The following is a 40,511-nucleotide window of genomic DNA, read 5'->3' on the forward strand; positions in this document are numbered from 1 at the left end:
TCGTTCCTCCGGAACTCTTTTGATGTTTTGGGAATCTTCGTTTTTCCTACGGACAAGTCATCTCACCGGGATTCTATGTGCACCAACCGCTATTTGCTTTCATTTCATTGGGGTTATTCAATGGAAAAGAAATCAAACCATCTCTATGCTTTAAAATAAAAAAAGGAGAGACGGATAATCCGCCTCTCCTCTTGTATAAATTCCCTGATAGGAATTAAACCAGGCCCTGATCCATCATGGCATCGGCAACCTTAAGGAAGCCGGCAATGTTGGCACCGTTAACGTAGTTACCCGGTGTGCCGAATCTTTCTGCTGTTTCGAGGCAGGTCTGGTGGATTCTCTTCATGATCTCATGGAGACGGCTGTCAACTTCTTCTCTTGACCATGGGAGTCTCATGCTGTTCTGTGACATTTCGAGTCCTGATGTAGCAACGCCGCCTGCATTGGAAGCCTTGCCCGGTGAGAAGAGTATGTTGTTGTCTCTGAAGACCTTGAAGCCTTCAATAGTGGTAGGCATGTTAGCGCCTTCAGTAACGCAGAGAACGCCGTTTTTAACGAGTTCTTTTGCGTCGTTTTCGTTAAGTTCGTTCTGTGTGGCGCATGGCATAGCAACGTCGACCTTTACGCTCCATGGTTTCTTTCCAGCGTAGAAAGGAACCTTGAATTCTTTTGCGTAATCTTCAACTGCATCCCTGTTGCTGGCCCTCAGTTTCAGCATATAGTCGATCTTTTCGCCTGAGATGCCGTCCTTGTCGTAAACAAATCCGTCAGGACCTGAGATAGTAACAACCTTGCCGCCTAACTGGTTGATCTTTGTAACAGCGCCCCATGCAACGTTACCGAAGCCGGAGACTGCAAAAGTAAGACCTTCAACTTCGTGGCATCTGGTTTTCAGCATTTCCTGAGCGAAGTAGGTAGCGCCGAAGCCTGTAGCTTCAGGACGAACCAGTGAGCCGCCCCAGTTGATGCCTTTACCTGTAAGAACGCCTGAGAATTCATTTTTTAATCTTTTGTACTGGCCGAATAAGAAACCGATTTCCCTGCCGCCAACGCCGATGTCGCCGGCCGGTACGTCTGTATCCGGGCCGATATGGCGGAAAAGTTCTGTCATAAAGCTCTGGCAGAAGCGCATAACTTCATTGTCGCTCTTTCCTTTAGGATCGAAGTCGCTGCCGCCCTTACCGCCGCCCATAGGCAGAGTAGTTAAGCTGTTTTTGAACACCTGTTCGAAACCTAAGAATTTCAGTATACCCATGTTTACTGAAGGGTGGAATCTTAAACCGCCTTTGTAAGGGCCGATTGCGCTGTTGAACTCAATGCGGTATCCGCGGTTTACGTGAATTTCGCCCTGGTCGTCCATCCATGGTACACGGAATGTGATGGCGCGTTCCGGCTCAATCATTCTTTCCAGAATTTTGGCTGAACGATATTCAGGATGCCTGTCCATAACTACTTCCAGAGATTCTGCTACTTCCAGCACTGCCTGATGAAATTCAGGTTCAGCCGGATTCTTGGCTTTTACTTCAGCCATAAGTTTGCTAACATACTCGGACATAAAAACCCCTAAGATGATAATTAAAAGATGTTGTAATGAAAACTCCAGCAATTAAAACTGCAGTTTTTTCACTGTTTTCTGCTAAAATATCACAGTTATCTTCTTACACACAACTTCTGTGCCCAAGTTCCGGGCAGCGGGGAAGTATAGAATTTCAAAAGTGAGCTGTAAAAAGAAAACTGAATCAGCATGACTAAAAATGCAACATTATTCGCCGAAAATCAACCTTTTATGTTCTGATATGCCTCCTAATGCTTATAAACAAAGAATTTGCGAAAAGAAAAATTTTTATAAAAAAGACCTTAAGGGAAAGTTTTTCAGGGAGAGATAAAAATGAGAGTCTGTGCCATGGCCTGAAGCTTTAGAGCTCAGCAGAAGTGGGGTTTTAGTGCGGTTTTTTTCTTAAAAATAGTAATTGCTGTTTCCAAAAATAGTTAAACTTCAGGCGCTTTTTTTAAGAATTAAGGAGGCTGATTGCCTTATCCACAGACATATGTGTTCCATATAGGATGAGTGAATCGCCGGCCAGTATCACCTCATCGCCCGAAGGGTTGGCGATAGTCCTATCCTCCCTCTGGAATGCTATTACGGTTGCGCCTGTTCTGGCTCGCAGGTTCAGTTCGCTTAGTTTCTTATTAGTGTTCGGGTTTGATTCCTCAACAAAGTAAATTTCCGTAACGCCCTCGGCCAGTATCTTATCGATATGGGAGAGCATGCTTTCGGGGGTAACTTCTTTCCTGAAAAAGCCGTAGGATTCGCTTCTTATAATGTTTGCCTGCTTCATAACTACGTTAATGGGGATGTGGTACTTTTCCAGCACCTTGCTGAATATCTGAAGCGAGGTTTCAAATTCCTCGGGGATGACCTCATCGGCTCCAAGCTTAATGAGGTTATCCACTTCGCTTATAAAGCGGGTTCTTACGATGCAGTAAATTGAAGGGTTCATCTCTTTGGCAAGTTTGATGCCCGCGCGCGTGGAAATAAGGTCGGAGATTGCAAAGACCAGCACGCTTGCCTCTTTGCAGTTGGCGTATTCAAGGACTTCCCTGCGCGTTACGTCGCCGTAGATTATCCTTTCCCCCTGTTTCTTGGACTCCTTTACGGTAACGGGGTTCAGTTCCATTACAATGTAGCCTATACCGGTCTCCTTAAGCACGCGTGCAATATTGCGCCCGTTAAGGCCGAAGCCCGCAATTATTACGTGTCCTTTCATGCGGGGGGCAGATTCATCAGGCAGATTCTTTTTGAAGCTCTGATCCTTAAGTCCAAGTGCAAGCTTAGGCGCAGCCTGCAGAAGAAGCGGGGTTATGAGCATCGTAAAAATAGATGCGCTTAAAAAAGCGTTATAGAACTCCGCATTTATCAGTCTCATCTGGAGTCCCGACTGCAGGAGTACGAAAGAGAATTCACCTATCTGGGCCAGGCTTAAGGCGGTCAGGAATGCAACTCTTGATGGGTACTTAAGAAAGCGGGTTATAAGAAAAACCACCGCAAATTTAATAATTATTATGCCCAGAGTAAGCCCAAGCATCTCAAGGGGGTACATTGCAATAAGGCCGTAGTCAAGAAGGAGCCCTATAGAGACAAAGAACAGGCTGTTAAATGCGTCCTTAAGGGGAACGATATCGGCTGCCACCTGGTGGCTGAACTCGGTATCTGAGAGTATAACGCCCGCAATAAAGGCACCGAGAGCAAGTGAAAGCCCGAGGGATTCGGTCAGGTACGCGGCCCCCAGTATCAGCAGCATAACGCCGATTGTAAAAGCCTCCCTCATCCTCAGCTTTGCCACCTGGAAAAGGAGTTCAGGCATTACATAACGGGCTACAAAGATGACTGCGCCAAGTATCCCGAAGGCAATAAGAAGTTTTACCGAAATATCTGCCAATGAAAGTCCCGTCTGGTTTCCAAGTAAAGGAAGGAGGATTATCATAGGCACTACGGCAAGGTCCTGGAAAATGAGCACTCCAAGTGAAATTTTCCCCTGCGGGGTATCGAGTTCATTTCTGTCGGAGAGCAGTTTAAGGACAATTGCCGTACTGGACATGCTGATAAGCATTCCGAAGAAGATGCTCTGGTTAACCGGTATACCCATGAGGCCTGAAATAAGGGCTGAAAGCGCAATGGTGCCAAGGACCTGAGAGCCGCCGGCAAGGATAAGAAAGCGTTTCATCTGTACCAGTTTGCCGACGGAGACTTCGAGTCCAATGGTAAAAAGCAGCAGTATTATTCCGATCTCAGCCATGACTCTTATAGCTTCGGCCCCGGTAATAAGCCTGAAGCCGTAAGGCCCTATAATAATGCCTGCAACAAGAAACCCGGCAATGCTTGGCAGGTTAAGCTTTCTGAAAAGAAAAATTATAGGCAGCGAAGCCAGAAATATGATTACTAATACTTTTATAATTGGGATATGCTGCATAAAAAACTTCTGCTTTACTTGCCTTACAAATCTTAAATAGTTAGTTTAATATAACTAAAAATTACCAGTCAATAAATTATTCTAATAATTACTCCTGGAAGTTAAAAGATTTTTCCAATAACCCAATTTTATGGAGTTAATATGTCGAAAGAAATGATAAAAGAGAAAATTGAACAGGCAGTTAAAATACTGCGTGAGAAGAATATCGACATGTGGCTGATTTTTGTGCGCGAGAGCTCAAATATCAAAGATCCTTCGATGGATATGGTTATTGGTACAAGCTGTACATGGGAGTCGGCTTATATCATTACAAAAGACGGGGATACGACAGCCATACTTGGTTCTCTGGACGTTGCAAATATGAGGATGCAGGGGACATTCAAGAATGTTGTCGGGTACCTGAAGTCCATAAAAGACACTCTGGTTGCCACAATAAACAAGTATCATCCGAACAAGATAGCAATTAATTTCTCGAGGGATTCGAGTCTTGCCGACGGTCTTACGCATGGAATGTACATGAATCTGGTTGACTACCTGAAGGATACACCGTATCTGGACAGGCTGATTTCATCTGAAGATATAATTGCGGCTTTAAGGGGGAGGAAAACCCATGCCGAGCTTGAGATAATGAAGCACGCAATAGATGAAACACTGAAAATTTTTGATGAGGCTACAGGCTTCATACGTCCCGGGGTAAGCGAAAAAGAAGTTGCAGCATATATAAAAGAGATTGTCAGGAAAAAAGGCTTCGGCCTGGCCTGGGAGGCAGAATACTGCCCCAGCGTCTTCTCAGGTCCAGATACCGCAGGCGCACACGCAGGGCCAACGGACAGGAAAGTAGAGCCGGGTCACGTGATCAATATAGATTTCGGAATTTCATATCAGGGTTACTGTTCAGACCTTCAGAGAACCTGGTATGTACTGAAAGACGGGGAGGATAAGGCTCCCGAGGAAGTGCAGAGGGGCTTTAATGTAATCAAGGATTCCATAAAGCTTTCGGCAGATAACCTGAAGCCCGGGCGCCAGGGTTATGAAATTGACGACATTGCACGCAAGTATATTGTTGACCACGGATACGAAGAATATCCTCATGCACTTGGGCATCAGATAGGCCGCATGGCTCACGACGGCGGCGGGCTTCTGGCTCCGAAGTGGGAGCGTTACGGCGACCTGCCTTTCAAGAAAATTGAGCAGGGAGAAGTTTACACCATTGAGCCCCGTCTTCCGATCAAGGATTTTGGAATAGCCACAATAGAAGAGGAAGTAGTGGTTACGGAAAACGGATGCGAATTTTTATCATCACCACAACAGGAGATAATTTTAGTCAGGTAACGGCAAACGTTAATTAAACCTCAGACAAGATTGATACGGCAGCCTTCCCCTTCAGGCGAGGCTGCCGGCTCCTGTATCTCACAAAACACCATTCAGAAGCTTACACCAGCATTACGCATCAAAGAGCCTTAGAGAAGTAAATTTATCCTAATTATTTCATAGGGATTTAATATATTATTAAGACAGGCGGCACTCCAGGCTAAAGGGACTAAAAATAAGTCAAAACGAGGTGAAGATGAAAAGGCTGTTAATTTCCGCTTTACTGCTGTCGTTAGTAATTGCTCTTCCCGGCTGCATTGAAATCTATACCACCATCAATCTGAAGCGCGACGGAACAGGAACCGTAGAAAAAAATCTTATGATGAGCAAAGAAGCCATTATGATGATCTCAAACTTTTTCCCGAATCCTGACACCACGAAGAAGTTTGATCTTTTTGATGAGAATAAGTTCCGCAGGGATGCGCTTGACATGGGTGACCACGTTACGTATCTGTCGGGCAAAAGGCAGTCGGCCGGGGATAAGGAGGGTTACGTCATCACTTATTCTTTTACAGATATCGACAAATTAAGGATAGGGCAGAACCCGGCACAAATAGTAAGGCCGCCTGAGATGCAGGAAATGGAAAAAGATACTGCAAGTGACGGCGAGGAATACATCTCTTTTGATCTTTATAAGGATGATCCCTCTACGCTTACGATAAATCTTCCTTCGGAAGAATTCCAGGAATCCGAGAAGCGGCAGCTTGAGTCTGCTGTTGATACGATGCAGATAGATACTCAGATGGAGCAGAAGATCAAGCAGATGATAAGCCAGATGAAAATGGCTTTTGTGGTAAACGTGCCGGGAAAAATAACAGGGACTAATGCCCAGTATCATGAGGGACAGAGGGTTACGCTGGCTGAAATTGATTTCGGGAAGCTGATTGAAAACCCTCAGAATTACAGGCGATTTATGGCAATGAAGGATAAGCCTTTTTCGGAAGCCAAGAAGTTCTTAAGGACAATTCCGGGTATTAAAATTGAGCTGAACGAAAAGGTGGAAGTAAAATTTAAGTAATGGAGCCCATTTGTGTGCTTGAGGTCAATAAGAAGCCAGAGAGGATGATTATTTGTTGAATATAAAATTTATATAGATAGATTTAATTTAGGAGGGTACCAAAAAAGATACTAATGAATAGAGTTAAGAAAAGACGGCAAAGAAAAAGCAAAGATGAACATATGAGAGAAGAGATGAAAACAGTTAGGTATTTTACGCCGGAAGAAGCAAGGAAGACATTACCGCTGGTAAGAAGGATAATAAGGGACATCATTAATTCAGGCGAAACCATGCGCAAGCGTGCCACGGAAATCCATGGTAATGCAATTGAAGATCCGGAGATTCAGAATATTGCCCAGGCAATAAACGATTACATGGCTGAACTTGAGGAGATAGGCTGTTATTACAAGGATTGGAATTTTACAATAGGTCTGGTAGATTTCCCATCGATTATCCACGGTAAAGAGGTTATGCTGTGCTGGCGGAGTGATGAAGAAGAGATAAAATATTATCACGAAAAGGACGCAGGCTTCAGCGGCCGGAAGCTCATACCCGAGGAGTATTTTCTGCATAGGATATGAAATAGTTCGAGGTTCAAAGTTCGACGTTCGAGGTTAAGGCAGGGGAAATAATGAATATAACGGTAGGGGCGCACGGGGGTGCGCCCACAATTAATATTATATTAAATTATATTTCCGCGGGAGCTTCTTTTCTTTGCTCGATTCTGTAGGTGTGGGTGATGGGGACGGCTTTTTCGAGCATTTTTGTTACCGAGCAGTACTTTGTAAGTGAAAGCTCAATTGCCCTTTCAACGTCTTTCTGCGGAATATTTTCCCCGTAGAAAACATATTCAACGTTAAGCTTTGTAAATACCTTTGGATGCTCGTCGGAGACTTCGGCTGTAATGTTCATTTCAAAGTCATCTGTATGTACGCGTTTCTTTCTCAGTATTGTAACTACGTCACTCCCGGTGCATCCGGCAAGTCCAATTAAAAGCAGTTCCTTGGGGCTTACACCCGCGTGGCTTCCGCCTGCTTCGCCCGGCGCGTCCATTGTAATCCAGTGGTTGGAATCGCTTTTACCCAGGAATGTGAGCTCGTTTGCCTGTCCTTTTATCTCTTTTACATAAGCTTTTTTCGTGGCCATAATTATCCTTTTGCTTTTATTTACTTAATATATGATTAAGGATTTCAAAGAAAGATTCATCAGGCTGAAACCTGCAGAATGATCTTTCCTCTTACTCCTCCATTTTCCAGTTTCTGATGCGCTTCTGATACCTTGTTCAAAGGGAAGACGGAATCGACAACGGTTTTAATTTTTCCTTCTTCCGAAAGTGTACGCATCATTTCAATTTTGTGTTTGGCTCTTTCAAGAAAGAGAAGATAAAGCGTAATATTCTTTCTGTGGCCCGCGTTTATGTTTCCGGATACATTGACTATGCTTACAATCCGTCCGTATTTTTTTGTAATCTCAATACTTCTTGCGGTTGTATCGCCGCCCACTGTATCGAAAACGACGTCTGCCAGTTCGCCGCCTGTTTCCCTGAAGAAAGCCTTTGTAAAATCTTCTTTTCTGTAATCAATTGCAATATCGGCGCCGAGTGATTTTACAAGGTCCACGTTTTTCGGGCTGCAGGTTGTGGCAACAATGGCGCCCGAGATCTTCGCTAGCTGTATGGCAAAGGATCCTACTCCGCCGGCGCCTGCGTGAACGAGAACGTTTTCACCGGGCTTGACTTTGGCCAGGTTGACAATTGCATCGAGTGCAGTGCATCCGGCAAGAGGCATTCCGGCAGCTTCAAGGAATGACATGTTCTTAGGCTTTAAGGCCACAATATCTTCATGTACAACCGCATACTGGGCATAGGTGCCGTGTCCCTGTTCAATGAAGGGAGTATAGAACACCTCGTCGCCCGGTTTGAAATCCTTAACGCCCGGTCCGCATTTTTCCACAACTCCTGAAGCGTCGTAGCCGATTATTGCGGGTGGAGTAACGGCCCAGGATCCGTTCATCCTGATTTTATAATCGACGGGATTGATTGACGATGCGTGCACTTTAATGAGCAGTTCACCGATTCCCGGTTCGGGTTTTGGAAGTTCTTTTTCCTCAAAGACTTCAGGGCCTCCGAAGGCCGTAATTACCATGGCTTTCATTTTCGCTCCGGTTTTAATTTGCCGCTTTGGGGCAGGGTATATTTATTTTTAATTTATTTTTTTCTCTCAATAATTCAAGTACGGTTTTGTTTCACCGGATATTGTTATATTTTAAATTTAAGCTATAATCATTGTGAAATTAATCAGATATAAAAATGGAAATTGACCTTGGGATTTGCAAAGTAAGGCCGTGGAAGTTTTCGGATAAGGAATCCCTTGCCCGCTTTGCGAATAACCGGAATATATGGATAAACCTGAGGGATGCCTTCCCTAATCCTTATACTTTGGATGACGCCGAGGTGTGGCTTAATATGGTTGTAAATAAAAAGCCGGTAACACAGTTTGCAATTGAGGTGGATGAAAATGCCGTGGGTGCAATAGGATTTATTATCAAGGAGGACGTGCAGAGGATACAGGCTGAAATTGGGTACTGGCTTGCCGAGGAGTACTGGGGAAAGGGAATTGCCGTGGCCGCACTTAAAGCCGTTACGGAATACGCATTTAAGAATTTCGACCTGAAAAGAATTTATGCAGACGTGTTTGAATGGAACAAGGGCTCTATGAGGGTGCTGGAAAAAGCAGGCTATGAGCTGGAAGTAAGGCAGAAAAAAAGCGTGATTAAGAACGGGGAGATTATAGACCAGTTTGTTTATGTGAAGTACCGTTAAGGGATTCTACTGCCGGAACAATCTGAAGGAAGCAGTTAATCTTTATCTTTCTTTTTATCGTGGTTCTTCTTTTTCCCATTCAGTTTTATCGGCAGGTACATCCAGTGGTTGCCGTCGCGTGCAATAAGTGCCTCCGCGTCCTCAGGCCCCCAGGTGCCGGCAGGGTAGTTCGGGAAGTCCAGAGGCGGCGTTGAACCCCATACATTTAATATAGGCATAATGAGGCCCCAGGCGGCATCGACCTGGTCCTCCCTCATAAAGAGTGTCTGATCGCCGAGCATTATATCCAGCAGGAGTGTCTCGTAAGCTTCGGGAGGCTCTTCCGTATAAACGTCGCTGTAGTTAAAGACCATATCGACGGGGTTAAAGGCCATTTTAAGTCCCGGGCGTTTTCCCTGAATATTAAGCCTTATTCCTTTCTCGGGCTGTATGCCGAGTATAAGGCGGTTAGGGTGCCAGTTTATGGTTGATTCAGGAGGAAAGGCGTCGAAAGGCACGGGGTTAAATTCCACGGTTACGATAGAGACTGTTTCGGCCATATGTTTTCCCGTACGGAGGTAGAAAGGCACGCCGTGCCAGCGCCAGTTATTAATAAAGAACTTTACAGCGGCAAAGGTTTCGGTATTGGAGTTAGGGTTTACGCCCGGCTCCTCGCGGTAGCCCTTAACGTAGCGGCCTTCAATCCAGCCCGGTGCGTACTGGCCGCGCACGGCGTACTTATGAACGTCGGACTCACGGTAGCACTGTATTGAGTGCAGCACGTCGACTTTCCGGTTGCGCAGTTCATCGGCGCCGAATGAAACGGGAGCTTCCATTGCAATAAGGCAGAGTATCTGAAGAAGGTGGTTCTGTATCATATCGCGGAAAGCCCCCGCGTTATCGTAATAAGAGCCCCTGTGCTCAACGCCTAATTGTTCGGCTACGGTAATCTGCACGTTGTCTATATAGTTGCGGTTCCACACAGGTTCAAAAAGGGCGTTTGCAAAGCGGAAGGCCAGAATATTCTGGACCGTTTCTTTTCCCAGGAAGTGGTCGATGCGGTAGATCTGCGACTCATTGAAAATTTTGCGGAGTATACGGTTCAGTTCGCGTGCGCTTTCAAGGTCGCGTCCGAAAGGTTTTTCTGCAACGATGCGGCAGTGTTTTTCGTCCTTTGCCAGGCCCGACTCTCCGATCTCCTCAGCAATAGGTTCAATAAAGCGCGGAGGCACGGCAAGGTAAAAAACCTGATTAGCTTTAACTTTCCACTCGCGGTTTATAGAATCCAGCTGCCGGCGGATCTTGTTAAAGACCTGCAGGTTAGTAAAATCGGCCTTGAGGTAGGATATCATGGAAGAAAATTCCTTCCACTGGTCGGCCTTTCCCTTGGGGGAGAAGTCCGCTACTCCTTCTTTAAGGTGATTGCGGTATTCTTCGTCGCTCATCTCCTTAATATCAAGCCCGATCATCTGGAATTTTTCCGGAAGCCATCCTCCGGTATAGAGGTTATAGAGTGCCGGCACGATCTTGCGCCATGTAAGGTCGCCTCCGGCTCCAAAGACAACAAGTACGCACGGATCGGGCTGTCTGGCTGATTCCATTTTACTCCCTTTCTTTTCCGGTAATTCAAAAGAGAAACCGGCAGCTTTGCAATTTACCTGTTTGCAATTTACCTGGCCAGGTTCTTTTCCTTCATGTCCTTGATCTTGCTTTCCAGAGTTTTCATAAGCTTGTCGTATGGCTGAATAAACTTATCCACCGCTTCAACTTCAAGCTTCCGGGTAACCTGGTCTATATCAATTCCAAGGTCTTTCAGCTGGTGCAGGGCCCTGAAGGCCTGGTCGACGCCTTTATCGAGGCGCGGCTCCGGGTTACCGTGGTCGCGGTAAGCATCGAGAGTTTTCTCGGGCATGGTGTTAATGGTTTCGGGTCCAATTAAAGGCTCGACGTATTTTATGTCGCTATATGACGGGTTTTTAGTCCCCGTGCTGGCCCAGAGCAGGCGCTGGACGTGTGCGCCGTGGTTTAAGAGGTCCCTGTAGCGGTCGCTTTCAAACTGTTCCTGGAAAATTCTGTAAGCCACCTTGGCGCATGAGATAGCAATCTGTCCGATTAAGGATTTTGCGAGATCCCCTTTTTTACCTCCTTCGTTTGCAACTTTCTCGAGCATCGGGTCAATCATAACGTCGATGCGGCTTAAGAAGAAGCTTGCAACCGAGGCAATGTTATTAATTGGCCTTCCCGCCTCAACTCTTTCCTCGAGGGCTGAGAGGTAAGCCTCAATAATTTCGCGGTAGCGGTCGAGTCCGAATAAGAGAGTGATATTAATATTAATGCCGTCGCTGATAAGCTGTCTAATAGCGGGTATGCTTTCAGTAATGGCGGGGACTTTAATCATTACGTTAGGGCGGTTCACCATTTCCCAGAGGTGGTGGGCCTCTTTAATGGTGTCTTCGGTTTTGTGCGCGAGGTAGGGTGATACCTCAAGGCTTACGAAGCCATCCTGTCCCTGTGCCCTGTCGAATACGGGTCTGAGGAGGTCGGCTGCGTCCTGAATGTCGCGTATTGTCAGCTCCTCGTAGATTTTTTCTTTGGGTCTGCCCTGCATTGCGAGCGAGCGTATATCGCTTAAGTATTCTTCGCCTTCCGCTATTGCCTTTTCGAATATAGCGGGGTTGGAAGTAATGCCGCTTAAGCCGTCCTCCTCAATAAATTTTTTCAGTTTTCCGTTTTTAATCATTTGTCTGTTCAAGTTATCTAGCCAGATGCTCTGGAGATATTCTCCTACTTTAAGCAGGGGGTTTATTCCTCCTGAAGTCATTTTCTCTTCTCCTTTCATTTCGAGGCGTGTAATTTTTTCAAGCCGTCTTTTATGGCGTTCGGCGCCTGAGAATTCAGATTTAAGGAATATGCCAGTAAGTTCCTTAATAAGCGAGTAGCCGGTTACTCTGCCGCCGAAGCAGATTACGTTAATATTATCGTCCTCAACTCCCTGGTGGGCCGAGAAGCAGTCGTTAATTAAGGCTGCCCTGACGCCGGGGATTTTATTTGCGGCCACGGAGGCGCCGACGCCGCTTCCGCAGACTGCAATGCCGCGTTCGACCTCACGGGATGCAACAGCGCGTGCAAGGGGGAGGACGAAGTCGGGGTAGTCGTCATCGACTGAAAGCCTGTACGCGCCGAAGTCGGTTACGCTGTGGCCTTCCGTGCGGAGGAAGGCGGCAATTTTTTCTTTCATTTCGAAGCCGCCGTGGTCGGCCGCGATTCCAATTTTCATGGTTTCACCTCTCAATAGTGTATTTATAAAGAGATAAGCAAAACGGGGGTTTTTATAAAGTCTATTTGGATGGGATTACCGGTATAGATAAAAAGAAAAGCCCCAGCTTTGGCTGGGGCTTCCCCGGGAGGTGTCTAATGAGAACAGAGGAACGAACGAAAATCTATTTTTAATGAAGTCTAAATACTATCGGGATGCTCATATTTACTTTTACGGCCTTGCCGTTTTGCTTACCTGCAATCCATTTGCCGGCTGTAAGGGCAACTACCCTCATGGCCTCTTCGTCGCATCCGCCGCCGATGCTCTTTAAGACTCTCATATTGCTTATGGATCCGCTTTTTTCAACTGTGAAGCTGACCATCACCTTGCCTTCAACACCGACCCTGCGGGCAAGTTCAGGGTAACGGATGTTTGCCATAAGGAAGGAAAGAAGCGCATCTTCGCCCTCGCTAAAGCGCGGCATCTCCTCGGCCCAGCTGAATACGGTATTCTCCTCAGTGGTGTTGTCCTTTACTATATCCGTACTTACAGGCTCTTTTACGTCTATAAGGGTTACATCAATTCCGGCGTCGCTGCCTTTTCTAGTAACCATTCCGGGAATGGCATCCTTAAGCATGCTTACGTCCGGTGAATAATTCTCTATGACCTCGGCATCAGGTTTTACAAGAGGAACCATGTATTTGAATGTGCTTACCTTAGGGATCAGCTTTGCAATTTCATCGAGGTTCAGCTGTTTGGTTACCGATGTAAGTGTTATGGCATCCAGTACAACGCTCCTTTTTGTTATTGCCGAGAGGCCGCTTTCTCCCGAATGGCTTCTTAATAAAAGCGGGGTGGTTACGCCGCCGGCAAAAAGCGTTACCGCGAGCCAGAAGGCGATCATGAGGTTCCGGGGATAAGCTTTCCTTAATACATAGGCGCCGTATGCCTTGTTACGGTTGGCAAATACAAGTTCTTCCATACCTGGAATATTATTAAAGCGGTTTTTGAGTACTGCTGTCATGGCCTTCCTCCGCCTGGGTTTGGTGAATCAGAATGCTGATTTAATTATTCCGTCAATGCCGGATAAAATCTATTCTAAAGAACCTTGTATTTTTTATATAGGAAGATCAAATTCTCAATACATTAATACCAATATATTATGCCCCGGGCAACGGCATGTGTATGCGGTTTTTTAAGTAAATATTTATCGGGGGATGGCATGATTATGTGGTTTTTAGGTCCAACGTCCAACGTCCGACGGGAAGGCAGGTCCGACGTCCGACGGGACAGGTCCAACGTTTCCTGCTTTGACCTGGGACCTTGGACATCGGATTTTGGATACCGCCGGAGGCGGTCAGGCTTGACAATGGGCGGCAATTTTATAAACTTACCTTTAAAGTTTAGTAGTAAAGTTTAGAAGCACGATGATGTAAGATTAATACAGATTTTGAAACAATATGAAGATGCCGCAATGGAAACTAATATCAAGGTTCTTCTCTGCGGAGCTACCGGACTGGTAGGATCCGAATGCCTGAGAATGCTTTTGCACGACCCTTTTATCACTCAGGTAAATGCTATGGTGCGAAACCCGACCGGGGCAAGCAGCCCAAAGCTGAATGAATTTGTAATTAACTTCGATGAAATGGAAAACTACCCTGATATCTTTAAGGTAAGAGCCATCATCTGCGCTTTAGGTACAACAATTAAAAAGGCTGGATCCAAGGAAAATTTCAGGAAGGTGGATTATCATTATCCCCTCCGGATTGCAAAAATGGGGCTTCAGGAGGGAGCTTCGCATTTTGTCCTCGTCTCTTCACTTGGGGCTGACGCCCGCTCGCACACGTTTTATTACAGGACAAAAGGGGAGCTTGAGGACGCACTTAAGGCGCTTGGCTATAAGCAGCTTACAATACTGAGGCCCTCACTTCTGCTTGGCAGGCGCAAGGAATTCAGGCTGGGTGAGGAAATTGCAAAAAGCTTTACTTTTCTTATGCCCGGCAAATACAGGCCGAATCCGGCTGAAAAGGTCGCCAGCGCAATCTTAAACGGCGTTAAGTATCCGCCGCCCAAAGTCAGGTATATTTCATCTTCTGAAATAAACGAGGAAACTCCGGAACACATATAAATTACCAGGTCCGTCATGAAAAAACTTTTTCTTGTTACTTTGGGGGTTATTATGGCCTCTCTTACGTATGCGCAGCAAAAAGAGGATTTTACAAAGTACGTTAATCCTTTTATTGGTACTGCAGCACACGGGCACACTTTTCCCGCCGCGTCGCTTCCGTTTTCAATGGTGCAGCTGGGTCCCGACACGGGTACAGAGGGGTGGGACTGGTGCTCGGGCTATAACTATCAGGATAAGAGCATAATGGGCTTCAGCCATACGCACCTTTCAGGGACCGGAGTAGGTGATATGGGCGACTTTCTTATTATGCCGGTTGTGGGAACGCTTAAGACGGAGCCCGGGGATAAGGATAAGCCCCAAACGGGCTACAGATCCGGATTCTCACATGAAAATGAAACTGCAAGCCCCGGCTACTATTCTGTATTCCTTGATGATCCCAAAGTTAAGGCTGAATTAACCACAACACTCCGTGCGGGAATTCATAAGTATACTTTCCCTCAGACGGACAGCGCGCATTTTATAATTGACCTCAGGCATACGGTTTACAACCAGAAGGTTGTCATGTCCACGGTGTCAATAAAATCAAATGACCTCATTACGGGCTATCACCAGGTAATGGGAATGGCAAAGAACAGGTTTATCTATTTTGCCGCGAGGTTTTCAAAGCCTTTTGATTCATACGGGCTTAAGATAAGAGGAGAGATCGTAGAGAACTGGCCCGAAGAATCCTCAGACAGCCTTCTGGCTTTTGTGAATTTTAAGACCGGGAAGGATGAGGCGGTTTATATAAAAGCCGGGATCTCGTATGTCTCGACCGAGGAAGCTCTTAACAATCTGGATAAAGAGATTCCGGGATGGGATTTTGAAAAGGTGAGGAGTGACGCAAAAGAAGCGTGGAATAAGGAGCTTTCGAAAGTGTCCGTTGATGCTTCGGAAAAGGATAAAACTATTTTCTATACGGCTCTTTATCACAGTTTCTTAACTCCAGGCCTCTGCATGGATATTAGCGGGAGCTACCGGGGATATGACGGGCTGATACACAAGGCCAAGGGGTTTTCGAAGTATTCCACTTTTTCCTTGTGGGACACTTTCCGCGCGGCTCATCCGCTTTATACGATACTGGTGCCTGAAAGGGTGAATGATTTTGTAAACTCTTTACTGGCTGACTATGAAGAGAATACATTTAAGATACTTCCCATATGGCCCCTGGCAAATATAGAGACCTGGGCAATGATAGGCTATCATTCGGCTTCTGTTATTTCTGAAGCATACGTTAAAGGTATAAGGGGCTACGACGCCAGACTGGCTTTTGAGGCGATGAAGATGAGCGCCACGTGCCGAATATATGAAGGCCTTGAAGAGTACATGAAACTGGGTTACGTGCCGGCAGACCACTGGGAGCAGTCGGCATCCAAAACGCTCGAGTATGCCTTTGACGACTGGTGCATTGCGCGTGCGGCAAAGGAGATGGGGCTGGAAGATGAGTACAATACATTCCTCAAGCGTTCAGAAAACTACAGGAATGTTTTTGACAGGTCTGCGGGTTTTATGCGCGGGCGCAACTCGGACGGAACGTGGCGAAAGGACTTCAGTCCCCTTAACGCCTCTTACGGAAACGATTTTACAGAAGGCAACTCATGGCAGTACACGTGGTTTGTGCCGCAGGATGTTCAGGGGCTGATCAGTCTTATGGGGGGAAAAGAGGCTTTTGTAAAAAAACTGGATTCTCTCTTTACAATTACAGGCAGGAGCGAGGGAACTCCAATGGACGTATCGGGAACCATAGGGCAGTACGCGCACGGCAATGAACCGGGGCATCACACAGTCTATCTTTACAGTTATGCGGGATACCCGTGGAAGACGCAGGAAAGGGTAAAGGAGATAATGAGGCTTTTCTATACTGACAAGCCCGACGGGCTTTGCGGCAACGAGGACTGCGGGCAGATGTCGGCCTGGTATGTTATGAGCGCGCTTGGCCTGTATGCTGTAAACCCTGCAAGCGGAATGTATGTGCTGGGTTCGCCGGCGTTAAAGGAGGTAAAGATTAAAACGGCAAAAGGAAATGAATTTGTTATAAAGGCTGATAACCTTTCCGGCGAGAATGTTTACGTGAAGTCGGTAAAGCTTAACGGAAAGCCGTACCACAGTTTTGAGATCAGTCATAATGATCTCTTACAGGGCGGAAGTCTTGAGTTTCAGATGAATAAGGAGCCGGAGAAGACTTTTGGGATAAACTTAAGGACTCAGAAAGCCCAATAAAATCAGAGCGGCTTTATTAATGGAATCCCGGGGGAATGAATTGGCTGCAGGCAAGCCACCCCTCCGGGATTCTTAATTTCAGGGGACATCCCTTAATGCCGCGGTTGTCTTGGGATGGAGATAGCTGCCTATGATGTAAGTGGTTTTTTCCCAGTCCTCAACCGGAGACTTCCACTTCCTGTCTAAAGCCCGCCTGAGATAAATTATCTGCGCAAGGTGATAAAGGTGATGCTGGCTGAGGTGCGGCAGTATATGGTCCAGGCTCTCGTGCTCCGGAGCGATTTCCGAAGGCCTCGGTTTCATCAGTTCTGAATCCTCGCTAAGTCCGTTAAGTATTTCCAGGACATACTCTTCAGTTTTTTTTACTGCCGATTTCAGCGCATGCTCATCACCTGTTTTAGGGGCTTCGAAAGCCGGCACATATCCCATTTTTTTAAGGAAGTGAAGATCGACCCTGATGATGTGGGCTGCAATTTCGGCAATAGGGCGCGATTCAGGAGCGGGTTTCCATGTAAGTTCTTCCTTTGTGGCGCCGTCGACCGCCTTATAGACCACCTGCGAGGATGCGCGGAAAATTTCCGAGATCATTGTAATTCTTTCTCTGAACATTATTAAGCCTTCCCTTCAGATATTATAATTAAAATCTAAATATTCCAGATGTAACTGCAATCCGTATTTTGATATACTTTACAGCTCCGGGATACCGGGAGGCCTTATAAAAAAATGGCTTCCGGATGGAAGCCATGAGAAAAATCTGTTTATTGCCTGAACCGCTATTTGCTCCTTTGGGACTTTCCTTCGACGTATGTCCTGAAGTTCTTTCCGTCCTGCGACATGGCAAATATGGTATTTACAGTATTGCTGTCAATGACAGAATAGGTGAGTCTGAACACCGGGGCGCTGGGAGTTTTATCGCTTGTAAAAACAATGTCACTGTCATTCGGGAAAGTAACTGAATAGTTAATCACGTGCCCTTCATTGTCGAAATAGATTGCCTTGCCGGGGTTGCCGGAACTGTCAGGATAAATTATGAGCAGGTCGTCATGAACAATCAGGGGTTTATCCTTTTGAGCCGGATATTCAGAGTGGCTTTTTCTGACAAATACATTATTATCCAGGTCGGGCTTAAATGAAAAATATCCCTGGCCTTCGCCGGGTTTACCGCTGCCTTCACCCTTCCAGTTTCCGGTCAGGTAATTAAGTTTTTCCCAGTTGCTGTTTTTCCCCTGGCCTGAGACGGCGCCTGTTACAATAATAAGAAATGCTGCTAAAATCAGATTTAATTTCATGTTCGGGACCTTTTCAATGATAATTTGACCGGAATAATAGCAAAGTATAAGCTGGTATGCAAATTCTGCGCACTGAATTTGCTGCTCTGATGGATAAATTTGGGCGGTAGGAAAATTTTTATTAAAAATAGTTGTTGACTATTGTAAAATAATTTCAAAACCATCCGATAATAACTCTATCTTCCAATGCATAAATAATTCGTAAAGTTGTAATTATTTGAATCTCGCTGATGATTATCAAGTTATTAGATCAAGCTGCGCGCGGTCCTGTGGAAAAAACTGACTGCATTGGAAATCAAATCATATTATAATTGTCAATTAAGTGACTTTTTCAAACGGGGAGAAATTATGAAGTGGTTCGGTAACCTAAAAATCGGTGTCAGACTAACAGTGAGCTTTTGCATTGTAGCTGTTATTGCTGCCATTATTGGATTGGTTGGATCTTATAATCTTAACAAAGTTGCAAAATCAAGTGAAAGTATGTGGGTGGACCATGCACTGCCGATTGCCAAGCTGGGAGATGTGCTGCAGCGTTATCAGCATGTAAGGGTCTCCACGTTGAAGGCGGTAATGGAGAACGACAGAAGCAAGGTGCAGGGATATGTTGACGACATATCAAATGATTCAAAAGCAATTTCTGAAGAGATTGAGTTCAGCTCCAAATCGGCCGATACAGATCAGGAGAAAGAATTTGTAAGAAATGCCAAAGAAAAAAGGGAGAATTACAGAAAGTACCTGCTGGAAGTTGAAAACCTGGCACTTGAGAATAAGGATGAAGAAGCAAGAGCCGTACTGCTTGGCGATATGACAAGAGCCGCAGTGGAATACGAACAGGCAATAGAATCCTGGGTGAAGTTCAACCAGGATGAAGGCGACAAGATTTCCTCTCAAAATGTAGAAGAAGCCGGTTCCGCAGTTACAACTATGTATATTTTTATGATAATTGGTGTTGCGGCTTCAATCGGTTTCGGAATTTTCATTTCCGGCCAGATAAAGCGCCCCGTAAACAAAGTGCTTAATATGGCGCAGGAACTGCAGAAGGGGCACGTGGAAGCAAGAGCCAATGTGGACGCGGGTGATGAGATAGGTGTGATGGCAAAGGTGCTTGACCAGTTTGCGTACCAGCTGGAAAAGCTTGCCGAAGGAATGTATGCTACCTCGCAGGGGGATCTTTCCACTGAGTTCACGGTATATGACAGTAAAGATAAGCTTTCCCCTGCCATGAATGCATTCACAAAAGTAATTAGGGATTTGACGGAAGAAGTAAACGGACTGACGAAAGCCGCAGTGGATGGGGAGCTTTCAAAAAGAGGAAATGCTGAGAAGTACAGCGGCGGTTATAAAAAGATAGTATCCGGAATTAATGATACTCTTGATACAATAATGTCTAAGATACGCGATTATGAAGCAGTGGTGGAAAAAGTTGCACAGGGCGACCTGACGGCGAGAATGACAGGCGAGTATAAGGGTGAGTATAAGAAACTGCAGAACAATGCAAACCACCTGGCTGAATCGCTCAACTCCCTTATTCTTCAGGTGCACGAAGCAACCGAGGCTACGGCAAGTTCGGCAAATGAGATCTCTTCATCTTCGGAACAGATGTCGGCCGGAAGCCAGGAACAGGCACAGCAGGCTACAGAAGTTGCCGGGGCTATTGAAGAGATGACAAAGACTGTTTACGAGACAGCCAAGAACGCCAATGAGGCTGCCGAGGTATCCAGAGGATCGAGCCAGGCGGCAGAAAAGGGCGCAAAGAAAGTAGAGGAAACAAAGAAAGGCATTAACAAAATAGTTTCCTCATCTGAAGAGACTGCAAAGATTGTTGCATCACTTTCAAAGAGGACTGACCAGATTGGTGAAATCACCCAGGTAATTGACGACATTGCAGACCAGACAAATCTGCTTGCACTAAACGCCGCAATTGAGGCAGCACGTGCCGGCGAGCAGGGCCGCGGTTTTGCGGTTGTGGCAGACGAGGTAAGGAAGCTTGCCGAGCGTACAACGAAGGCAACAAAAGAAATTGCCGAGACGATCAAAGCAATTCAGATGGAAGCTAAAGGGGCAGACCAGGCCATGGGTGAATCGAGGACTGCAGTTGAAGCAGGCATGAAGCTTACTGAAGAAGTGGCTGAGGTATTAGGTGAAATTCTTAAGGGAGCGCAGAAGACTACTGACGTGGTACTGCAGGTTGCGGCTGCAAGTGAGGAGCAGTCGAGCGCGGCCGAGCAGATCTCGAAGAACATTGAAGGCATTTCCAGCGTCACACAGCAGTCAGCCGCAGGAACCGAGCAGATAGCGCGTGCAGCCGAGGACTTAAACCGTCTTACGGTAAACCTGCAGGAACTGGTATCGAGATTTAAGCTGGATGTGAATGATGGAGGCAGATCGATGCAGAAAGAAAAGTTTGCGCTGAAAGGCCACAGCAATAAGCTAATGAGAAACTGACCGTAAAGCGTCAGCCTGCCAGATTAAGACGGGATGTTATCCAACGCATGGATGGCATCCCGTATTTTTTTTAGTTGTTAAGGCAAAACGCAGTAAAACCGGTAGAAATTACGGCAATTATGCCGAAAAACTAAAATTAATTAGAAAAATTCTGATATTTCTTTACTTATTGACTTGAAAATGTACAAACCTGAACTTATATTCGATATCAGATACAGACATGCAGGAATCTTTATTAAATATTACCCTATTGATAAGGAAGAAATTCTTCTCTGAAGAATTATGTCTTGAAGTTCATAATGTCCAACCTACAATTCTCAAACCAGGGATTACCAAACCTACGGCCGCAGAAAGTATTACCATACTAAAAGGCTAAACAGCTGGTCAATCCAAAATCAAATTATCTACACAAATAATAAAGATCATGGGTTGACCGGATCCGTGAGAATATTACAGGACTTAAAAATCTTTGCTCTTTTTTCTGAAAACTGAATTTATGGATAATAAGAAGTTATTTGTTTTATAACAGAAGGGAAGGCGGAAAATGAAAGGTTCTGATCTCTACGGATTTAATCTGTTTGATGCAGAAAAGGATGCGTGCGCCATTATTGCACGCGTAAAAAAAGACGGTACAGCAACACACGGCAATGTAAAGCGTACGCTGCTGGCACTGGAGAATATGGGCCACCGTACGGGTGAAATAGACCACGAAGGCGACGGCACGGGAATACAGACAGACATACCAAAACAAATATGGATGGCAAGGCTTGAAGCGGAAGGGATAGATCCAAGAACAGTCTACCAGCATTATTTTACAGTTGCACACCTTATGATACGCGGGGAGCTTAACAGTCCGGGCTTAAAACAATCGCTCGAGGCGGCGGAGGCAATACTTAACCGCAACGGATTTGAGGTTTTATACAGCAAGCCTCTGCCTGTAAGAAGCGAGGCCCTGGGCGCACGCGCAAAGGCAATTGAGCCTGTGGTGTGGAGCTTAGCCATGATACCGCTTGGCAGGATAGCGCTATCGTGGAAGAATATTCTTACCTCGAGGCATGAAATTGAAAAGGAGCTTCCGCACATACACGTAATGTCTATGAGTCCCAACAGCGTAATTTACAAAGTAAGGGGTGACGTGCGCACGCTTGTAAACTACTATCCCGATCTTAAGAACCCCGGCTTTAAGAGTGCAATTGCGCTTGGGCACGGGAGATACTCAACAAACACCGACTCAAACCATGAGCGTGCGCAGATGTTCTCGACGCTGGGGCATAACGGTGAGATTAATACGATTGTAAGACTAAGGCGCGAGGCTGCAATGCTGGGCATGCCCGTTGTAGGGCTTGGCTCGGACAGCCAGGATTTGGACCGCCTGATTGAAAGCCTAATGTTCGTGAACAACTTTTCACTCATGGAAGCAATGGAGATTGTATTTCCTCCGGTGTGGAGCGAGATAGATTCGTACAAAGATGAGATGAAGGATATATACACCTATTACAGGCGCGTGCTCGGGATGCCCGCACAGGGCCCGGCTGCAATTATTGCGCGCCAGGGTGATGAGATTGTATTTTCAGTTGACGCTCTGGGCTTAAGGCCCCTATGGATCGGTGAGACCGACAAGGAATATTTTGCCTCTTCGGAAAAAGGCGTTATTGAGCTTGAGCTATTGCACTCGGATCCCACGCCGATTGCGCCGGGAGAAAAAAGGGGATTTCTTTTAAGGCGCCCCATAAGCCAGATTGATTCAAATAACGGGGCCTTAATTCCGGGCAAAGCCGAGGCCTTTGACTACGCAAGCCTCCAGATGCAGATACTTAAAGAATTCAGGTACAGGAGAAGGAAAATTTGCCCCGTGCTGAAGCCTGAAAGAAAAGCTGAAAATGAGAATAATGATTACGCTCTTCCGGAGGCCGCAACTCCATGCCTGCGCTCATTCGGCTGGTACAGGGAGGATGAGGAATCTATTAGCAGCATGGCAAAGACTGGAAAGGAATCTGTTGGCGCAACGGGCTATGACGCACCTCTTGCAGTATTACGGAATGACATTGTAAACATTCCTGAATTCATAAAAGAAACAGTTGCCGTAGTTACTAACCCTTCAATTGACAGGGAGAGGGAAAGCGCACAGTTTTCTTTAAGGACATTCCTTGGTGCGCGGCCCGACTTCAAAAAGCCTGACATATATCCCCAGATCATGCTTAGCCAGCCGGTGCTTATGGACGGATATAATGATGAAGAGATGGCATCGTTAAAAAGCCTTTATACTTCAGACGGGCCCAGGGTATTATTTGAGGATTTATCATCCGAAGGCTCAGGCATGAAAGATCGGATGGACTCATTTATTGAAAAGATGATTAAGAAAATTGAGAAGGAAAATTCATCTATTGTAATTTTGTCGGATGCCAATAAATATAGTGCAGAAAACAGCATTGATCCTTTCCTTACGCTTGGCGCGCTGAATGAGAAATTAAGACACATAAAGGATAAAGACGGAATATCAATCAGGCGGAAAACCAGCCTTGTACTCCACTCGGGGCAGATCAGGAATACGCACGACTGCTGCGCTGCTCTCGGGCTTGGTGCCGATGCGCTTGCGCCTTATATGGTCTGGCAGGTTGTACGCTCCCATTCAGAGGGTGAGAGCCTGAGGCAGAGTCTGAAGAATGCAATGGACGTTCTGACCTCGGGAATTGAGAAAGTGATTTCCACAATGGGCATTCACGACCTTAGCGGCTACGCTCCCATGTTTGCATCAATAGGCCTCTCGCGTGAAATAGTAAAGGAGATAGGAATTACTTCGGCGCTTGATGAAGGGGCTTCTTTCCGTTATGAAGATCTTGATAACCAGTATAAAATGAGAAGGGATATACTTTCCTCAAAGGAATCGCGCCTGCCGGTTGAAAACAGGCTTTACATAAAGTTGTGGAAGGCGCTTGGCGATTCTGCCATGGGGCGCCTGGAATACAGTTCATTTGAGGACAGGTATAAAAAGCTGATTGATAAGCAGCCGGTTACATTCCGCCACATAATTGGAATTAAGAACGCGGCTGAGGCGGCAATGGACTGCGACATTACGACAGGAAGTTATGACGCACCATTTTATATTTCAGCCATGTCATTCGGCTCGCAGGGCGAGACGTCTTTCAGGGCGTATGCAGAGGCTGCATACCGTTCAAACATAATCTGCATGAACGGTGAAGGCGGGGAAATAAGAGACATTATGGGCAGGTACTACAACCACCGCGGGCAGCAGATTGCATCGGCACGTTTTGGTGTTAATGCGCTGATGCTCAATTCCTCGAAGTTCCTGGAGATAAAGGTTGGCCAGGGCGCAAAGCCGGGTGAAGGAGGCCACCTGCCGGGCTTTAAGGTTACTGCAAAAATTGCAGAGACGAGGCATACTAATAGAGGGATAGACCTGATCTCGCCATCAAACAATCACGACATATATTCAATTGAGGACTTAGCGCAGCTGATTGAGGAGTTGAAAACGGTAAACCCCGACTGCAGGGTAAGCGTAAAGATTCCGGCAATACCTAATATAGGCCCCATAGCGTGCGGAGTAGCAAAGGCAAACGCGGACATCATTACCATTTCGGGCTACGATGGAGGAACCGGTGCCGCACGCGTGCATTCACTGAAGTACGTGGGGTTTCCGGCTGAGCTGTCAGTTTATGAGGCGCATGAGGCTCTTCTTGCCGCGGGCTTAAGGGACCACGTTGAAATATGGGCCGACGGCGGCGTTAAGTCGACTGACGACATACTGAAGCTGATGGCGCTGGGCGCAAACCGCGTGGGCGCTGCAACGCTTGCAATGATTGCAATTGGATGCACGATATGCCGCGACTGCAATACGGGCACGTGCCACACGGGTATTACGGCACACTTCAAAACTAAAGAGGAGGCACTTGCCTCGGGCGTGGAAAGGTATGAACCGAGGGTGCCGGAGGAATCGGTTGAAAGGCTGACAAGGCTTTTTGATGAAATGAAGATGAGCCTTAAGGAAAAAGGAAAGAATATGGGATTAAGCCACTTAAGTGAAATTGTAGGGAAGAGGCAGCTTCTCTTCCAGTCGGCTTACGTGGACAAAGTTGATTTAAGCAGGCTTTTTATTCCTTCTCTTTACACGTACAGGCAGGACAATATGAACAGCACGACTGTTGTAATAAGCCGTCCCCGCACGTCGCTTTCCAGGATAATAGCGCAGAAGATAAAAGAGAAGGTTGCCATGGGAGCCAGAACGATAAAGTACCAGGACGACCTTGTAGGCAACATTGACCGTGCGCTTGGATCATCGAGTGCGGGCGAGCTGGCGAAGATGGAGCTCTCGGGCTATAAATTTGAAGGGAATATAGATTTTGAATTTGAAGGCACTACTGTTCCCGGCAACGGGCTCGGGGCTTTTATTACAGACGGTATGACAATAAGAGTCCAGGGCGGCGGGCAGGACGGCGTTGCAAAATCCGCCGGAGGCGGCAAGGTTGTAATTCTAAAAGGATACAACCACGACGGCATGCTTGTGGATGGGTCCGTTGGCAAGTGTTTTGCTTACGGGGCGCAGAAAGGGAAGTTCTTTGTGCAGGGCAGCGCCGATTCGAGAGCGTGCATAAGGCTTTCGGGGGCCGAGGTGGTTTTTGGTGCCATGCTGGCGGAACCGATAAATGACAAGCTTCCCAATATTGCCTCAAGGGCAAACCTGAAAGGGTTTGCATTTGAGTACATGACAGGAGGCCGAGTAGTGGTGCTTGGTGACCCGGGTCCCTGGATCTGCGCCGGCATGACGGGCGGAGCCATTTACTGCCTACTTGATGAAGCGAAGGGACTGACAGTTGAAGCCCTGAAAAGGAGGCTTGCCAAAGGTGCCAGGATGAAATTTATGAAGCCTGAGGCATCCGACCATCAGGTGATCTCAAGGCTGCTTGAAGAGTATCTAATGGAACTGACGAGGACGTCTCAGGCTGAGCAACTGAAGGAGGCTGCAAAGCTTAAGAAGGTAATGGAAAAGGTTAAGACAAATTTCATAGCGCTCAGGTGTGAAGGCGATCCCGCACTGGCTCAGGAGAAGATGAGGGCAGGGAAGGAGTATCAGTTAAGGAGATAGAAAAAAAGGTATCAGGAAAAGGCGGCCTATACAGATGCAGCCGCCTGCCGGAGCAATAGAGGTTACAAGGTTAAAGTCTAATGCCCGAAATTACAATTTTTCCTTCTCAACCATTCTTAAAAATGTAGGCAGTACAACTAAAAGAAGGGGTAAAGCTATAATGAGTCCTCCTATAATTGCAATAGCCAGGGGCTGATGCATCTGGGCGCCGGTACCGATTCCAAGCGCAAGAGGGAGCAGGGCGGCTATTGCGCCCAAAGCAGTCATAAGTTTAGGCCGAAGTCTTGTTGAAATCGCATAGATAATCGCTTCATCGCGCCCGGTTTTAGTGCGTTCGGCCTTATACTGGAGGTATGTAAAGACCGAGTTTTCGCCTATGATTCCTACAATCATTATCATGCCGGTGTAGCTGCCTACGTTAAGCGGGGTACCCGTAATAAAAAGTGCCAGCATGCTGCCTGCGGTTCCGAGCAGCGCAATGATAATTATCAGAATGGAAACTTTAACATTCCTGAAGAGGAAAAGTATTACTACAAATACCAGGAAGCATGAAGTAATCAGAATCATTAGAAGTTCACCAAAGGCTTTCTGCTGTTCGGAGTATGCGCCGCCATATTCAATATTATAGCCCGGGGGAAGTGAGATGCCCGATGAAATTTTCTGCTGAATTTCCTTTAATGTGCTGCCGAGGTCCCTGTTATTAAGCCTGCCGGTTACGGCAATCATGGGTTTAAGGTTTTCGCGTTCAATTTCAGCAACGCCTTTCGTCAGTTTAACTTTTACAAATTCACTCAGCGGCATGGATTTCCCGCCGGGGAGAAAAACCGGCTGATTATTCAATTCACTAAGGGAAAGAGGCTTTCTGCCCGACCCGAGTGTCCTTATGTCGGTCAGCTTATTGTTTTCAAGTATACTGCCGGCAACATTGCCTTCAATCATGTTCTGAATATCATACTGCAGGTCTGTGGGTGACAGGTTGAACAAGGCAAGTTTAGAAACGTCCGGTTCTAATGTCATTTCGGGTCCCGCTATTGTAATACCGTTAAAAACATCGGCAGTTCCTTTTACTCCTTCTACAATTTTGGAAGTATTTCCGGCAAGTGTTTTGAGTTCTTCCTGGCTATCGCCAAATATTTTTAATTCAATTGGCTGAGTCGAGCTCATGAGGTCGCCCAGCATATCGCCTATTACCTGTCCGAAGTCCACCTTAAGAGCGGGCAGTGTTGACTCTATCTGCCCCCTGATGTCGTCAGCCACATCCATAGTGGGTTTCCTGCGGTTTTTCTTGAGCTGGATCAGGTAATCGCCCCGGCTGGGTTCCGTAATAAAAAATCCCAACTGGGTTCCAAGCCTTCTTGAGAAGCTTTCGATATCGGGCTGCTGTTTTAATATGGCATCAACCTTCTGCAGCATCTTATCGCTTTCTTCAAGTGAAGTGCCGGGAGGTGTGTCGAAATCGAGCACAAGTGAGCCCTCGTCCATTTCCGGCAGAAATCCGCTCGGGAGTTTTGGAAGAATAATTAAAGCAGCAGCTGCCAGAAGGACGGAAAATGCTCCGGCAATAAGAGGCCGCACAATAAAGAACTGCACCCAGCGCCTTTGTTTTACCTCTTTGGCGCCTGAGGTGATATTATGTACTTCCTTTGAGAATAAGATGTAAATTACCGGCAGGCCGATCCATGTAACAAAAAAGGAGCATACAAGCGTGATGATCATGGTATCGGTCATTACCTTAAAGTAAGCCCCTGCAACGCCGCTCATCAAAACGAAGGGGAGAAAAATGACGATAGTTGAAAGTGACGATCCTGCCATTGCGGGAAAGAGATAGCGTATTGCAACGTTAACCAGCCTGAAGCTGCTTTCATTCGGATGCTCCTCGTGTGTGCGGTGGATCTGTTCAACAACAACAATAGCGTCATCTATAATAAGGCCTATTGCGGCGGCAATTGCGCCAATGGTCATTATGTTGAAGGTGTATCCGGCCGCATATAGAACTATTACTGTAAGTGAAAGTGTTACTGGAATGGTAATCAGCACTACGGAACTTGCCTTAAGGGAGCGGAGGAAAAATACGGTTACCATAATGGCAAGCAGGAGCCCGACCCATAAAACATCCCTCAGGCTGCGGATTGAATCATTGACAAAATCGGCCTGGTTATAGTACGGCTTAAGCTCAACTCCTTTAGGAAGAAGCCGGCTTAAATTCTTAACCTGCGTCTGAACCATTGAAGCAACACTGATCAGATTAGCATCGGGCTGTTTCAGTACGGCAATTAGGGGAACGTCTTTTCCGTTTGCATTTATCTTTACATACTCTTTTTTTTCGCCGATTTCTACATTTGCAATATCTTTTAACTGTATGGCACGCTGAGCTGTGTTCTTAATGATAAGGTTTTCCAGGTCCTCTTTTTTATTTATTGAAGTATTTGTAATGCTTAAGTAGAGTCTGTTATAATCTGCCACGTATCCGTTTGATGTAATAAAGTTGCTTTGCTGGAGGGCCTGTGAGACCGCCTGGGGAGTGATTTCAAGATTGCTCATCTTTACGGGGTCCAGTATGACGTGATATTCCTTAGTTTTGCCTCCGGTTACAGCTACCTCGGAAACTCCTTCGACCCTTGAGAGGAAAGGTTTCACCGTATATTCGGCAATCTGCCTCAGTTCAATCTGCGATTTTCCTGATCCCTCGAGTGAATATCCCATGACGGGAAGAATTGACGGGTTCATTTTTTCAACAGTTATTGCTATACCCTGCGGCAGGTCCTGCTTTATTGCATTAATCTGCGATTCAATTCTCTGTTTGCCCAGGTCTACATCTGAATTCCAGTCCATGAAAGCCGATATTTCGCAGCTGCCGCGGCTTGTAGTGCTTCTGAGGAGCCTCAGGTTCTGGACTCTTTTAATTGAATTTTCCAGGGGCACCGTAACAGCCGCCATCATTTTATCCACTGGCTGCTGGCCGGCCTCGGCAATAATTTTAATTTTGGGGAATGTTATATCGGGGAAGAGCCCCGTTTGAATATTCACAAGAGATAAAACTCCGCCAATTAAAATAAAAAGGAGAATAGCTGCAATGGGGCCTTTATATGAAGTATAAAACTCTTTCATGATTTATTTCTTAATGATAATTTTAGCCGTATCGGGCAGACCATAGGCACCGTCTGCAATAAATCTGTCGTTTTTAGATATCGGGGGGTCTGTTATCTGAACCAGGCTGTCTGTTTCAATTCCTTTTTTAATGTTCAGCCTTACGGCGAGGGTATCGTTTACGGCTTTCATTACCCAGAACTCTGTCTGTGTTTCGTTAGAAATGACTGAAGACTTCGGAAGCGCCGCGGCATTGCCCGCGTGTTTTACGGGTATTTTTACCGTAAGGTTAAGATTTGCGGGAATTGCCGTAAAGGGAACGGGCTCCAGTATGAATGTCTGAGTCTGGCTTGCAGGGTCGATAGAAGGAATTTTCCTGATTACTTTTGCCTGATGAATTTTTCCATCCGGAAGCCTCAGGCTGTATGTGCCCGAGCTGCTTATAAGAGAGGCATAGCGGAAAGGCACATTCAGCATAATTTTCAATGACCGGGGTTCTACAACTATGGCGAGCTTGTCGCCCTCTGATACGTAATTGCCCGACTGGAAGTCCAGTTCTGTTAAAACACCGCTTGTGCGCGAATGGAGTTTTACAAGTCCGGAGAACTCACCGCCTCCTAAGTTGATATTCACGCTGTCCTGGGCGCTGGCTTCCCTGGTTCTCATAAGAAAAAGGATGTCTCCCTTATTGATGGGGTCGCCGGGATTTTTATAGCTTTTAACTATATAGCCTGCGAAGGTTGCGCGGACAATCTCCTGGTTCTGGAACACTGTAGTGGCGTTTAAGTCTATGAATTCAGTCATATTTTCAACAACCGGGTGTATCAGGCTGACCGAAGCGCCCCGGAACTCTGAGGATTGTTCTTCTTCAGGATCTTTCTTTGCGCAAGAGGGCAGAAGGAGTAATGACAAATAAAGGAATATTAAAGCGCTTCTTTGGGTTAATCTCATCTTACCAGTTCCAATAGTTAAATTGATTGAGAGCCTGCTGATAGCCTGCAAAGGTCTGGATCTCAGCCTTCTTAAGCTCCAGGAAATTCCGGATAATGGTAATAAATTCCACCATAGTTAGTTCCCCGCGCATGAGTTCCGAGCGCGAGAGTCTTAGTATCTGTTCATAATCTTTCATCTGGCTTTGGATTGCGTTTATACTGCGGGAATAGACTTCCAGCTGGCCTGAGACTTCATTAAGTTTGTTCCGGATGGTAATTCTCTGGCTTTCGCGCTGTGCGGCGATGGTGTGGGCCGAGATTAGTGACTGCTGGCGTGTGATGCTTTTCTGGCCCCCGTCGAACAGGGGATAAGAGAAGTTCAAGCCTGCACTCACGCCAAATCTTCTTTGTATTCCTTTAAGCTCGACGGCATTAAGCCCCGTGTTTGCGAAGATGCTCAGCTGCGGGAGGTACTTTGTTTCAAGGGTCTTCTGGGAGCTTACAATAAGCATGCTGTCGATTGAGTACTGCCTGAGGAAGTTCGATTCATTTACGGGGCCTGAGGTATGAAGTTCTGTACTCTGAAGCTCAACCATTGCCGTGTCATAGATGCCGCAGGCGGTATTCAGTTGGTAGAGGTTTGTCTTAAATGCGCTGAAGGCCTCATCTGAGGCGATCTGCTGGTTCGCAAGCTCAACTTTAAGCAGCAGGTAATCGGTTTCTTTTACAAGCCCTTTAAACACTAAGGCATGTGTTATCTGAAGCTGCTGTTTAATTGTATCTATAAGTGCACGCGACAGATAATACAGCTGTCCTGCCTGATAGCTTGCAAGGTACTGCTCGGTTATATCTCTATGAAGAGCGTGCTTTTCCAGTTCTATCGCATTTCCGCTGCTTAGAATCTGAAGCCCGGTCTGCGAATTATAAGCCTCAGTAAGGCCGCTGTTAAATATATTTTTTGTAACATTTAGCTGTGCCGAATAAAGCCCGCCGTTAGTAATTGAAGGATCGTAACCTATGGCCTCAGGATCAGGAGCAGTGGTTATGAGCCTGCTGTTATTGAAATAGGGGGCAAAAAGGTAATTGGCTGTTATGGACACCTGCGGCATATTAAACTGTGCGTTGTTAAGCGACCGGTCCAGGTACTTAATCTCTATGTTATTCATGTCTTCTTTTATGCCTGGATTATTCCGCAATGCAGCTGAAAGGTAGAACTGCAGGTTGTTCTGGGCTGAAAGAAAGTTAGATGTCAGCGTGGTAAGCAGCAGGATATAGCACAATATTTTCATTGTTATATACTATAACTTTCAAATTGTGAATGAAAAGCAGCAAAATCAATAAGCTTTCGTTTAATTTACTGAATTTAGTTTATATTATAAAGCCCGGCCGTCTGAAAGACCGGGCTTTGTATGAAAACCTGATGTGAAACAAATTCAAAAGAGCTTAATCTTTTTCGTTTTCCTCGTCCTGTTCTTTTTCTTTTCCGGATCCTTTAATTTCCTTATTAATTACTTTTCCATTCTTGTCAAGGACTATTTCCATAGAACTTTTACCGCTCTTTACAATCAGTTCGTAGTTTTCCGCGCCGTCTTTTGTAACTCTTTCAGCTGTTGTTATTTTACCTTTCGGGGATTCCTTCTTTACTGATTCAATAACTGAAGCAGGAAGATCTTTGGTAGGAATCTTTTCTTCTATCTCAGCTACTTTTCCGTCGGGCAGGTAAAGGAGGTCCCTTTTGACTTTTCCGTCGACGCTCTCTATTTCAAAAAATGTCTTTCCTTCTTCAACTTCTTTGCCTGAACCCTTAATTACTGCTTTCGGATACGCTTTTTTGAAGGCATCGAGGACAACCTGAGGAATATTTTTTGCGGCGTCTTTTTTCTTTGACTGGGCATTGGAACAAAAAGACACTGTTAGCGTGAGGACGGTAGCCATTAAAACTACTTTTGAATTAAAAATAATGTTTTTCATATTACACCCTGATTTTGATAGAATAGTTGTGTTAATTGAGCAACTAAACTTAGAAAGAGAATATGAAAATAAGATGAAAGCAGGATTTACAGGGAAAAGCAAAACTCAAACAGGCAGCTGTACAGTAAACACTGTTCCCGATTGTTCGACGCTTTCTGCAGAAATCGTACCTTTATGCAGTTCAACGAATTCCCTGGCTATGGTAAGACCCAGGCCGTTGCCCCTGATTTTCGACGGAATATCAGCCGACCGGTAGAATCTTTCAAAGACATTCTTAATTTCAGAAGGACGGATCAGAATACCAAAATTCACGAATTTTATATTTACTTTTCCTGAGGCCAGTTCCATGAAGATTCTGACGGCAGAATTTTTATTAGAATATTTTACCGCATTATCCATAAGGTTGATGAATACACTTTTCATCTTGTCCTTATCCGCGCATATCTGAACGGGTTCAGTTAAATGCAGTTCCAGGGAAATATTCTTTTCACCGGCAGCCTTTTTCATGAACTGAATGCTTTCAATCAAAAGTTCATCGAGGCGTATCTCCTCGAGGTTTAATGAATGCTGAGAGGAGTCGAGCTTTGCAAGAGTCAGTAATGAGGTGGTTAATTTTGAAAGACTTTCAATTTCAAGAAGAGAGGTTCTTATACTTTCTTTATTTGAGCTTCCGGTTAGATTATTTTGGAGCAGTTCCAGCTCAGTCTGCAGAATAGTAAGCGGGGTTCTGATTTCATGTGATGCATCTGAAATAAACTGCCGGTGGCTCCGGAAGGAATTATCTAAACGGCTTATCATATCGTTTAAGGTATTCCCGAGATAAAATATTTCATCTTTAGCCTCAGGAAGTTCCAGCCTTTTATCGAGGCTTTTTGCGGTAATTTCCCTTGCGGTCTGCGACATTCTTATTACAGGCTTAAAGGCTGCCTTAGAGATAAGCCAGGCAGCAAGGCCGGCAATGAGGAGGGCAAAGGGGATAATAATGCACATTATGGCAAGAAGCCTGCTTAAAGAATTATCAACGCCCTTCAGGGAAGCCATAATACGGAGGGCATATTCAATTCTTCCATTGCATTCAACCCCGCTCCAGTATGATCTGTAGCTCTCACCCGAAGGGGTTTTAACTGTCCCGGTAAAATCACTGTTGATTATGGCGATTTTCCATTTATCTTCATCAACGGCGATGGAGTCTGAGAGCAGCTTGTTGCCATGAGTGTCGTAAAGGGCGAGCTTTACATCCTGCAGGCCTTCGGTTTTTACCTGCTTCAGTTCATCTGTATTCAGGCTTTTTTCATCGGAGACCTGTTCTTCTATTTCCGACTGAAGGACTATTGAATAACTTTTAATACTGCTGTCGATCCTTTCAATTTCATTTTGCTTAATGCTCTGATAAATTATAAAAGCAAAGATTACAAGCACAATTCCGAATACCAAGGTATAGGCCAGGATCAGCTTCTGTTTAATTGTAAGAGTCATTCTGCATTCTCCGAGAACATATAGCCTGCTCCTCTTACTGTATGAATCAGCTGTTTTGAAAAACCGTTATCCATCTTTTGCCTTAAGAATTTAACATAGGATTCAATTATGTTGCTTCTGGGGTCGAAATTCATATCCCAAAGATGCTCAGATATCATCTCTCTTGAGAGAATCCGGCCGGAATTTAACATAAAGAGTTCGAGCAGGGAAAATTCCTTGGCAGTAAGCATTATTTCTTTGCCTTCACGCAGAGCCCTATGCGTATTCTGATCCAGGGAAATGCCATACTTTACAATGACAGTGCTTCTTACCTTGCTGTTCCTTCTTATAAGCGAGCGCAGTCTGGCCAGAAGCTCACCGAAGTGAAACGGTTTAGCAAGGTAATCATCGGCTCCGTTATCGAGGCCTTTGATTTTATCGTTAACGTCGTCAAGCGCAGTAAGCATTAAGATTGGCGTCAGTATTTTGTCCTGCCTCAGGTTCATACATGTCTTAAAACCATCCTGCAGAGGCAGTTTTACATCCAGAATAATTGCATCATAGTCATTTATTTTAGCCAGGCTTTCTCCACGGATTCCGTCAAAAGCCTGATCTACGGCGAAGCTCTCCTGCCTGAGACCCTTCGAAAGGCCGGCTGATATTTTTTCGTCGTCTTCAATAATAAGGATTCTCATTATCATTTACCTGCTGAATTTGAGCCGCTTACGTTATCAAATTAATAATTTTGAAAAATTATCTTCCCCAATTTAAATGTTTTATATGGACAATACCAAAACGCCAAAACTCTTCATGTTATTCTTTCCTTCAATCATGCCAATGAGGTATATGTTATGTGTTTTCGGGTCAAGGGCCAGAGTTCTCAACCCTTTTGCAGTAGGAATATTTGCAAGCACCTTGTATCTGTCCGGAGATTCCTGGCTTATTTCCGTAAGTGTCCCTTCACCGTTTGAGCTGAATACATGGTGTGACGCAGGGTCATAAGCGCAGCCGTCAACACCGCCGCCGATCGGGACTTCGGCAACTACTTTTCCTGTTACGGCGTCGAGCACGGCCATTTTTGTATTTCTTCCTACGGTGAAAAGTCTGTTGTTATAAAGGTCTATTGCCATGCCTGAGGGCTCCCGGCAGGGGGCAATTGACCACTTTGCTGTTACTTCCAGCTCTTTGGGATCGAATTCTTCTATGATGCTCTTGTCTTCAATGTTGACATACATTTTCCCCTTGAGATTTGAGACGGCAAATTCAGGCTTTCCGTCGAGTGGAAGTGTTCCGGCAACCTTATCTGTTTTTGCGTCGATAGCCGTGGCATTGGAAGACCTGCCGTTAAATGTAAACACCCTTTGTGAAAACGGATCATAAATTATGGCATCGGGATTCTTTCCTGTTACACGGATACTGCCGGTTACCTTAAGGGTTTTAAGGTTAAAGACCGTTACTGTGTCGCTTTTTCCGTTACTGATAAAGCCCTTATTAAAATCGTATGCAATGGCAATGCCATGTACGCCATTAAGGCCTGTTATTTCGCCTGAAAGCTTATTGGTGTTAAGATTAACTGCATGGACCTTATTGCCGTGTGAGACGAAGAGCTGGTGATTGACCGAGTCGACGATGCAGTAATCCCACCTATCACTCCCTCCTATATTGATTGCCCCGGTAACCTTATAGCCGGCGGGCTGGGAAAAGAGTTGTCCTGCCTGAAGGAGCAGGAATAAGGTTACTGTAAGGCCTGGCAGATATATATATCTTCTCATTTTTTCTCCTTTTGGAAGTAGTTGTTAAATATAAAATAACATTTCAAAGTGAAAATGATATGAAAATCCGGGTAGTAAGAAGATGGGGGTAATAGCAGAAAACCGTCCCTTTTGAGGACGGTATGCATTCTGCTAAAAATATTATTATGAGGCTGAGGGATAACTATTTCCCGGCTACGGATGCCTGGGCAACCATATTAGGCGGAATGGGATCGGGCACCTTATTGCTAATTGGTTTAATGGATTTAAGGTATGTAAAGACTGCCTTCAGGTCCTGGTCGGTTAAGCCGGCCACACTTTGCCAGGGCATAGGTGGCAGTATAGGGCGGCCGCTTCCCATATGTTTTCCTTCTCTCATTGCCTTAACGAATACGTTCTCATCCCAGCTTCCAATTCCTGTCTGGTCGTCGGGAGTAATATTTGCGGGGAAAGTAACGCCCCATGGTCCGGCCCAGGCTGTAAGGTCCATGCTGGTATAGACCCATTTGGAATTAGTGACCGATGTATCGATTGGGGCCAGCGGTGTGCCGGCGGGATGGCCGGAGAGGAGCCGGGTTGAGTCGGGTACGGGGCCCTGGGCAGTCATAACCTTAGGTGAATGGCAGTCGTTGCATCCTCCGAAATTAACGAGGTATTTGCCGCGGGCAACGAGTTCATCGTGTGACATATTCTTATTCTCTTTATTTTGGTTTGAGCACTGAAGCTGGGTCAAAACAAAAAGAATAAACGCAAATGTAATCACCGAAGCGGATACATATTTCTTCATTATTTATTCCTTCCTTCATAGAACATTAAAAGACAAATTATTTATTTAATTTTTTCAGCCCCGCAGGACCGGGGTTTCAATAACGTATATACATTTAGGAAGATTATCAATGGTGTCCCGATTTTTGGGATTTACCTGGTGGTTTAGAGTAAGGCGGCAAAAAAAGAGATCTGTATGATAAGAGGCTTTCTTTTAGTAAATTTGTATTAAAATATGACGGGTATTCAGATGCCGGTATTTAACAAATAAGCTTAAAATCAAAAGGAGTTAAAGAATGCCAAAAGATATTGATCCGCATGGTACAGTAAAGCAGGATAACAGGTGGGCTGTAAAAAGATCGGGAAAAGCAAAAGCAGAGAGCGCTGAATCCAAACAGAATAAAATTCTGGAGAAGGCCAGGGAGATAGCGAAGAAGAAAAACACAAATAAGGATTAAGGCTCAAAGAGTAAACGAAAGGATCTGCAGCAATAATGCAGCCGCAATTGTAAAAATGTTTTGAGGATATACAAAACTGACAGGCCGGAACTTAATAGTTTCCCGGCCTTTTTAATTTTAAACGGTTCGGGCTTCTTCAGCAGATCCGGAATTGAATAAACAAATTATTTCCACATATATATTATCAAATACTCTCTGAAGATGCAACTATGAAGATATTTTTCTTCTTTTTAACTTCCGGTACATGGAAAAATAATAATTGAGAATTTTAGCGGCTTTTCTATTTCAGAAATAAGTCTAAACCGGTTAAACAATTGGAGGAAACATTATGAAAATTACAGTCTTTAACGGAAGTCCGAGGGCAAAGCTGGGTAACACGAACGTTATAGTTGAGAATTTTCTTGAGGGTGCAAGGCAGGCAGGCGCCGAGGCTGAGCAGGTTTATTTAGCAAAGTATAAAATAAACCCATGCCGGGGGTGCAAGACGTGCTGGGAAAAAACTCCGGGCAAATGTGCGCAGAAGGACGACATGGCGGAGCTGATAGATAAAGTTATATCGTCGGATGTAATGGGTTTTGCCACGCCTGTTTATGCCGATAATGTAAGCGGCACGCTTAAGAACTTTATTGACAGGCTGATAGTAATTGGTGATCCTCACTGGGTGAAGGATGAGTTTGGGGAATGCCGTCATGTGCTGCGTTATGAAAAACCGAACAGGCTCCTGGTTTTTTCGAACTGCGGTTTTCCGGAGCAGAGTCACTTCCAGGTATTGCGTCTGTTGTTTAAGAGGATGGCGAGGAACCTGGGCTGGAGCATAATGGGGGAAGTCTACAGGGCAGGCGGAGCGCTTTTGACTTCAAAGGATGAAAATACTATTCCGTTTATCGAGAAGTACAAGCAGCTGCTGAAGAAAGCCGGGATTGAAGCAGTAGAGCAGGGGAGGATAAGCGAAGAGACCTCGGCAGAGCTTGAAAAGCCGCTATTGCCCATTCCCAATTTTACGGATGTTTTTTTCAGGCGTGTAAATCAGATTTGTGATGAGATGGATTTAAGGTTTAAATAGACCATATATATCCCCTCTTTCTTAATCTCTCTTCCCGAAAGTGAGATGCAATTTGGGAGTTCCATAAATTATACAGCAGCAGCCTTCGTGTGCTGCGGGTGTTCTTTGGTATCCTCTGCGATACAGAGTTTCACGTGCAGCACACTGCAAACCTTTAATAAGGTTGTCACGTTAAAGCTGATTCCGTTTTCTAACTTTGAGACCTGCTGTTGGGTCAACTCTGCCATCCGGGCAAGTTCAGATTGCGTAAGCCCATTCTTTTCTCTGACCTTTGCGAGCTCTACGGCTATTTCGAGAATAAGTCTTTCCTGTTTGTAAAGTTTTGCAAACTCCGGTTTCTTGAGTTTTTCCTGTAATTTCTTATGGTAGTTGATCATATTATACCCTTTGTCATTTAATTCTACATCTTCGCAGCAGTCTGCACTAGAATTGTGAGTTTTAGTGCAGACTGTACGTACCATCATTTATAATGATGCTGCATTCGGGTTATGCTTCGTATTGCTTATCTAATTTCTGCCTTGTAAATCTCTGGCAGAAATCCTCACGATGAGCGATTGCCTTGTCAATCTCCTCATCTGGTACTTTATCTGTATTCTTTACAAAAGTATGGCTAAGAACGATATAGTTCCCATAACAGAAGAAATATAAGGTCCTTGTCTGTTTTCCCGATAATTTAACCCTAAGCTCATGAATGCCATCTCTTAATAAGTCGGCATAAGGTCTAGGCAGCTGTGGACCATCTGCTTCCAGTTTGTCAATAAAGGAGTATATTTTTACCTGGTCCCCCTCCTTTCTACTTTCGATAAAGGCATCTACTTCAGAATATCCTTCATGATCTTCATATGCAATTACACGATATTTGTTCATCTTTATTAATGGTTGTTCACATCAGTATTGATGTAATACAAAGATACATCAATTTTGACGTAAAGTCAAGTATTAATCTCTTCCATACAATACCATGCTGCGGAAATTTGTGATCTTATTGCGCATTTAGCGAAAGAAAAAAGAATAAAATGGTTAAGAAAGGATTATTAAAAGTTATTACGGTCAAGAAATTATTAAATTATTTATTTCCCGCAGGCAACTTTTCTTACTATTTTGCGTCTAGTTAGTAAATACACTTTCAGGTCTTATGCAGAATAACTCAATCATAGACTTCACCCTTACTTATAATAAGTTCAAAGAGCCTCTCTTTAACTATGTCATAAAGATCGTCAGATCTGAAATGCTGGCAGAAGATATCGTTCATAATACCTTCATGAAGCTTTATGATAATCTCAGTCACATCAGAAACTATGAACGAATCGAAATATGGATCTTTACTACTGCCCGCAATGAGGCATTCAGCCATTTCAGGAAGAAAATCAATAAGTATGAACAGGACATAGAGCTGATAGGGGAGAAGGCTTCAACGGGAAACTTTTATAATGAACTTGAGACTAAAGAACTGATCGATATAGTAGAAAAGGAACTTGACAGAATGGATCCTTCACAAAGCGAGGCCTATTACCTGAAGGAATTCTCTGACCTTAGCTATAAAGAAATTGCTGAGATCATGAATATTACTGAAGACCTGGTGAAAAGCCGCATCTTCAAGGTCAGGCAGAAATTAAGAAAAGCACTGATAAATCTTGAACGATAGAAAATATAAAATATTGAACACCGGAAAAGAGGACAAACAATGAACTGTGATGATATTAAAATGATGATAAGCGAATATCTCGATAATGAACTCCCAAAAGAAAAAGACGGAATTCTCTTTACTCATCTTTCTTCCTGCTCTGAATGCCGTGAGGAATTTAAGTCCCAGAATATAATTCAGCACCAGGTGAAACTTCATAAAAAACAGGTGCCGGACAGGCTTGAAGAGCGCGTCTTTAATTCAATAAAGCAAAAGCAGAACCAGCCTTTACAAACCTGGCTTACCAGGCCGATGCCTGTTTACGTCAATTACCTTTTGGGAATTGTAATTATCCTTATCGCACTGTTTTCATACATGCAGATTAGCGCACTGCGCTACGACCTGAATAATTTCCAGGACAGATACGACACTGCTATTGAAAGAATTCAGATCCAGTCGCAGCAGATGAACTTAATGATGAACAATATGCCGGCTGTCAGGATAACCAGCAATCCGGCAAAATTATAAAAAAGGGGAGCTGATTATGAAAAAAGCTTTTTTTATCCCGGTTATTTGTGCGCTCATATTTTATTCGGGATGCAAAACTGATGCACACAAAAACACAAACAATCATGAAATCAATTATGGTATTTCACAAACCTATGACTTTTGGCCGACATACGATGATATGCTTGATGAAAAGTCATCTGCCAGGGTTGATACTGCACTATTCAGACTTCAGATGAATGAACTGCTTCCGCCTGAAAAGATATTTGAACTCTTCGGTTCGGGTTATCACAATTTCTACCTTCAGCTTGTTATAAAGGAAAATGAATCAAGTTTCCGCTTGTGTACTGATGCTTCTTTCTGGAGAGGCCGGGGTGAGGATACTGAAGATATGCTTTATACCGATTCTAAAGGTCAGTTCCCCCGGCACAGGCCTTCTGTAAGATATTCGAAGAATACTGATAAAAAAATTACACATGAGAATGTTACTGATAACGGCAAAATTTCTGTCTTTTATTCCATTTATCCCGATGCAAAAAAAATATTTATTGTTAAGCCGGGAATAAAAAACGGCAAACCGGTCAGAAGCAGCAAACTTTATGAAATAAGTGTCTTTATCGGAAAAGATAAAAAGATCGCGCGCCCCTGGAGTATAAAGGAAGTAAATATTTCAAAATATCTGGATCATATTTATGAGAAAAATGTTGACAGGTTCTGGTACTCTACGGGACTGGCAGCTGTAAGCATTGATGGTTTTGAATCAGTACGCAAAGCAATTTCATATCCTGAAGAAGCCTTGAAAAATGGTGTGACAGGAAGAGTAATTGTTGAGATCTTTGCTGATGAAGAAGGCAATTTTGCAGGCTATCAGCTATTAAAAGGCTTAGGCTACGGCTGCGATGAAGCTGTTATTAAGGCAATTAAGGATCTAAAACCTAAAACCTATCCGACCGGACAGAGAAGCTCCATTATTGTTCCCTTTGAATTCGGTCCTCCGCAGACAACACCCATCGATTTGGCTGTACAGCTTTTTGATGTTAATCCTGACCCGAATGTTTATAACAATATCCGTCTCGGAATTATTAATAAGAACAAAACCGATAAGAACCTGGACCAGAAATACTTTGTGTATGTATATATAGACAAACACCTTGTCTTTCAGACCTTATGTAACGGTATTTCAAAATCTGATGCCCAGCAGTTCTACTGGTTCCGCTTTCAGCCCAATAAACCAGGGACATATGACTATACTGTTTATATAGACCCTGAGAACAGGCTTAA

32 protein-coding genes and 1 pseudogene are annotated in these 40,511 nt (G+C 44.9%); 13 read left to right on the forward strand and 20 right to left on the reverse strand.

From position 1 onward, the window contains the following. Positions 1–214 precede the first annotated feature (214 nt). Both gdhA and HF312_17310 read right to left on the reverse strand, forming a co-directional pair. Positions 215–1,555 (reverse strand): NADP-specific glutamate dehydrogenase, encoded by a 1,341-nt coding sequence (gene gdhA, locus HF312_17305; protein ID MCU7521976.1) that lies wholly within the window; start codon positions 1,553–1,555, stop codon positions 215–217. A gap of 454 nt (positions 1,556–2,009) precedes the next feature. Next, a complete protein-coding gene (locus HF312_17310) occupies positions 2,010–3,971 on the reverse strand; it encodes a sodium:proton exchanger (protein MCU7521977.1) in 1,962 nt (653 codons plus the stop codon). 141 nt (positions 3,972–4,112) lie between these two features. Here HF312_17310 and HF312_17315 point away from each other — a divergent pair, with 141 nt between their 5' ends. The 3 genes from HF312_17315 to HF312_17325 all read left to right on the forward strand — a co-directional run bounded on the left by HF312_17315 (position 4,113) and on the right by HF312_17325 (position 6,920). Then, positions 4,113–5,303 carry an aminopeptidase P family protein gene (locus HF312_17315; GenBank protein ID MCU7521978.1) on the forward strand — a complete coding sequence of 397 codons (1,191 nt, stop codon included), beginning with the start codon at positions 4,113–4,115 and terminating at the stop codon, positions 5,301–5,303. 235 nt (positions 5,304–5,538) lie between these two features. Beyond that, the gene (locus HF312_17320; GenBank protein ID MCU7521979.1) at positions 5,539–6,360 is read left to right on the forward strand and encodes a hypothetical protein; all 822 of its coding nucleotides are present in this window, start codon (positions 5,539–5,541) and stop codon (positions 6,358–6,360) included. A 173-nt stretch (positions 6,361–6,533) separates the two neighbouring features. Further along, positions 6,534–6,920 (forward strand): DUF2203 domain-containing protein, encoded by a 387-nt coding sequence (locus HF312_17325; protein ID MCU7521980.1) that lies wholly within the window; start codon positions 6,534–6,536, stop codon positions 6,918–6,920. Positions 6,921–7,026: 106 nt separating this feature from the next. On the opposite strand, the gene HF312_17330 is transcribed toward HF312_17325, so the two are convergent. Together HF312_17330 and HF312_17335 are read right to left on the reverse strand one after the other, a co-directional pair. Beyond that, the gene (locus HF312_17330) at positions 7,027–7,485 is read right to left on the reverse strand and encodes an OsmC family protein (protein ID MCU7521981.1); all 459 of its coding nucleotides are present in this window, start codon (positions 7,483–7,485) and stop codon (positions 7,027–7,029) included. 59 nt (positions 7,486–7,544) lie between these two features. After that, positions 7,545–8,492: a zinc-binding dehydrogenase gene (locus tag HF312_17335; GenBank protein MCU7521982.1), complete on the reverse strand. Its 948-nt coding sequence runs from the start codon at positions 8,490–8,492 to the stop codon at positions 7,545–7,547. A 155-nt stretch (positions 8,493–8,647) separates the two neighbouring features. Between HF312_17335 and HF312_17340 the strand changes: the two genes are divergently transcribed. Continuing rightward, positions 8,648–9,160 (forward strand): GNAT family N-acetyltransferase, encoded by a 513-nt coding sequence (locus tag HF312_17340; GenBank protein MCU7521983.1) that lies wholly within the window; start codon positions 8,648–8,650, stop codon positions 9,158–9,160. A 35-nt stretch (positions 9,161–9,195) separates the two neighbouring features. On the opposite strand, the gene zwf is transcribed toward HF312_17340, so the two are convergent. The 4 genes and pseudogenes from zwf to HF312_17360 form a co-directional block, all read right to left on the reverse strand. Next, on the reverse strand, positions 9,196–10,740 hold the full coding sequence (gene zwf / locus HF312_17345; protein MCU7521984.1) for a glucose-6-phosphate dehydrogenase: 1,545 nt from the start codon (positions 10,738–10,740) through the stop codon (positions 9,196–9,198). A gap of 68 nt (positions 10,741–10,808) precedes the next feature. Next, positions 10,809–11,960, reverse strand: a complete 1,152-nt coding sequence (gene tal / locus HF312_17350) for a transaldolase (GenBank protein ID MCU7521985.1) — start codon at positions 11,958–11,960, stop codon at positions 10,809–10,811. A gap of 18 nt (positions 11,961–11,978) precedes the next feature. Next, positions 11,979–12,416 (reverse strand): annotated as a pseudogene (locus HF312_17355) (RpiB/LacA/LacB family sugar-phosphate isomerase). 169 nt (positions 12,417–12,585) lie between these two features. Continuing rightward, positions 12,586–13,419, reverse strand: coding sequence for an energy transducer TonB (locus HF312_17360; protein ID MCU7521986.1), 834 nt, complete (start codon positions 13,417–13,419; stop codon positions 12,586–12,588). 450 nt (positions 13,420–13,869) lie between these two features. On the opposite strand from HF312_17360, the gene HF312_17365 reads away from it, so the two are divergent. Both HF312_17365 and HF312_17370 read left to right on the forward strand, forming a co-directional pair. After that, the gene (locus HF312_17365) at positions 13,870–14,523 is read left to right on the forward strand and encodes an NAD(P)H-binding protein (GenBank protein ID MCU7521987.1); all 654 of its coding nucleotides are present in this window, start codon (positions 13,870–13,872) and stop codon (positions 14,521–14,523) included. A 15-nt stretch (positions 14,524–14,538) separates the two neighbouring features. Continuing rightward, positions 14,539–16,782, forward strand: coding sequence for a glycoside hydrolase family 92 protein (locus HF312_17370; protein MCU7521988.1), 2,244 nt, complete (start codon positions 14,539–14,541; stop codon positions 16,780–16,782). Positions 16,783–16,860: 78 nt separating this feature from the next. Here the strand turns inward: HF312_17370 and HF312_17375 are convergent, their stop codons facing one another. Further along, positions 16,861–17,391: a DinB family protein gene (locus tag HF312_17375; GenBank protein ID MCU7521989.1), complete on the reverse strand. Its 531-nt coding sequence runs from the start codon at positions 17,389–17,391 to the stop codon at positions 16,861–16,863. A 164-nt stretch (positions 17,392–17,555) separates the two neighbouring features. After that, positions 17,556–18,071: a hypothetical protein gene (locus tag HF312_17380; GenBank protein ID MCU7521990.1), complete on the reverse strand. Its 516-nt coding sequence runs from the start codon at positions 18,069–18,071 to the stop codon at positions 17,556–17,558. Positions 18,072–18,419: 348 nt separating this feature from the next. Between HF312_17380 and HF312_17385 the strand changes: the two genes are divergently transcribed. Further along, the gene (locus HF312_17385; protein MCU7521991.1) at positions 18,420–20,516 is read left to right on the forward strand and encodes a HAMP domain-containing protein; all 2,097 of its coding nucleotides are present in this window, start codon (positions 18,420–18,422) and stop codon (positions 20,514–20,516) included. 544 nt (positions 20,517–21,060) lie between these two features. After that, on the forward strand, positions 21,061–25,617 hold the full coding sequence (locus HF312_17390) for a glutamate synthase (protein ID MCU7521992.1): 4,557 nt from the start codon (positions 21,061–21,063) through the stop codon (positions 25,615–25,617). A 90-nt stretch (positions 25,618–25,707) separates the two neighbouring features. On the opposite strand, the gene HF312_17395 is transcribed toward HF312_17390, so the two are convergent. The 8 genes from HF312_17395 to HF312_17430 form a co-directional block, all read right to left on the reverse strand. Further along, positions 25,708–28,725 carry an efflux RND transporter permease subunit gene (locus HF312_17395; GenBank protein MCU7521993.1) on the reverse strand — a complete coding sequence of 1,006 codons (3,018 nt, stop codon included), beginning with the start codon at positions 28,723–28,725 and terminating at the stop codon, positions 25,708–25,710. Between the two features lie 3 nt (positions 28,726–28,728). Further along, positions 28,729–29,655 carry an HlyD family efflux transporter periplasmic adaptor subunit gene (locus HF312_17400; GenBank protein MCU7521994.1) on the reverse strand — a complete coding sequence of 309 codons (927 nt, stop codon included), beginning with the start codon at positions 29,653–29,655 and terminating at the stop codon, positions 28,729–28,731. Position 29,656: 1 nt separating this feature from the next. Then, the gene (locus HF312_17405) at positions 29,657–30,925 is read right to left on the reverse strand and encodes a TolC family protein (GenBank protein ID MCU7521995.1); all 1,269 of its coding nucleotides are present in this window, start codon (positions 30,923–30,925) and stop codon (positions 29,657–29,659) included. 154 nt (positions 30,926–31,079) lie between these two features. Next, positions 31,080–31,607 (reverse strand): hypothetical protein, encoded by a 528-nt coding sequence (locus HF312_17410; protein ID MCU7521996.1) that lies wholly within the window; start codon positions 31,605–31,607, stop codon positions 31,080–31,082. Positions 31,608–31,712: 105 nt separating this feature from the next. After that, complete coding sequence (locus HF312_17415) at positions 31,713–33,083, reverse strand: HAMP domain-containing protein (GenBank protein ID MCU7521997.1); 1,371 nt, start codon at positions 33,081–33,083, stop codon at positions 31,713–31,715. Continuing rightward, on the reverse strand, positions 33,080–33,757 hold the full coding sequence (locus tag HF312_17420) for a response regulator transcription factor (protein ID MCU7521998.1): 678 nt from the start codon (positions 33,755–33,757) through the stop codon (positions 33,080–33,082). Before HF312_17420 ends, HF312_17415 begins: the two co-directional genes overlap by 4 nt. A gap of 81 nt (positions 33,758–33,838) precedes the next feature. Beyond that, entirely contained in the window at positions 33,839–34,834 is a 996-nt protein-coding gene (locus tag HF312_17425) for a YncE family protein (protein ID MCU7521999.1), read from the reverse strand. Positions 34,835–34,997: 163 nt separating this feature from the next. Beyond that, complete coding sequence (locus tag HF312_17430; protein MCU7522000.1) at positions 34,998–35,600, reverse strand: cytochrome c; 603 nt, start codon at positions 35,598–35,600, stop codon at positions 34,998–35,000. A gap of 274 nt (positions 35,601–35,874) precedes the next feature. On the opposite strand from HF312_17430, the gene HF312_17435 reads away from it, so the two are divergent. Together HF312_17435 and HF312_17440 are read left to right on the forward strand one after the other, a co-directional pair. Next, positions 35,875–36,036 carry a DUF2188 domain-containing protein gene (locus HF312_17435; GenBank protein ID MCU7522001.1) on the forward strand — a complete coding sequence of 54 codons (162 nt, stop codon included), beginning with the start codon at positions 35,875–35,877 and terminating at the stop codon, positions 36,034–36,036. Positions 36,037–36,364: 328 nt separating this feature from the next. Next, complete coding sequence (locus HF312_17440) at positions 36,365–37,099, forward strand: flavodoxin family protein (protein MCU7522002.1); 735 nt, start codon at positions 36,365–36,367, stop codon at positions 37,097–37,099. 68 nt (positions 37,100–37,167) lie between these two features. On the opposite strand, the gene HF312_17445 is transcribed toward HF312_17440, so the two are convergent. Both HF312_17445 and HF312_17450 read right to left on the reverse strand, forming a co-directional pair. Then, positions 37,168–37,476, reverse strand: coding sequence for a helix-turn-helix transcriptional regulator (locus HF312_17445; GenBank protein ID MCU7522003.1), 309 nt, complete (start codon positions 37,474–37,476; stop codon positions 37,168–37,170). A 109-nt stretch (positions 37,477–37,585) separates the two neighbouring features. After that, on the reverse strand, positions 37,586–37,966 hold the full coding sequence (locus tag HF312_17450; protein MCU7522004.1) for a type II toxin-antitoxin system RelE/ParE family toxin: 381 nt from the start codon (positions 37,964–37,966) through the stop codon (positions 37,586–37,588). Positions 37,967–38,234: 268 nt separating this feature from the next. On the opposite strand from HF312_17450, the gene HF312_17455 reads away from it, so the two are divergent. From HF312_17455 to HF312_17465, 3 genes are all read left to right on the forward strand, one after another. Continuing rightward, entirely contained in the window at positions 38,235–38,744 is a 510-nt protein-coding gene (locus HF312_17455) for a sigma-70 family RNA polymerase sigma factor (GenBank protein MCU7522005.1), read from the forward strand. A gap of 39 nt (positions 38,745–38,783) precedes the next feature. Further along, the gene (locus HF312_17460; protein MCU7522006.1) at positions 38,784–39,251 is read left to right on the forward strand and encodes a hypothetical protein; all 468 of its coding nucleotides are present in this window, start codon (positions 38,784–38,786) and stop codon (positions 39,249–39,251) included. A 16-nt stretch (positions 39,252–39,267) separates the two neighbouring features. Then, positions 39,268–40,511 (forward strand): TonB family protein (locus tag HF312_17465; GenBank protein ID MCU7522007.1); only part of this gene is annotated, 1,244 nt, incomplete at its 3' end.

This window comes from Ignavibacteria bacterium (assembly GCA_025612375.1).
Lineage (GTDB): Bacteria > Bacteroidota > Ignavibacteria > Ignavibacteriales > SURF-24 > JAAXKN01.

Coding starts and splice junctions, on each gene's coding strand:
- HF312_17315 (MCU7521978.1), top strand. CDS start 4,113: ATGTCGAAAGAAATGATAAAAGAGAAAATTGAACAGGCAGTTAAAATA.
- HF312_17410 (MCU7521996.1), bottom strand. CDS start 31,607: ATGAAAAACATTATTTTTAATTCAAAAGTAGTTTTAATGGCTACCGTC.
- tal (MCU7521985.1), bottom strand. CDS start 11,960: ATGACTTCAGGAGGAATAAACCCCCTGCTTAAAGTAGGAGAATATCTC.
- zwf (MCU7521984.1), bottom strand. CDS start 10,740: ATGGAATCAGCCAGACAGCCCGATCCGTGCGTACTTGTTGTCTTTGGA.
- HF312_17320 (MCU7521979.1), top strand. CDS start 5,539: ATGAAAAGGCTGTTAATTTCCGCTTTACTGCTGTCGTTAGTAATTGCT.
- HF312_17330 (MCU7521981.1), bottom strand. CDS start 7,485: ATGGCCACGAAAAAAGCTTATGTAAAAGAGATAAAAGGACAGGCAAAC.
- HF312_17385 (MCU7521991.1), top strand. CDS start 18,420: ATGAAGTGGTTCGGTAACCTAAAAATCGGTGTCAGACTAACAGTGAGC.
- HF312_17450 (MCU7522004.1), bottom strand. CDS start 37,966: ATGAACAAATATCGTGTAATTGCATATGAAGATCATGAAGGATATTCT.
- HF312_17375 (MCU7521989.1), bottom strand. CDS start 17,391: ATGTTCAGAGAAAGAATTACAATGATCTCGGAAATTTTCCGCGCATCC.
- HF312_17310 (MCU7521977.1), bottom strand. CDS start 3,971: ATGCAGCATATCCCAATTATAAAAGTATTAGTAATCATATTTCTGGCT.
- HF312_17420 (MCU7521998.1), bottom strand. CDS start 33,757: ATGAGAATCCTTATTATTGAAGACGACGAAAAAATATCAGCCGGCCTT.
- HF312_17390 (MCU7521992.1), top strand. CDS start 21,061: ATGAAAGGTTCTGATCTCTACGGATTTAATCTGTTTGATGCAGAAAAG.
- HF312_17360 (MCU7521986.1), bottom strand. CDS start 13,419: ATGACAGCAGTACTCAAAAACCGCTTTAATAATATTCCAGGTATGGAA.
- HF312_17425 (MCU7521999.1), bottom strand. CDS start 34,834: ATGAGAAGATATATATATCTGCCAGGCCTTACAGTAACCTTATTCCTG.
- HF312_17395 (MCU7521993.1), bottom strand. CDS start 28,725: ATGAAAGAGTTTTATACTTCATATAAAGGCCCCATTGCAGCTATTCTC.
- HF312_17455 (MCU7522005.1), top strand. CDS start 38,235: ATGCAGAATAACTCAATCATAGACTTCACCCTTACTTATAATAAGTTC.
- HF312_17435 (MCU7522001.1), top strand. CDS start 35,875: ATGCCAAAAGATATTGATCCGCATGGTACAGTAAAGCAGGATAACAGG.
- HF312_17445 (MCU7522003.1), bottom strand. CDS start 37,476: ATGATCAACTACCATAAGAAATTACAGGAAAAACTCAAGAAACCGGAG.
- HF312_17365 (MCU7521987.1), top strand. CDS start 13,870: ATGGAAACTAATATCAAGGTTCTTCTCTGCGGAGCTACCGGACTGGTA.
- HF312_17415 (MCU7521997.1), bottom strand. CDS start 33,083: ATGACTCTTACAATTAAACAGAAGCTGATCCTGGCCTATACCTTGGTA.
- HF312_17370 (MCU7521988.1), top strand. CDS start 14,539: ATGAAAAAACTTTTTCTTGTTACTTTGGGGGTTATTATGGCCTCTCTT.
- gdhA (MCU7521976.1), bottom strand. CDS start 1,555: ATGTCCGAGTATGTTAGCAAACTTATGGCTGAAGTAAAAGCCAAGAAT.
- HF312_17430 (MCU7522000.1), bottom strand. CDS start 35,600: ATGAAGAAATATGTATCCGCTTCGGTGATTACATTTGCGTTTATTCTT.
- HF312_17405 (MCU7521995.1), bottom strand. CDS start 30,925: ATGAAAATATTGTGCTATATCCTGCTGCTTACCACGCTGACATCTAAC.
- HF312_17340 (MCU7521983.1), top strand. CDS start 8,648: ATGGAAATTGACCTTGGGATTTGCAAAGTAAGGCCGTGGAAGTTTTCG.
- HF312_17325 (MCU7521980.1), top strand. CDS start 6,534: ATGAAAACAGTTAGGTATTTTACGCCGGAAGAAGCAAGGAAGACATTA.
- HF312_17380 (MCU7521990.1), bottom strand. CDS start 18,071: ATGAAATTAAATCTGATTTTAGCAGCATTTCTTATTATTGTAACAGGC.
- HF312_17460 (MCU7522006.1), top strand. CDS start 38,784: ATGAACTGTGATGATATTAAAATGATGATAAGCGAATATCTCGATAAT.
- HF312_17335 (MCU7521982.1), bottom strand. CDS start 8,492: ATGAAAGCCATGGTAATTACGGCCTTCGGAGGCCCTGAAGTCTTTGAG.
- HF312_17400 (MCU7521994.1), bottom strand. CDS start 29,655: ATGAGATTAACCCAAAGAAGCGCTTTAATATTCCTTTATTTGTCATTA.
- HF312_17440 (MCU7522002.1), top strand. CDS start 36,365: ATGAAAATTACAGTCTTTAACGGAAGTCCGAGGGCAAAGCTGGGTAAC.